The sequence below is a fragment of the Methanomassiliicoccales archaeon genome (genome assembly GCA_014361295.1).
Lineage (GTDB): Archaea > Thermoplasmatota > Thermoplasmata > Methanomassiliicoccales > JACIVX01 > JACIVX01.
The window spans coordinates 807399-863814 of the sequence record JACIVX010000001.1 but is presented as its reverse complement, the minus strand read 5'-3'; the positions used below and the strand labels follow the sequence as shown (position 1 = coordinate 863814).

General features: G+C 46.4%; 67 protein-coding genes and 1 tRNA gene (1 of these 68 running past the window's edge). 49 read left to right on the top strand and 19 right to left on the bottom strand.

Annotation, left to right across the window (positions count from 1 at the left end; translation table 11 throughout):
* A protein-coding gene (locus tag H5T41_04310) for an FAD-dependent oxidoreductase (GenBank protein MBC7107999.1) crosses the window boundary here: on the bottom strand, window positions 1–770 show its 5' portion. It extends 580 nt beyond the left edge of the window; 770 of the gene's 1350 nt are visible here — the first part of the coding sequence; its start codon is at window positions 768–770; its stop codon lies beyond the left edge, outside the window.
* Between the two features lie 345 nt (window positions 771–1115).
* Here H5T41_04310 and H5T41_04305 point away from each other — a divergent pair, with 345 nt between their 5' ends.
* The 31 genes from H5T41_04305 (at window position 1116) to H5T41_04155 (ending at window position 18868) form a co-directional block, all read left to right on the top strand.
* Window positions 1116–2108 carry an archaeosine biosynthesis radical SAM protein RaSEA gene (locus tag H5T41_04305; protein ID MBC7107998.1) on the top strand — a complete coding sequence of 331 codons (993 nt, stop codon included), beginning with the start codon at window positions 1116–1118 and terminating at the stop codon, window positions 2106–2108.
* A 92-nt stretch (window positions 2109–2200) separates the two neighbouring features.
* Window positions 2201–2521 (top strand): DUF5611 family protein, encoded by a 321-nt coding sequence (locus H5T41_04300; GenBank protein MBC7107997.1) that lies wholly within the window; start codon window positions 2201–2203, stop codon window positions 2519–2521.
* Between the two features lie 323 nt (window positions 2522–2844).
* On the top strand, window positions 2845–2988 hold the full coding sequence (locus H5T41_04295; GenBank protein ID MBC7107996.1) for a hypothetical protein: 144 nt from the start codon (window positions 2845–2847) through the stop codon (window positions 2986–2988).
* Between the two features lie 51 nt (window positions 2989–3039).
* Window positions 3040–4041: a 50S ribosomal protein L3 gene (locus H5T41_04290; GenBank protein ID MBC7107995.1), complete on the top strand. Its 1002-nt coding sequence runs from the start codon at window positions 3040–3042 to the stop codon at window positions 4039–4041.
* A 2-nt stretch (window positions 4042–4043) separates the two neighbouring features.
* Complete coding sequence (locus H5T41_04285; protein ID MBC7107994.1) at window positions 4044–4826, top strand: 50S ribosomal protein L4; 783 nt, start codon at window positions 4044–4046, stop codon at window positions 4824–4826.
* Complete coding sequence (locus H5T41_04280) at window positions 4819–5097, top strand: 50S ribosomal protein L23 (protein MBC7107993.1); 279 nt, start codon at window positions 4819–4821, stop codon at window positions 5095–5097. Before H5T41_04285 ends, H5T41_04280 begins: the two co-directional genes overlap by 8 nt.
* Before the next feature lie 11 nt (window positions 5098–5108).
* A complete protein-coding gene (locus H5T41_04275) occupies window positions 5109–5810 on the top strand; it encodes a 50S ribosomal protein L2 (protein ID MBC7107992.1) in 702 nt (233 codons plus the stop codon).
* A 5-nt stretch (window positions 5811–5815) separates the two neighbouring features.
* Window positions 5816–6277 (top strand): 30S ribosomal protein S19, encoded by a 462-nt coding sequence (locus H5T41_04270; protein MBC7107991.1) that lies wholly within the window; start codon window positions 5816–5818, stop codon window positions 6275–6277.
* Between the two features lie 8 nt (window positions 6278–6285).
* On the top strand, window positions 6286–6732 hold the full coding sequence (locus H5T41_04265) for a 50S ribosomal protein L22 (GenBank protein MBC7107990.1): 447 nt from the start codon (window positions 6286–6288) through the stop codon (window positions 6730–6732).
* Window positions 6733–7536 carry a 30S ribosomal protein S3 gene (locus tag H5T41_04260; protein MBC7107989.1) on the top strand — a complete coding sequence of 268 codons (804 nt, stop codon included), beginning with the start codon at window positions 6733–6735 and terminating at the stop codon, window positions 7534–7536.
* 6 nt (window positions 7537–7542) lie between these two features.
* Window positions 7543–7743: a 50S ribosomal protein L29 gene (gene rpmC / locus H5T41_04255; protein MBC7107988.1), complete on the top strand. Its 201-nt coding sequence runs from the start codon at window positions 7543–7545 to the stop codon at window positions 7741–7743.
* Window positions 7743–8042: a stress response translation initiation inhibitor YciH gene (gene yciH, locus H5T41_04250; GenBank protein ID MBC7107987.1), complete on the top strand. Its 300-nt coding sequence runs from the start codon at window positions 7743–7745 to the stop codon at window positions 8040–8042. The genes rpmC and yciH overlap by 1 nt, the downstream gene beginning before the upstream one ends.
* Window positions 8043–8049: 7 nt before the next feature.
* Window positions 8050–8313: a ribonuclease P protein subunit gene (locus tag H5T41_04245; GenBank protein ID MBC7107986.1), complete on the top strand. Its 264-nt coding sequence runs from the start codon at window positions 8050–8052 to the stop codon at window positions 8311–8313.
* 4 nt (window positions 8314–8317) lie between these two features.
* Window positions 8318–8647, top strand: a complete 330-nt coding sequence (locus H5T41_04240; GenBank protein ID MBC7107985.1) for a 30S ribosomal protein S17 — start codon at window positions 8318–8320, stop codon at window positions 8645–8647.
* A gap of 5 nt (window positions 8648–8652) precedes the next feature.
* Window positions 8653–9051, top strand: coding sequence for a 50S ribosomal protein L14 (locus tag H5T41_04235; GenBank protein ID MBC7107984.1), 399 nt, complete (start codon window positions 8653–8655; stop codon window positions 9049–9051).
* A gap of 11 nt (window positions 9052–9062) precedes the next feature.
* Entirely contained in the window at window positions 9063–9440 is a 378-nt protein-coding gene (locus H5T41_04230; GenBank protein ID MBC7107983.1) for a 50S ribosomal protein L24, read from the top strand.
* Window positions 9437–10147 carry a 30S ribosomal protein S4e gene (locus H5T41_04225; GenBank protein ID MBC7107982.1) on the top strand — a complete coding sequence of 237 codons (711 nt, stop codon included), beginning with the start codon at window positions 9437–9439 and terminating at the stop codon, window positions 10145–10147. Before H5T41_04230 ends, H5T41_04225 begins: the two co-directional genes overlap by 4 nt.
* 8 nt (window positions 10148–10155) lie before the next feature.
* Window positions 10156–10656 carry a 50S ribosomal protein L5 gene (locus H5T41_04220; protein ID MBC7107981.1) on the top strand — a complete coding sequence of 167 codons (501 nt, stop codon included), beginning with the start codon at window positions 10156–10158 and terminating at the stop codon, window positions 10654–10656.
* A complete protein-coding gene (locus H5T41_04215) occupies window positions 10653–10799 on the top strand; it encodes a 30S ribosomal protein S14 (protein MBC7107980.1) in 147 nt (48 codons plus the stop codon). The genes H5T41_04220 and H5T41_04215 overlap by 4 nt, the downstream gene beginning before the upstream one ends.
* A 12-nt stretch (window positions 10800–10811) precedes the next feature.
* Window positions 10812–11201, top strand: a complete 390-nt coding sequence (locus H5T41_04210; protein ID MBC7107979.1) for a 30S ribosomal protein S8 — start codon at window positions 10812–10814, stop codon at window positions 11199–11201.
* Between the two features lie 10 nt (window positions 11202–11211).
* The gene (locus tag H5T41_04205) at window positions 11212–11763 is read left to right on the top strand and encodes a 50S ribosomal protein L6 (GenBank protein ID MBC7107978.1); all 552 of its coding nucleotides are present in this window, start codon (window positions 11212–11214) and stop codon (window positions 11761–11763) included.
* 77 nt (window positions 11764–11840) lie between these two features.
* On the top strand, window positions 11841–12572 hold the full coding sequence (locus tag H5T41_04200; GenBank protein ID MBC7107977.1) for a 50S ribosomal protein L32e: 732 nt from the start codon (window positions 11841–11843) through the stop codon (window positions 12570–12572).
* A gap of 1 nt (window position 12573) precedes the next feature.
* Window positions 12574–13029, top strand: coding sequence for a 50S ribosomal protein L19e (locus H5T41_04195; protein ID MBC7107976.1), 456 nt, complete (start codon window positions 12574–12576; stop codon window positions 13027–13029).
* Complete coding sequence (locus H5T41_04190) at window positions 13029–13529, top strand: 50S ribosomal protein L18 (protein MBC7107975.1); 501 nt, start codon at window positions 13029–13031, stop codon at window positions 13527–13529. The genes H5T41_04195 and H5T41_04190 overlap by 1 nt, the downstream gene beginning before the upstream one ends.
* Window positions 13530–14231, top strand: coding sequence for a 30S ribosomal protein S5 (locus H5T41_04185; protein MBC7107974.1), 702 nt, complete (start codon window positions 13530–13532; stop codon window positions 14229–14231). It begins immediately after the preceding gene.
* Between the two features lies 1 nt (window position 14232).
* Window positions 14233–14700, top strand: coding sequence for a 50S ribosomal protein L30 (locus tag H5T41_04180; protein ID MBC7107973.1), 468 nt, complete (start codon window positions 14233–14235; stop codon window positions 14698–14700).
* A 10-nt stretch (window positions 14701–14710) separates the two neighbouring features.
* Window positions 14711–15136, top strand: a complete 426-nt coding sequence (locus H5T41_04175; protein ID MBC7107972.1) for a 50S ribosomal protein L15 — start codon at window positions 14711–14713, stop codon at window positions 15134–15136.
* 18 nt (window positions 15137–15154) lie between these two features.
* On the top strand, window positions 15155–16735 hold the full coding sequence (secY, locus tag H5T41_04170) for a preprotein translocase subunit SecY (GenBank protein ID MBC7107971.1): 1581 nt from the start codon (window positions 15155–15157) through the stop codon (window positions 16733–16735).
* A complete protein-coding gene (locus tag H5T41_04165; GenBank protein MBC7107970.1) occupies window positions 16735–17385 on the top strand; it encodes a DUF106 domain-containing protein in 651 nt (216 codons plus the stop codon). The genes secY and H5T41_04165 overlap by 1 nt, the downstream gene beginning before the upstream one ends.
* Window positions 17382–17930, top strand: a complete 549-nt coding sequence (locus H5T41_04160; protein MBC7107969.1) for an AAA family ATPase — start codon at window positions 17382–17384, stop codon at window positions 17928–17930. Before H5T41_04165 ends, H5T41_04160 begins: the two co-directional genes overlap by 4 nt.
* Window positions 17921–18868, top strand: coding sequence for an RNA-guided pseudouridylation complex pseudouridine synthase subunit Cbf5 (locus H5T41_04155; GenBank protein MBC7107968.1), 948 nt, complete (start codon window positions 17921–17923; stop codon window positions 18866–18868). Before H5T41_04160 ends, H5T41_04155 begins: the two co-directional genes overlap by 10 nt.
* Window positions 18869–18923: 55 nt before the next feature.
* Here the strand turns inward: H5T41_04155 and H5T41_04150 are convergent, their stop codons facing one another.
* Window positions 18924–19046 (bottom strand): hypothetical protein, encoded by a 123-nt coding sequence (locus tag H5T41_04150; GenBank protein MBC7107967.1) that lies wholly within the window; start codon window positions 19044–19046, stop codon window positions 18924–18926.
* Between the two features lie 1115 nt (window positions 19047–20161).
* On the opposite strand from H5T41_04150, the gene trpE reads away from it, so the two are divergent.
* Genes trpE through H5T41_04120 form a run of 6 tightly spaced genes read left to right on the top strand, consistent with a single transcriptional unit; the run spans window position 20162 to window position 26648 of the window.
* Window positions 20162–21523 (top strand): anthranilate synthase component I, encoded by a 1362-nt coding sequence (trpE, locus tag H5T41_04145; protein ID MBC7107966.1) that lies wholly within the window; start codon window positions 20162–20164, stop codon window positions 21521–21523.
* 5 nt (window positions 21524–21528) lie between these two features.
* A complete protein-coding gene (locus tag H5T41_04140; GenBank protein MBC7107965.1) occupies window positions 21529–22095 on the top strand; it encodes an aminodeoxychorismate/anthranilate synthase component II in 567 nt (188 codons plus the stop codon).
* Complete coding sequence (gene trpD, locus H5T41_04135; GenBank protein ID MBC7107964.1) at window positions 22092–24065, top strand: anthranilate phosphoribosyltransferase; 1974 nt, start codon at window positions 22092–22094, stop codon at window positions 24063–24065. The genes H5T41_04140 and trpD overlap by 4 nt, the downstream gene beginning before the upstream one ends.
* Entirely contained in the window at window positions 24062–24649 is a 588-nt protein-coding gene (locus H5T41_04130; GenBank protein ID MBC7107963.1) for a phosphoribosylanthranilate isomerase, read from the top strand. Before trpD ends, H5T41_04130 begins: the two co-directional genes overlap by 4 nt.
* A 32-nt stretch (window positions 24650–24681) precedes the next feature.
* Window positions 24682–25821 (top strand): tryptophan synthase subunit beta, encoded by a 1140-nt coding sequence (gene trpB, locus H5T41_04125; protein MBC7107962.1) that lies wholly within the window; start codon window positions 24682–24684, stop codon window positions 25819–25821.
* Window positions 25821–26648 (top strand): tryptophan synthase subunit alpha, encoded by an 828-nt coding sequence (locus H5T41_04120; GenBank protein ID MBC7107961.1) that lies wholly within the window; start codon window positions 25821–25823, stop codon window positions 26646–26648. Before trpB ends, H5T41_04120 begins: the two co-directional genes overlap by 1 nt.
* A 50-nt stretch (window positions 26649–26698) precedes the next feature.
* Here H5T41_04120 and H5T41_04115 read toward each other — a convergent pair whose 3' ends face one another.
* Window positions 26699–28270, bottom strand: a complete 1572-nt coding sequence (locus H5T41_04115; GenBank protein MBC7107960.1) for a tripartite tricarboxylate transporter permease — start codon at window positions 28268–28270, stop codon at window positions 26699–26701.
* A gap of 144 nt (window positions 28271–28414) precedes the next feature.
* Here H5T41_04115 and H5T41_04110 point away from each other — a divergent pair, with 144 nt between their 5' ends.
* A complete protein-coding gene (locus H5T41_04110; GenBank protein ID MBC7107959.1) occupies window positions 28415–29326 on the top strand; it encodes an ATP-binding cassette domain-containing protein in 912 nt (303 codons plus the stop codon).
* Between the two features lie 32 nt (window positions 29327–29358).
* Window positions 29359–30108 (top strand): ABC transporter permease, encoded by a 750-nt coding sequence (locus tag H5T41_04105; protein MBC7107958.1) that lies wholly within the window; start codon window positions 29359–29361, stop codon window positions 30106–30108.
* Here the strand turns inward: H5T41_04105 and H5T41_04100 are convergent.
* The 3 genes from H5T41_04100 to ade form a co-directional block, all read right to left on the bottom strand.
* A complete protein-coding gene (locus tag H5T41_04100; GenBank protein MBC7107957.1) occupies window positions 30101–30658 on the bottom strand; it encodes a purine phosphoribosyltransferase family protein in 558 nt (185 codons plus the stop codon). The two genes, H5T41_04105 and H5T41_04100, sit on opposite strands and share 8 nt — an antisense overlap.
* Before the next feature lie 71 nt (window positions 30659–30729).
* Window positions 30730–31392 carry a phosphoribosyltransferase gene (locus H5T41_04095; GenBank protein ID MBC7107956.1) on the bottom strand — a complete coding sequence of 221 codons (663 nt, stop codon included), beginning with the start codon at window positions 31390–31392 and terminating at the stop codon, window positions 30730–30732.
* A gap of 80 nt (window positions 31393–31472) precedes the next feature.
* A complete protein-coding gene (gene ade / locus H5T41_04090) occupies window positions 31473–33107 on the bottom strand; it encodes an adenine deaminase (protein ID MBC7107955.1) in 1635 nt (544 codons plus the stop codon).
* A gap of 61 nt (window positions 33108–33168) precedes the next feature.
* Between ade and H5T41_04085 the strand changes: the two genes are divergently transcribed.
* Window positions 33169–33429, top strand: coding sequence for a DUF504 domain-containing protein (locus tag H5T41_04085; GenBank protein MBC7107954.1), 261 nt, complete (start codon window positions 33169–33171; stop codon window positions 33427–33429).
* A gap of 11 nt (window positions 33430–33440) precedes the next feature.
* On the opposite strand, the gene H5T41_04080 is transcribed toward H5T41_04085, so the two are convergent.
* Window positions 33441–34043, bottom strand: a complete 603-nt coding sequence (locus tag H5T41_04080) for a hypothetical protein (protein ID MBC7107953.1) — start codon at window positions 34041–34043, stop codon at window positions 33441–33443.
* Between the two features lie 280 nt (window positions 34044–34323).
* On the opposite strand from H5T41_04080, the gene H5T41_04075 reads away from it, so the two are divergent.
* Both H5T41_04075 and cas4 read left to right on the top strand, forming a co-directional pair.
* Complete coding sequence (locus H5T41_04075) at window positions 34324–35115, top strand: TPD domain-containing protein (protein ID MBC7107952.1); 792 nt, start codon at window positions 34324–34326, stop codon at window positions 35113–35115.
* Window positions 35116–35142: 27 nt separating this feature from the next.
* Window positions 35143–36120, top strand: coding sequence for a CRISPR-associated protein Cas4 (gene cas4, locus H5T41_04070; protein ID MBC7107951.1), 978 nt, complete (start codon window positions 35143–35145; stop codon window positions 36118–36120).
* Here the strand turns inward: cas4 and glmS are convergent, their stop codons facing one another.
* Both glmS and H5T41_04060 read right to left on the bottom strand, forming a co-directional pair.
* Window positions 36121–37911 (bottom strand): glutamine--fructose-6-phosphate transaminase (isomerizing), encoded by a 1791-nt coding sequence (gene glmS, locus H5T41_04065; GenBank protein ID MBC7107950.1) that lies wholly within the window; start codon window positions 37909–37911, stop codon window positions 36121–36123.
* Window positions 37912–39102, bottom strand: coding sequence for an NTP transferase domain-containing protein (locus H5T41_04060; protein MBC7107949.1), 1191 nt, complete (start codon window positions 39100–39102; stop codon window positions 37912–37914).
* Window positions 39103–39241: 139 nt separating this feature from the next.
* Here H5T41_04060 and H5T41_04055 point away from each other — a divergent pair, with 139 nt between their 5' ends.
* Together H5T41_04055 and H5T41_04050 are read left to right on the top strand one after the other, a co-directional pair.
* Window positions 39242–40750: an AAA family ATPase gene (locus H5T41_04055; GenBank protein MBC7107948.1), complete on the top strand. Its 1509-nt coding sequence runs from the start codon at window positions 39242–39244 to the stop codon at window positions 40748–40750.
* Complete coding sequence (locus tag H5T41_04050; GenBank protein ID MBC7107947.1) at window positions 40747–41448, top strand: hypothetical protein; 702 nt, start codon at window positions 40747–40749, stop codon at window positions 41446–41448. Before H5T41_04055 ends, H5T41_04050 begins: the two co-directional genes overlap by 4 nt.
* A gap of 8 nt (window positions 41449–41456) precedes the next feature.
* Here H5T41_04050 and H5T41_04045 read toward each other — a convergent pair whose 3' ends face one another.
* From H5T41_04045 to H5T41_04010, 8 genes are all read right to left on the bottom strand, one after another.
* A complete protein-coding gene (locus H5T41_04045; protein ID MBC7107946.1) occupies window positions 41457–41672 on the bottom strand; it encodes a hypothetical protein in 216 nt (71 codons plus the stop codon).
* 47 nt (window positions 41673–41719) lie between these two features.
* Complete coding sequence (locus H5T41_04040) at window positions 41720–42772, bottom strand: 4Fe-4S dicluster domain-containing protein (protein ID MBC7107945.1); 1053 nt, start codon at window positions 42770–42772, stop codon at window positions 41720–41722.
* A complete protein-coding gene (locus H5T41_04035) occupies window positions 42769–44055 on the bottom strand; it encodes a hypothetical protein (GenBank protein ID MBC7107944.1) in 1287 nt (428 codons plus the stop codon). The genes H5T41_04040 and H5T41_04035 overlap by 4 nt, the downstream gene beginning before the upstream one ends.
* Entirely contained in the window at window positions 44033–45637 is a 1605-nt protein-coding gene (gene glpA / locus H5T41_04030; protein MBC7107943.1) for an anaerobic glycerol-3-phosphate dehydrogenase subunit A, read from the bottom strand. The genes H5T41_04035 and glpA overlap by 23 nt, the downstream gene beginning before the upstream one ends.
* A 9-nt stretch (window positions 45638–45646) precedes the next feature.
* A complete protein-coding gene (gene glpK / locus H5T41_04025) occupies window positions 45647–47155 on the bottom strand; it encodes a glycerol kinase GlpK (protein ID MBC7107942.1) in 1509 nt (502 codons plus the stop codon).
* Between the two features lie 126 nt (window positions 47156–47281).
* Window positions 47282–47356, bottom strand: a tRNA-Met gene (locus H5T41_04020).
* A gap of 61 nt (window positions 47357–47417) precedes the next feature.
* The gene (locus H5T41_04015) at window positions 47418–47750 is read right to left on the bottom strand and encodes an SCP2 sterol-binding domain-containing protein (protein MBC7107941.1); all 333 of its coding nucleotides are present in this window, start codon (window positions 47748–47750) and stop codon (window positions 47418–47420) included.
* Window positions 47725–48399 (bottom strand): ribonuclease HII, encoded by a 675-nt coding sequence (locus H5T41_04010; protein MBC7107940.1) that lies wholly within the window; start codon window positions 48397–48399, stop codon window positions 47725–47727. The genes H5T41_04015 and H5T41_04010 overlap by 26 nt, the downstream gene beginning before the upstream one ends.
* Before the next feature lie 417 nt (window positions 48400–48816).
* Between H5T41_04010 and H5T41_04005 the strand changes: the two genes are divergently transcribed.
* Together H5T41_04005 and H5T41_04000 are read left to right on the top strand one after the other, a co-directional pair.
* Window positions 48817–49701, top strand: a complete 885-nt coding sequence (locus H5T41_04005) for a GTP cyclohydrolase I FolE2 (GenBank protein MBC7107939.1) — start codon at window positions 48817–48819, stop codon at window positions 49699–49701.
* Window positions 49688–50395, top strand: coding sequence for a phosphoglycolate phosphatase (locus H5T41_04000; GenBank protein MBC7107938.1), 708 nt, complete (start codon window positions 49688–49690; stop codon window positions 50393–50395). The genes H5T41_04005 and H5T41_04000 overlap by 14 nt, the downstream gene beginning before the upstream one ends.
* 281 nt (window positions 50396–50676) lie before the next feature.
* On the opposite strand, the gene H5T41_03995 is transcribed toward H5T41_04000, so the two are convergent.
* On the bottom strand, window positions 50677–51198 hold the full coding sequence (locus H5T41_03995) for a tetratricopeptide repeat protein (protein MBC7107937.1): 522 nt from the start codon (window positions 51196–51198) through the stop codon (window positions 50677–50679).
* Between the two features lie 224 nt (window positions 51199–51422).
* Between H5T41_03995 and gatC the strand changes: the two genes are divergently transcribed.
* The 3 genes from gatC to gatB are packed head-to-tail and all read left to right on the top strand — an operon-like array spanning window position 51423 to window position 54387.
* On the top strand, window positions 51423–51695 hold the full coding sequence (gatC, locus tag H5T41_03990; GenBank protein MBC7107936.1) for an Asp-tRNA(Asn)/Glu-tRNA(Gln) amidotransferase subunit GatC: 273 nt from the start codon (window positions 51423–51425) through the stop codon (window positions 51693–51695).
* On the top strand, window positions 51692–53032 hold the full coding sequence (gene gatA / locus H5T41_03985) for an Asp-tRNA(Asn)/Glu-tRNA(Gln) amidotransferase subunit GatA (protein MBC7107935.1): 1341 nt from the start codon (window positions 51692–51694) through the stop codon (window positions 53030–53032). Before gatC ends, gatA begins: the two co-directional genes overlap by 4 nt.
* A complete protein-coding gene (gatB, locus tag H5T41_03980; GenBank protein MBC7107934.1) occupies window positions 53029–54387 on the top strand; it encodes an Asp-tRNA(Asn)/Glu-tRNA(Gln) amidotransferase subunit GatB in 1359 nt (452 codons plus the stop codon). Before gatA ends, gatB begins: the two co-directional genes overlap by 4 nt.
* A gap of 2 nt (window positions 54388–54389) precedes the next feature.
* Here the strand turns inward: gatB and aspS are convergent, their stop codons facing one another.
* Window positions 54390–56234, bottom strand: a complete 1845-nt coding sequence (gene aspS, locus H5T41_03975; GenBank protein ID MBC7107933.1) for an aspartate--tRNA ligase — start codon at window positions 56232–56234, stop codon at window positions 54390–54392.
* Between the last annotated feature and the right edge of the window lie 182 nt (window positions 56235–56416).

Below are 56416 nucleotides of genomic sequence, written 5' to 3'. Positions count from 1 at the left end.
AGTGGGCCGATATCGAGTCCCATCATGTTCGGGATTTCAAGATTCGCCCTAACGCCAGTCGCCATTATCACGAAGTCGCACGGGTACTCTTTATTTCCCGCGACGACCTTTTCGACCTTACCATTACCTTTGATCCCGCCAATGGGGGTGTTAAGTACAAACTTAATACCCTGTTGTTCGCAATAGTCCTGAACGAGTTTTGCCATGTCTGCATCGAAAATTCTTGGAATCACCTGAGGGAACATTTCAATGACGGTTACGTCAAGCCCAGCATGTTTCAGAGCGATCGCCATTTCCAAGCCGATAACACCTGCGCCTGCGACGACGACCGACTTTGCGTTTTTCATCGCCTTCTGAATCGCCTTGCCATCCGCGATGTTTCTGACAGTAAACACACCAGGCAAATTAATGCCTTCCACGGGTGGGACGAATACCGTCCCTCCAGTAGCGACAACTAGGGCATCAAAGGCATATTCCTTTCCATCTGAAGTAGTGATCATCTTCTTCTCAAGATCGACGCCGGTCACCTTTGTCTTTGTATGAACAGTGATGTTTCTTTCCTTCTTGTAAAACTCCGGCGTGTGCATAACGATCGACTCAAAGTCCTTGATTTTCCCTTCCAACACAAATGGAATCGCGCAGGGAGAATAGGCGATGTATTCATCTTCTGTAAAAACGCTTATCTCGGCATCTTTGTTGTGCTCTCTTGCAGTTGAAGCCGCGGTCATCCCCGCAGCGCCGCTACCTATAACAATGATCCTCCTACCCATTGAAACCAACCCTCTTGCGGGGAGATTACACCAATTCTATTAATACATTTCCAAATCGGCGTTGAAATTTCTTCGAAAAACTCAGAAAATTTTGCATTTGAGCATGGCTGCAAAAAGTCTTCTTGTGTAATTCTTGATTTTTTCAATATTTTTCGTTTCATTTCGAAGGAATACTCTTCTGCAATGACTCCTTTTCCTAAAATCGTTCTTCACTGTGGCGTTTGTTTCTAGGGGAGTCTTTTAGCATTTTAATCTACCATTCGAGTTTCTGCAGCTCGGAAAATCATAAGATTCGCATGAAAAGTCTTATTTATGGAGGCGATATGGACACACTTGGCATAAGAAATGGCGCAAAATCGATCAAGGACACCTGTTTCAACTTGGAAAGAATGGGACATAATAGATGGAAAAAGAGTTCGAGCATTGGTTATCATTTTCAGAACATCAGGTTGCTGGTGGGCAAGAAAAGAAGGATGCCTTATGTGCGGATATAACGCTGAGAGCGATCCCTGTGTCGGACTAGCGGAAATTCGCGAACAGCTCAATTGCGTTAAAGAAGCTTATTCAAATGAAGAATTCGTGAAAATATACACGTCGGGAAGCTTCCTTGATACGCGGGAGATTCCGCGAGAGGCCAGAAATGAAATCTTTGAGACATTTCATGGAGCGAAAAGAATTTTAATTGAGACAAGACCCGAGTTTGTGACGGAGGATAACCTCTGCGACTTACCGAGGGACAAACTGGAATTAGCGATGGGACTCGAAAGTGCCTCAGATAAAACACTAGCGAAATGCGTCAGAAAGGGTTTTTTCGTTGAAGAGTACGAAAAAGCCGCAAATTTTCTTAATCACGAGGGAATCCCACTCCGCACTTACCTTCTTTTAAAACCTCCATTTTTAACAGAGAAAGATGCAATCGAAGATTGTCTGAGGTCGATTTCATTTGCGTCACGATTCTCTGAGAGCATTTCAATCAACCCAGTTAACGTTCAAAAGGGGACTGTGGTTGAGTTTCTGTGGAAAAGGGGTGATTATAGGCCTCCATGGTTGTGGTCACTCGTTGAAGTTTTGTTAAAAGCTAAAGTCGAAAAGGAAGCACGGGTTTTCTCTTCGCCCACAGGTGGTGGGTCGATGCGCGGAGCACATAATTGTTTTCGGTGCGACAGCGAGGTGCTTAGAGCCCTGGAGCGCTACACATTTTCGCAGGATAAAAGGGAATTTGATAGTTTGAGCTGTTCATGCGTGGATAGGTGGAAAACGTTCCTCGAAGTGCAGGATTTTATGGGCACAAGCGTTGATATCGACAGGTATATGAACGCAGATTGGGAATTGGAATGAGGTTGTGCGCCGAAGAAGAAATAAATCGCGATTTGCTGATATCGGCTTGAGATAAACTCAGTCTGGCAAACATCCAAAAAAGGGGTGAGTGATTGGAGTACGAATTGAAAAAGGGGAAATACAAGGATCTCGAAGGCGAGGGACTCAAGAATATCATAGAAGAAGTGTTTGGCACAGTTACGAGAGAAGGCGATTTATATGTTACATCCTACGGCGCACTTAAAAGACTCGAGGCGAAGCTTGTTGGAAAATCAGCTCTTCATGTCAGTACAGAAAGCGATACGAGTGTCCCAGAAGAAGTCGGTGTTGAAACGATCAAGAGATTCAATCAATTTCTTGAGAGAGCCACGGGATACACCGCAAAAGAACGGAAAAACAGACTTCAGAAGAAAGCGCGTGAGGAAAAGCTCTGATAACGCTGATTCCTAAGATCAATCATCGTTATCATCATTACCAATCAACGTGCATCTGGCACCGAATATATCGTTATCGATGGGAAAAACTGCTGCTTGAGGAATTCTCAATAAACAATTGTAAATATCTTATTATGTGAAGTAAGGTTCCGCCGGCGGATACCATCCTGTTGATTCCAACTCCGTTGAAGCTCCTTGTCTCATGAAAATAATTTGAGAAGACGTAATAAGCTGGAATTGCAGAGATTCGCATATGAGATATCGGTGATCGGAAGGAATTTGGCATTTGAGGAGAACCGCATAGCTTAAATATAGATATCCTTATGCAAGAATTCGCTGAACGCGATAAGGACGTTCGACCAGACACTTTGGGCAATGCAATAAGCATCCCTGATTCGCACCCTACATCTGTTCTGGGTGAAGAATATGGTGTCACGGTCGAAGGTGCGATAGTCGCGATCATGTAGAAAAGCGTAGCATAGAGAGCGGCTTCTCTCAATGCTGGAAGAGGGAGAATCATGCCAAACAAAAGACGTCCTATTCGAGGTTCGAAGGCATTTTCGCCAAGAAAGAGAGCGAAGCGGCCAGTTCCAAGACTTGACTCCTGGCCAGAAATTAGCGACGGTCCTAAAATTCAGGGATTCGCGGGATATAAGGCCGGTATGACACACGCGCTCCTTGTGGATTACAGGCCGTCAAGTAACACGTCGGGTCAGGAGGTGCAGGTTCCTATCACTGTTATTGAGGTTCCTCCGATGAAAGTTGCAGCCGTTAGGATGTATGAGAACACTGCTTACGGATTGCGAACAGCTGGTGAGGTTTGGGCTTCAACTCTTGACCCAGACCTCAGACGGAGGCTTCCAATTCCGAAAAATTACGATTCAAACAAAGCCTGGGAAAAGTATAATGCGGTCACGGTCGACGAGGTGCGAATCTTGGCTTATACGCAGCCACGCCTCGTCAGCGGTGTTCCTAAAAAAGCTTGCGACCTTATGGAGATCAGGGTTGGCGGAGGAACGATTCAGGAAAGACTTGAGTATGCGAAGTCTCTTTTAGGGAAGGAGATCAAGATCACAGATTTTGTTAAGGAAGGCGGTATGGTCGACGTTTCTGCGATTACGAAGGGCAAGGGATTCCAGGGTGCTGTCAAGCGATGGGGCATCAAACTTCTATCGCACAAAAACAGCAAGCATCGGAGACTTGTCGGAACATTAGGACCCAAGAGACCCGGGTATGTCAGGCCCACCGTACCCCAGGCCGGTCAGGTCGGCTATCATCAGAGAACGGAATTCAACAAAAGGGTTCTCAAGATCGGGGACAACGGAACTGACATCACGCCTAAGGGTGGTTTCTTGCATTACGGAAAAGTTGCAAATCCGTATATTCTTCTTCATGGCACGGTTCCTGGACCCGCAAAGAGACTTATCCGGTTAAGGGATCCAATCCGGCCAACCGGTATTGAACTCAAAGAGCCTCCAACGCTCACTTACATCTCGTTGGAATCAAAGCAGGGGGTATGACGATGGCCAATAACGGTAAGGTCAATGTCTATTCGTTAAAAGGCGAGGTCATAAAGACGATTGATCTTCCTCAGATCTTCGCCACCGAATTCAGGCCAGACCTCATCAGACGTGCCGTCTCGGCAATGGAGGCAAATAGGCGACAGCCGTATGGCGCATCACCCGAAGCGGGAATGCGGCATGCGGTATCAACCTGGGGAAAGGGACGGGGTGTCGCGAGAGTTCAGAGATTGAGCCAGGGAGCGAGAGGTGCTCAATCTCCAGGCACCGTTGGCGGTCGAAGGGCTCACCCGCCATATGCGGAGCGCGATTGGTCGAAAAAGATCAACAGACGGGAAAAGTTATTGGCAAAATTATCGGCGCTCGCCGCCCTTGCCGATCCAGATAAAGTTAGAAAGCGTGGGCACCGGTTCGCTGATGGTGTGACTCTCCCTGTTGTCGTTGAGGATGACATTGAGAAAATATCGAAGACGGGAGAGGTTCTTGAGGTTCTCGAGAGTATCGGTGTAGGTGAAGATATCAGACGGGCGATCAAAGGCATCAATATCAGGGCGGGTCGTGGCAAAATGCGGAATAGGAAATACCGTGTGCCACGCAGTTTGCTAATTGTTGTGTCTGATAAGGATGCACCGCTGATACGAAGCGCTGAGAATCTTCCTGGCGTTGAAATCTCTGATGTTAATAACCTCAGCGTAGGCGTGCTTGCCCCCGGAGGTGATCCTGGTCGACTTACTTTATTTTCAGAATCAGCACTCATCAAACTAGGAGAGTGGTCAAATGGTTAGGGATGTTCTTCTTTATCCATATGTCACCGAGAAATCGATGAATCACATGACTGGCACGCCGACTCAGGATTTCAAAGATGGGAACAAAATCGAATTCATTGTGTTGAAGAATGCGACGAAGCAGGAGATCAAAGAGGCGTTCGAAAAGCGATTTGAAGTCAAAGTTGAAAAGGTTTGGACGAGAATCAGCAAGGAAGGTAAGCATGCGATTATCAAGCTCGCTGAGGGCTATTCTGCTGAAGACATTGGTATGAGAATTGGAGTGTTCTAAGGAGGGTATAAATGGGAAAGAATCTCAGACAGCAACGACGAGGTCGTGGCGGGTCGCAGTATCGATCGCCGAGTCATCGACATCTCGGTGATATCAAATTGCCACCAATCAACGAGGGCGTAGGGAGGATTATTGATCTTATTCATGCACCTGGCCGGACAGGACCGCTCGCTGAGGTCGATTTCGAAGGTCAGGTCTTTAAAATGATCGCCTCAGAGGGTATGCAGATCGGCCAGGAGATTTTTGTTGGTAGCTCAGGCGCGATCGTGCCAGGCAACATTATGCCGTTGGCTAGCATTCCCGAAGGGACTCTTATTTATAATATTGAATCAAAGCCTGGGGATGGTGGAAAATTCGTCAGGAGTGCTGGGAATGCCGCGATGGTTGTGAGCAGGGGTGCGAAAGTCGTTGTTCAACTGCCATCTGGCGCGATGAGGACCTTTGATCCCAGATGTCGGGCGACGATTGGTGTGGTGGCTGGCGGTGGTCACAAGGAAAAGCCATTTGGAAAGGCTGGTGCAAAGTTCCATGCCTATAGATCCAAGAGTAAAGCGTATTTCAAGGTTCGGGGGGTCGCTATGAATCCCGTTGATCACCCCCACGGTGGAGGTTCCCACCAGCATGTTGGGAAGCCAAGCACTGTGAGTCGTAACGCTCCACCTGGTAGAAAGGTCGGTCGACTGTCGCCGAAGAGGAAGAAGGGGAGGAAGTGAGCGATATGGTTGAAGAGAAATTGACGGGAACGAAAGCCTCACGGAGAAGGGCAAGAAAGAAGAAAGGCGCAATCCAGGCGAGGCGCAAGAAAGAGTTCACTTACCGTGGGTATACACTTGAAGAACTCCTCAAGATGTCCTTTGATGAAGTTGTTTCAATCATGCCTGCAAGGGTTAGACGTACGCTTATAAGGGGATTTAACGAGGAGCAGAGAACGTTTATCGAAAAATTAAAATCAGGCAAGTATCCAGTGGTGAGGACGCATCGAAGAGATATTCCAATTCTGCCGGAATTTGTCGGTAGGAAAGTCGCGGTGCATAATGGAAAAGAGTTTAAGGAAATAGAAATCAAGCCTGAGATGATCGGTCATTACCTGGGCGAGTTTGCGATGACCAGGAAACCGGTAAAACACTCTGGACCTGGTGTGGGTGCGACGAGATCATCAAAGTTCTTGCCACTTAAGTAGGTGATCAGATGGTCGGGTACACTGCTGAAGCGGATCCAGATATTACATCGCGAGCGATCGGGAAGGAACTTCCGATCTCGCCAAAGCATGCTAGGGAAATTTGCAATATGCTCAAAGGAAAAACAACAGTGGAGGCCGCACAGATTTTGGAAGAGATTATTGAGCTCAAGCGACCCGTTCCGATGAAGCGTTTCAAGAAGGGCGTCTCGCACAAGAAAGGGGTCGGCCCTGGTCGTTACCCACGAAAAGCGGCAAAGGAAATCCTGAAGGTCCTTGAGGGCGCGAAGCACAACGCGGAGTACAAAGGGCTCGATCCCGAGAACATGCGGATCAAAGTGATCACCGCGAATCTCGGAAGAACCATCAAGGGATATATGCCAAGGGCGTACGGAAGGGCAACTCAATGGAATCAGCAGACGACAAATATCGAAATCATATTGGAGGAGATGAAGTAGATGGCAAGCGAAAGAAAATTCGTGACTGAGAATATCCGGAGAGTTCTCCTGAAGGAATTCCTTATGAAAGAAGTCGACAGGGCTGGATTTGGCGGTGTCGAGGTGCAGAGAACGCCGATGGGAACCAGGGTAACACTGATCACGGAGAGACCTGGTATGGTCATTGGGCGAAGGGGCGTAGCGATCAAGAATTTGACGAAGGCAATCGAAGAGCGATTCAAGTTCGACAATCCGCAAATTGAAGTTCAGGAGGCTGAAAATCCAAACTTGAATGCTCAAATCATGGCGGAAAAACTCGCATTTGCGCTGGAGCGCGGTTGGCATTTCCGCAGGGCAGGTCACTCGACCGTGAGACGGATCATGGATGCAGGAGCGAGGGGATGCCAGGTCGTTATTTCTGGCAAACTAACAGGCCAGAGACACAGGACAGAGAAGTTTAAGGAGGGTTACATCAAGTTTTGCGGTGAGCCGCGTTTGAAATTTATGAAGACTGGCTTTGCTGTCGCTAAACTCAAGCCTGGTGTCATTGGTGTTCGCGTGGAGATTATGGATCCTCAAGCAAAGTTGCCAGATGAGGTTGAGATTCTTCCGCCAGAAAAAGCCGTTGAGACCTTGCCAGAACTCGCGGATATCCTTATTGTTCATGAGGAAAAGAGGGAAGATGAAGCGACCGCGGAAACTGGCGAATCCCCAGATAATGCTGGGTCTGATAATCTAGATGATCAGAATAATGATCAAAATGAGAATGTTTCATTGTCAAATGATCAGATTGATGAAAATGATGAAAAATCGAAGGAGGTGTAGAACCGGATGGCACTTCTGAGAACTTCGGAGATACGTCAGATGAGCAAGGAAGAGCGGCTTGCAAAGCTCAAGGAATTGCAGGATGAGCTTATGCACGAAAGAGGCACGGCAGCAATGGGCGGAGCACCGGCAAATCCCGGTCGAATCCGAGCTCTCAGGAAGAACATTGCCCGGATTCTTACCGTCCAGAGGGAGGAAGAAACGTAATGGCCGAGATATGCCCGGTGTGTGGATTGCCGAAAGAATTGTGCATGTGTGAAGAGATCGCGAGAGAACAGCAAACTGTTAAAATTAGCACTGACAGCAGAAGGTACGGGAAGACGGTGACAGTCATCGAAGGCATTGACGCTAATGACATCGATCTCGAGGATCTTGCTCGAAAATTGAAGACAAAATGTGCGGCTGGCGGGACCACAAAAGATGGAAAGATCGAGTTGCAAGGAGACCACAAGAAGAAAGTGAAAGAGGTCCTGGAAGAGATGGGGTTTAAGACAGAGGTTAGATGATTCGGACATGAAAAAGAGGGATTTCATGAGAGGCGAATTTATCGGTCTGGAAGTTGAAGTCATTTCGTCTAATCATCCAGGATATATTGGGTTGAAAGGAAGAATTGTTGATGAAACAAAGAACACGCTCAGAATCGAAAAAAATGGTGTTGAGAAAATAATTCCAAAGGCTGGGAATGAGTTCATGTTCACTCTCAATAATGAAAAAATTAAGATCCGTGGCGATGAAATTCAATTCAGACCAGAGGATCGAATCAAGAAGATCAGGTGAGCTTATGGAAAGCAAAGTAAGGGATATCGGAGTTGATGTGAAGGTTCCAGAGGCGAAGTGTGATGATGTGCATTGCCCTTTCCATGGAAAGCTTTCCGTCAGAGGGCAGATACTTGATGGTGTCGTGGTTTCAACAAAGATGGACAAGACCGCGGTAGTCGAGAGAAACTACCTGCGCTATATCAAGAAATTTGAAAGATACGAGAAGAGAACAAGTCGGATCTCCGCTCATTGTCCTCCATGTTTGGGTGTGAAAGTAGGTGATAAAGTCAGAATTATGGAGTGCAGGCCGCTGAGTAAGACAGTTTCATTCGTTATTATTGAAAAGAGGTGAAAGACTTGAAGGGCATCGCAGGCAGACAGACAAGAGGTATTCAGACAGGGAGCGAGTTGGATGTCATTGATAACACAGGTGCCAAAGTTGTCTCAGTGATCGCTGTCCCAGGATACCACGGCGTGAGTCGGAGATATCCGAGGGCGGGCATAGGAGATATTGTCATAGTGTCTGTCAAGAAGGGAACGCCAGAGATGAGAAGGCAAGTACTCCATGCTGTCGTCGTGAGACAAAGGCGTCCCTACAGGAGACCCGATGGGACGATGGTGTCGTTTGAAGATAACGCAGCTGTCATTACAACTGAAACCGGTGAGACGAAGGGAACGGATATTAAAGGTCCTGTGGCGAGAGAAGCGGCAGAACGATGGCCGAGGATCGCTGCCGTGGCTTCGATGATCGTTTGAGGTGATATGGAATGATTAAGAGCAGCAAGGCCAGGAAGCAGAGAAAGGCGGTCTATAACGCACACAATGTCAAGAGAAGAAAAATGGTTTCATCACATCTCAGTGATTCATTGATGAAGGAATACAAGCGGAGGTCGCTTCCAGTGATTAAAGGAGATACCGTCCTTATAGTACGGGGAGATGAGGAGATCGTCGGGACGGAAGGTAAGGTCGTGCGTGTCGATACTAAAACGGGCAGGATCATCATCGAGGGTGTCACAATAAACAAGGCCGATGGATCGCAAGCGCCTCGACCGATTCATGCATCAAATGTAATCATCACCAAACTTGATCTCAGTGATCCATGGCGAAAGAACAAACTCATTGGTGTCCAGGAGGGTTCCTCATGAGTAGGGATATGAAACGATTGACGGCGCCAAGAAGCTGGCCGGTGCCGAGGAAGATATGGCACTGGATCACGAAGCCTTCGCCAGGTCCTCATCCAAAAGAAATGAGCATGCCGCTTCTGATCATTGTCAGAGATATGTTGGATCTTTCTGACACAGCGCACGAAGCGAGACTCATATTGGCGAACGGCGAGATTCTCGTGGATGGCAGGCCTGTTAAGAACCGGAAATTTCCTGTAGGTCTTATGGACGTGGTATCAATTCCACGACTCAATCAGCACTACAGGATGCTTCTCAACTCGAAGGGAAAATTCGAGCTGGTTAAGATTCCCGAGGGCAAAGAAAAATGGAAACTCTGCAGGATTGAGAATAAAGTGACTGTAAAAGGAGGGAAAACGCAGCTCTGCCTTCATGACGGTCGCAACATCCTGGCGGGGAATGGTAGTTACAAGACTGGTGATGTCTTGAAAATCGAAGTTCCCTCTCAGAAGATCCTCGATGTTTACAGACTTACGAAGGGAAATCTCGCGTACATCATCGGCGGAAATCACGTCGGTAGAATTGCGGTCATTGAGGATTATATCGAAACGCGCAGTCCGACTCCAAATATCGTCAAGTTCAAGGACGGAACTTCGACGGTGAAGGAAAACGTCTTCGTCGTCGGCACCAAAGTTCCTGAAATAGACCTTCCGGAGGCGAGTGCGATATGAGCGAGATCATGAGGAAGCCTAGAATCGAGAAGGTCGTCGTCAACATCGGAGTCGGAGAGGCTGGAGAGCGGCTTGTCAAGGCTCAGAAGGTTCTTGAGATGTTAACAGGTCAGAAGCCAAAAGTCACGACTGCAAAGGTGACGAACAGGGATTTGGGCGTAAGAAGGGGTATGCCCATTGGGTGCAAGGTGACATTGAGAGGCGAAAAAGCCGAGGAGTTCCTTAAGAAGGCGTTATGGATCAGGGAAAACAAGGTCGCCAGTTATTCTTTTGATCCTGAGGGCAATTTTTCGTTCGGCATTTCGGATTACACCGACTTCGAAGGCATGAAATATGATCCCGAGATTGGAATTTTCGGGATGGACATTTGTGTCTCGGTCAAACGACCAGGATATAGGGTATCAACAAGGCGGGTGATGCCAAGAAGGCTCCCCAAATCCCACCGTTTGACAAAGGAAGAAGCGATGGAATTCTTGAAGGAGCGTTTCGGGGTGGAGGTGGTCTATTGAAACCAAAGAAGGAATTCGGCAGGAAAAAAGGCTGCCTGCGATGTGGCAGGAAGCGTGGGATCATCCGCCGTTACGGTATGCATCTTTGCCGTCAATGTTTCCGCGAAATAGCGCCTCACATTGGATTTAAGAAATACTCATGAGGTGGTGAAATTATGCAGAACGATCCGCTGAATGATGCAATGGCAACGATAAAGAATGCGGCACTCGTGGGCAAGCAGGAGTGTGTGATTAGACCGTCCTCGAAGCTCATCGGCAGAGTGCTCAAGGTCATGCAGGAATCAGGGTATATCAATCAGTTTGAATTCATCGAAGATGGAAAGGCCGGGATATTCAGAGTGAAATTGCACGGAAGAATTAACAACTGCGGTGTGATTAAGCCGAGATATTCAGTGAAGAAGAATGATCTGGAAAAATTTGAAGCGAGGTATCTGCCAGCTCAGGACTTCGGCGTTCTCATTCTGACAACCACGAAAGGCGTTGTCAGTCATGTGAAGGCAAAAGAGTTGGGCATTGGGGGAAAGCTCCTCGCTTTTGTTTACTGAGGATGAGGATATGGTAGTTACTGGTGTAGTTGAAGAAGTCGTCAGCATTCCTGGCGGAGTTACGATCGAGCTCTCTGACGGAAACGTAACAGTTTCAGGTCCAAAAGGAAAGCTCACCAGGAGATTGGCTCATCCACGGGTTCAGATCACGAAATCAGATGGAGAGATCATTGTTCATTGCGAGTTTCCGCGCAAAAAGGAGCGGGCTCTCGTCGGAACCTTCGCAGCACATATTAAAAATATGGTTGAAGGGGTGCTGCATGGATTTGAATACAAGATGAAGATCGTGTATTCGCACTTTCCAATCAAGGCATATGTGAAAGGGGATAAGTTCATCATAGAAAATTTCCTCGGCGAGAGGACACCCCGCAAAGCGAATATCGTCGGCGATACGAAGATCGCTGTCAAAGGTAATGAAGTGATTTTGACTGGAATCGATATCGAAGCAGTTTCCCAGACAGCTGCAAATATCGAACGTGCTACAGCTATCAAAGGATACGATTCGAGGGTCTTCCAGGATGGCATTTACATTGTTGAAAAAGCGAGGAGGATGAGTCAATGAGCAAGCATGAAGGGGAAATCAGGGAAATTTCAGAATTACCATATTATAAAGATGAATACAAGGAAGAACTCGAAGCGATGGGAATCAGAACGCTCTCAGACCTCCTTGATGCGTTATATGATGAGGAGCGAAAGAAAGAGATAATTGACCGCCTAAAAGGCGTCGGTCCAAAGATCGCCGAGCATTGGATTGAGGTCATTGAAGAACGAGGGATTCTTGAGGAATCAGTACCCGAATCTAGGGAAGAAGAAAAGGTGCCTGAGGAAGTGGTCGTCGAGAAGACAAAAGAAGAAGAAATCGAGAAGGAAAAGGGTGCTGAGCAAGAGAATAAAGCTGAAGAGGTCATCATTGAAGAAGCAGAAGTATCGGCAAAAGAAGCGGCGATCGTCGAGAAGGGTGGTTATCTCGTCAAGGCAAAACCTGCCCTCGATCCAACAATCGCGAAATTGCTTGCGTTGAGACGTAAAATCTCAGAGAGAAGACCAGCGTTTCTTAGACAGGAATGGTTCAGGTACAAGAGACTCGGTGAAAAATGGAGGAAGCCCCGCGGTCTGCATAGCAAGATGCGGCGGCATTACAAATATAGGCCTCCTGTTGTGTCGATCGGATACCGCGGGCCGAAAAAAGTACGCGGATTGCATCCATCTGGCTTTGAAGAAGTCATGGTTTACAACCCTTCACAGCTTGAAGGAATCGATCCAAAGCGGCAGGCTGTGAGAATCGGCAGTACGGTCGGCTATAAGAAGCGAATAGAGATTGAAAGCAAGGCAGATCAGCTTGGAATCAGGATTCTCAACAGGACGGGATGATATGAACCTGAAAAATCAAAGACGGATTGCGGCAGAGATCCTTGGATGTGGGATTAACAGGGTTTGGATCGATCCGAATCGAATTGAGGATATCGCGGACGCGATCACCCGTGCCGATATCCGAACTGCGATTGATTCTGGAGCAATCGTCGCTCTTCCAAAAAGAGGAATTTCACGAGCAAGAGCAAGATACAGGGCTGCCCAAAAAGAAAAGGGAAGACGAAGGGGTCCTGGCAGTAGAAAGGGCGCTGCAGGTGCGAGAACGCCCGAAAAAAGGCAGTGGATTCAGACTATCAGACCGATCAGAAGAACGCTTAAGGAATTGAGGGATGAAGGCAAGATCAGCAGGGCTGTTTACAGAGAGTTCTATATGAAGGCTAAAGGCGGAATGTTTAAAAGCAAGACTCATTTGATCACCCATCTCAAAATGGAAGGACATCTCAAGGAGGGCAACTAATGGCTCACGGACCTCGATATAAAGTGCCATTCCGACGAAGGCGAGAAGGCAGAACAGACTATCGACAAAGGGCGAGATTGCTAAGGGCAGGGGTTCCGAGAGCTGTCGTCAGGATCTCGTTGAGAAATGCGAGTGTGCAGTTCATTGAATTCGATCCTATTGGCGATCGAGTGACCGCACAAGCGCACTCGAGGGAACTGATCAAGCTTGGCTGGAATCTCTCAACTGGAAACACACCTGCAGCTTATCTGACAGGATACCTCGCCGCACTGAGAGCAAAGAAGAAAGGAATCGATCAGGCGGTTCTAGATATTGGTTTGCGAGATCCGGCGAGGGGTGCCTCGTGTTTCGCTGCGTTGAAAGGAATTCTCGATGCGGGTATTGAGGTTCCTCATGGCGAAGAGATTCTTCCTTCGGACGAGAGAATCAAAGGTCAGCACATCGGGGAGGGCGTCGAGAAACTCGTCGAAGATATCAAAAAGAAAATGGAGGTGGAGTAAATGGAATGGACGCCGAAGACAAAACTAGGCAAGATGGTCATGAACGGCGAGATCACATCGATGAGCGATGCACTTGCAACAAAGCTCCCACTTCGCGAACCTGAAATCGTCGACGTCCTCCTTCCCGATCTGAAAGATGAGGTCATCGACGTCAACATGGTCCAGCGAATGACCGACTCGGGCAGAAGAGTGAAATTCGCGATTACTGTCGCAGTCGGTAACGGCGATGGTTTCGTAGGTGTTGGCAGGGCAAAGGGCAAAGAGGTCGGTCCTGCAATTAGGAAAGCGATTGACAACGCGAAATTGAATATCATCGAGATAAAGAGAGGATGCGGATCTTGGGAGTGCGGATGCGGCACACCTCATTCATTACCGTTTATGGTTGTCGGAAAGGCAGGGTCTGTTGAGGTGACATTCAAACCTGCTCCTAGGGGTGTTTCGCTAGCTGTAGGAGACGTCGCAAAAATCATCTTGCAACTTGCTGGTATCAAGGATGCATGGGGATTTGCGCGTGGCCATACAAAAACGACGGTCAATTATGCCCTAGCGACATTCGATGCCCTCATGAAGACATCCGTCCTCAGGATCACTGAAGAACAAGAGAAACGCTTGAAGATCATGAGTGGTCGTGTCATGGTTCATTTTCCAGAACATGATGCAAATATGGATCAACAGCGGGAAATAACAGGGCAGGAGGGATGATGTGGTGGCCTACGCTGTGATCAGAGTACGAGGACACGCTGGTGTTAAGAAGGAGATCGAGGACACGATGCGGATGCTAAATCTTACCCGCCCCAATCACTGCGTTGTTGTTCCGGAGACGGATAGCATTAAGGGAATGCTACAGAAAGCGAAGGACTATATCACATGGGGCGAAGTGAACAGTGAAACTCTTGCGAGAATGATCAAATTCAGGGGACGACTCAAGGGGGACAAGCCGATCGACGATCTATATATTCAGAATCATTCGAAATTCACATCGATCATCTCATTCGCAAAAAGCGTGGCTAAAGACGAGGTGAAATATTCGGACCTTGTTGATGTGAAACCTGTCTTTAGGCTCAATCCCCCGCGGAAGGGATACGGCGGCAACAAGAGGTCATTTACCAACGGGGGCGCTCTTGGATACCGCGGAGAGAAGATCAACGAATTGATTGAGAGAATGCTCTAGGTGATGTCCAATGCCAAGCAGGACTAAGAAATTCAGGGGAAGCCGCACACACGGACGCGGCAAGAAGGCGGGGCGCGGTGCGGGCCTCCGAGGAGGTCGCGGTAACGCGGGTCTTCACAAACATAAAGTCATGTATATGTTGAAATACGATCCAGATCATTTCGGCCGACATGGTTTCAAGAGACCTCAGAGCATCGTGGCTGCCAAGATTGCGATGAATGTCGGCGAGATCCAGGAGAATATAAACAAGTTGATCGCGGACGGTTTTGCTGAGAGAAAGGATGGGAAGGTCACGGTGAATTTGACAAAGATGGGTGTTGACAAACTCCTTGGCTCAGGGAAAATCATCGAACCGATCGATGTCATCGTGGCCGATTGTTCGGAACTTGCACGGGAGAAGATTGAAGCCGCAGGCGGCTCCGTTATTCAACCGTAGCGATGCTCTGGGATGGACATGGCTGAAGGGGAAAAAAGCAGACTGTATAAGTTGAAACCCCTCACCGATAGGTTGCCTGCTGTTTCTCGACCTGAAGGCCATGTCCATTTTAGAACGAAGATGATGTGGGTCATCATCATCCTTGTTTTTTACTTCATCATGACCAATGTCTATATCTATGGTCTAGATCAAACTCAAACGATTGACCTGTTTGCCCAGTACAGGGCAATACTCGCTGGAGCTCAGGGATCACTGATGCACCTTGGTATCGGACCGATCGTGACTGGTTCGATTATCATGCAACTCTTCGTCGGTGCGAAAATCATTAAGCTGGATCTCAGGAATGATGAGGATAAGGCGGTCTATCAGAGCACGCAGAAATTCCTCGTCCTCATCATGATCATTGTTGAAGCGGTGCCGCAGGTTTTCGGGTATCTCGTGCCTTCGGAAACATTCGTCCATAATCTGGAAGGAATCTTCGGAAGTGGCGGAATATTGAGTGGTCTTAATTTCGCGAGATTCGTCATCGTTCTTCAGCTTTTCATCGGATCCTATCTTGTCTTCCTTATGGACGAAGTCGTTTCGAAATGGGGGATTGGTAGCGGCATTTCTCTCTTTATCGCCGCTGGCGTCGCGGAAGCGATCTTCACGGGTACCGTCAACTGGCAACCGGTGGATCCGAATCTGCCAATAAGCATCAATAATCCGCCAGCAGGTACAATCCCAAAAACGATCTACATCCTTCAGAACACTTCAGCCGCAGGGCTCGCCGGAGGCGGATACGAAAGAATTCTCTTACAGAACCCGAATCCCATGGTTGCCCTGATCGGCACGATCGCGATTTTCCTTTTTGTTGCCTATGTTGAATCGACGCGTATCGAACTTCCACTTGCTCACGGGACTGCAAGGGGTGCCAGGGGCCGTTATCCGATCAAGCTCATCTACGCCTCAAACATTCCAGTCATCCTTATGGCGGCGTTGCTTGCGAACGTCAGCATGTTTTCGATGCTTCTCTGGAACAATCCATCGTTCAGAGGTCTTCCTCTGATCGGGGGGCAATGGTGGATAGGATTTTATGAGCCCGGAAGTACATACCCAGCGGGCGGGCTAGCGTGGTATCTTTCGACGCCAAGAGGGCTTGGAGACTGGTTGCTACCAATCTTGAGTCCTGAGAGATACGGACATTTAGCCGCGGGACACGATAGTTTACAAATCGCGCTGCACGTTATTGTTTATCTTGGTGTGATGGTCGTAGGCTCGATTATTTTTGCAAAGTTCTGGATCGAAACGACAAATATGGGACCTGAGGCTGTTGCGAGGCAAATCGAATCATCTGGGTTGCAGATTCCAGGTTTCAGAAGAGATCCGAGAGTGCTCCGGCGAGTACTTGAAAGATATATTCCTGTGGTGACGATTATCAGCGGTGCGCTTGTTGGGGCGCTAGCTGCGATCGCGGATCTCATCGGAACCGTCGGGAACGCAAGTGGTACCGGCGTTCTTCTCACAGTCGGAATCTTGATACAGTTCTACGAAGCTATCGGCAGAGAGCAGATGATGGAGATGCATCCCGTATTGAGACAGTTTTTCGGAGGTGAATAATGGTGCCAAATCCCTCTCAAACCCAAAGTGGCATGCCGAGGATCACAACAATTCTCGTTTTCGTACTGGCCCTTTTCATTCTATTTGATCCGAGTCTGAGAAATGGTCTCGGGCAAATTGTCGGCTACGGACTTGAGCCAATTATCGGATTCAGCGGACAATATCCTGTTGTCACACTCTTTCTTGCTGGTATCATCATGACCGGTCTTACGATCATCATCAGGCATTTCATGGTTGATTATGTGGAACAGGTGAAAAGCCAAAAGATTGTCGCCGCTTTTAACAAGGAGTTAAGGCAGGCCCGAATGGAGAACAACACGTATAAGATCAAGAAGCTTACAGAGCAGCAGCCAAAAATACTTCAAAAATCGATGGAGGTCTCAACGTCTCAATTGAAACTCCTCCCGATTACGATGATTATTGTCGTTCCCATTTTTGCATGGTTATCGGTCTTTATGATTAATATCAACAGCGCTCACTTCGCTGTACCATGGTCGTTCAATGCAGACATGAATGCCGTTTATGTTCTGCCAAGCTGGATACTTCTGTATTCGCTCATCAGCGTGCCATTCGGTCAGGTGCTCGCAAGAATACTCAGGTATTTCTCATTTAAGAAGCGCTTGAAACAGATGAAGGCCGATGCAAAATGAGAATCACGATCAGCGGCCCCCCAGGTTCCGGGAAGACAACGGTTTGCAAACTCCTCTCAGATAAGCTCGGAATCAGATATGTCGTTTCCGGCGCAGTCTTTAGAAAAATGGCTGAAGAACATGGTTTGAGTCTTGAGGAATTTGGTAAATTGGCGGAAAAGGATGCCCAATTCGATCGAATGCTCGATGAAGAAATGTTGCGGATCGCGCGTGAGAATGATAACATCATTCTTGAGGGACGATTGACTGGATATCTTCTGAATAAAAATGGAATCGATGCTTTTAAGATTTACCTGGATGCGGAACTCGATGAAAGATCGAGAAGGGCTTCGATGCGGGATGGGATCGATGGTGATGCGGCAAGAAAGAAGATCATCGAAAGGGAGAAATGTGAGGCGACGAGATATGAGCGATATTACGGATTTGATCCAGCTGATAGGAGTTTTTATGATCTCGTAATTGACACAACACACCTCTCACCTGATGAAGTGGTTTCGAAAATTATTAGGGCACTGGAGGCGAGAGGTTGGCCAGAATGCTCATAAGAGAAGAATCGTTCGTCAGCGAGAAATGGGGAAAGCCCCCATCGGCTCGATCGGTGGAAGAGCTTTTAGAAGCTGGTGTGATCAATCTCGATAAGCCGCGCGGGCCCACATCTCACCAAGTGACTGCCTGGGTTAGAGATATTCTGTTGATCAAGAAGGTCGCCCACGGAGGCACCCTTGATCCCAACGTCAGCGGGGTCCTTCCGATCGCTACAGGGAAGGCAATCCGAGCGATCGATCTGACTCTGAGATCTGATAAGGAGTACGTATGTTTGATGAAGTTGCACAGGGAAAAGAAAGAAGAAGATATTCGCAAGGTTCTTTTGAGTTTTGTAGGTGAAATTTTTCAGACTCCGCCAGTGCGATCTGCGGTGAAGCGGCAGATGCGTGTCAGAAAGATCCACGAGATCAGAATTATTGAGATCAGAGGGAGGGAGATTCTTTTCAGGGTTTCCTGCGACGCTGGAACTTATATCAGGACGCTTTGTTACGACGTCGGCGAAGCTCTAGGAACGGGAGCGCATATGGAAGAGTTGAGACGTGTACGCTCTGGAAATATGAGGGAAGAAGAGTCTTTCAGACTTCAAGATATTAAGGATGCATTCGTATTCTGGAAGGAGGAAGATGATGATTCTTTTATGAAGAAAATTCTCATGCCATTTGAGAAGCTCCTTGAGCCTCTTCCAAAGATTATCATTAAGGACAGCGCTGTTGATGCGATCTGCCATGGCGCGGATCTAGCAGTCGTTGGCATTGCGCGTCTCGATGACGAGATTATGAAGGGAAGTACGGTTGCGATTATGACGGAAAAAGGTGAAGGTGTCGCTCTCGCGACTGCTGAGATGAGCGCAGAAAGAATTCTCAACGCGAAGGAAGGCATCGCGGCGAAGACGATGCGGGTATTCATGAAACCCAGCACGTATCCGAAAATGTGGTGATCATAAAAAATCCCGTATGGTTGTCTGATTTTTAATCAATGGTCTCGAATCAATATCAAGAATTTTTTTTGATTGCTTTCGATAGTCTTCTTGATTGGCCGTGATACGTTAAAACAATAGAGGGATTGCATCGATCGATAAAGGCGATAAGTTCCTCGAAGTCTGCATGATCCGACAAGGGAAATGCTTCATCGACATCGATGCTCTTTCTAAACACTTGTCTACCGCCATGCCGGTGGCGACTGCTGTTTTTGATCGCTCATCTTTCCAATTTCTCATACGAGTTGAACCTAGATACCTCATAGGATAAATCTGGATTGATGGTTCGGATGGTGGGGTCTCTGAGAGCGTAGAATAATGGATTGATATATTGGGGATCAATCGCGTCAAATCGTCGATTGTTCTGTGGACAAATATCTGACGATCAGAAAGGATTGACATCAACTCCTGCGCCTTTCCAAACGGTTGCACAAAGAAGGTGACTGAAAATCCCCGTTTGATTGAATCTTCAGTCCAATCCCTGATCTCATGCATGATCTCCTCTGTTTTTGGAAAGATAAATCGCGGATCGCCGTAAGTTGCTTCGACGATCATCGCATCTGTTTGGACAGGAATGGCCGCGTTAAGACCGAATCTCGTTCGCGTGCTGAAATCGCCGGTGTAAAGAATTCTACGTTTGTTCTCGAGGAGGAACATCGACGCGCCAGGTACATGACCAGAGTTGAGAATTCTGACCTGGGAGCAGGTAATTGGTTTGATCTCCTTCCTTAATCTCATACTCGCTATGCTGGCAGTCAGATCTGTGCATATTGCCGTTACGCCATGAATCTCCGTAGGTAAATGATCGAGGTGTGCGTGTGAAATACAATGAATCCCAGATAATCCCAGTTTTGTGGAATCAAAGTAATACTGCGCTTCTGAGAAGATCTCGATGCCATTTCTTACTTTGATATTAATCTCATTCACTTGATCCTCTGGGGTAGTAACTATTCTTTACATCTTGTATTTCTTTTTATTTTATAGCTTAGAACATAGAACATTCCTATGACTTAATTCTTTAATTTTATAGAAAAATGAAGACTCTGTTTATCGTCATTATCTAACATTGGGTTTTGGTGTATGGAACTTGAATATTATTGTTTGCGAGCGGTAATTTTATAGTACTTTTTTGTTCAATAAAGTTATAAATATTACATTGCTGTTCGCTATCAAACATGAAACGAAGCGGGGATTTACTTTGGAAACCGAACAAAGAATTCCAATGAGTTTTCACAATTACGGCCGAAAAAACCATTGAAAGTGAGTATTGCGTTGCGCGAAGGGCCGATTGCGGATCCGGTATCGATCTTTTCATCTTTGAGAGAAGAATTTCCAGGTGAATGTTTTCTACTTGAATCCGTTGAAGGCACGAGTAGAACCGCACGGTATTCTTTCATCGGTGTGGACCCTTTGTCGGTTTTTAAGTCGAGAGATCACACGGTGGAGATCGATGGCGAGGTTTTTGAAGTGGAGAATCCTTTTCTTAATTTAAGAGAATACTTCCGTTCATTTGACTGCGGCGCCTCCGAACTGGCGCCATTTTCTGGCGGCATCGTGGGCTATCTTGGATATGAGATGGTAAGGTTTTTGGAAACCGTCAATGGATTGGACAAAAAAATCGATAATATGCCAGAGACGTACTTTATGCTCCCGAATCATCTTGTTTGCATCGATCATCTCAACAATCGAACCTTTCTCATCACCCATGGCAATCTACATGAACTTCAGAAGTCCCTGGGAGAAATTCGACACCCAGAGAAGCCGTTCGTTCGCATTGGAAATCCTGCGGCAAATATCGACAAGAATGAATATGAGCGGATCGTTGAGGACGCCAAAAGGTTCATTCTGGACGGCGATATATTTCAAGTTGTTCTCTCGCGCAGATACGAGTTTTCCGTCGAAGGTGATCCTCTCGCGATGTATATTGCGTTACGTCGAATTAATCCCTCACCATATCTCTTCTTCCTCGATTTCAATGGTGTCAAGCTTCTTGGTTCCTCACCCGAAATGCTCGTGAGACTAGAAGGAAGGAAACTTGTAACAAGGCCTTTGGCGGGTACGAGAAGAAGGGATGGAGACAGGGAAGAGGATGAGAAGCTGAAAATCGAGATGCTCCTCGACGAAAAGGAAAGAGCCGAGCATCTCATGCTTGTCGATCTTTCTAGGAATGATCTTGGAAGGGTTTCAAAATTCGGTACAGTGAAAGTCACTGAACTCATGGCCGTTGAGAAATATTCGCATGTGCAGCATATCGTTTCGAACGTTGAGGGGGAATTGCGCGATGATTGTGACGCCTTTGATGCGCTGCGCAGTTGTTTCCCTGCTGGCACCGTTTCTGGAGCACCGAAGATACGTGCCATGGAAATCATTTCGGAGCTGGAAAAAGATCCGAGAGGGCCTTATGCGGGAGCAGTCGGCTATTTTGATTTTACAGGGAATATGGATTTCGCCATAACGATCAGATCGATCACAGTTACTGATGGCAAAGCGAGGATTCAGGCGGGAGCAGGAATCGTTGCGGATTCTGTGCCGATTAACGAATTCAATGAAACAGAGCATAAAATGAAGGCGATGCTGGAAGCCATCAGATCGATTTCGGAGGAGGGTTTCCATTGACTGAGATTCTCATTGTCGATAATTACGATTCTTTTGTGTATAACATTGTACAGTATCTCGGCGAGCTCGGTGCGGCCGTCCACGTACTTAGAAATGATTCACCAGATCTTTATCGATTTTCCCAGAAGTGTGATGGGTTCGTTATTTCTCCCGGTCCCGGTCATCCTAGGGACGCAAAGGGAAGTCTGGACATCGCAGCCAACAATGGATTTGGTATGCCAACTCTCGGAGTCTGCTTGGGTCATCAAGTTATCGCCTATGTCTGCGGTGGAAATGTTGTGAGAGCAGAGCGAACATTGCACGGTAAGCTTGGGCGGGTTCGACATTTCTTTGATCCGATTTTTGATGGTGTACCCTCCGAATTCGTGGCGGTTCGATACCATTCATTGATAGTTGAACGTGACAGTCTTCCGGCCTCTCTGAAAATCCTCGCAGAAAGCGAAAATAAGGAAATCATGGCCCTTAGAGTCGGGAATAAGCCTGTCTACGGTCTGCAGTTTCATCCAGAGTCTGTGTTGACTGCCTATGGAAAACAGATTCTTTCGAACTTCCTGAGGATGTGTAGGAAATGATTCGCGAAGCGATAAAACAGGTGGTTGAGGGCTACGATCTCACTTACTCAGCAGCACGAGCGGTGATGCGTGAAATGATGCTCGGTGAAGCCACGTCAGGTCAAATCGCGGCATTCCTTACGGCGATGAAGATGAAGGGAGAAAGGGAGCATGAAATGCTCGGGTTTATCACTGAGATGCTTGACAATGCCGTCCGGATTCCATCTCCGCCTGGCGCCGTTGATGTGTGCGGGACGGGCGGGGACAATTCTGGCACATTTAACGTGAGCACAGTTGCTTCCTTTGTTGTATCGGCAGCGGGTGCACCAGTTGCGAAGCATGGAAATCGCTCAGTCTCGAGCAGATGCGGATCGGCAGATTTGTTGCGTGCAATGGGCATTCCTTTTGATCTCGATCCCCCTTACGTCGAGAGGTGTCTTTTTGAAGCTGACTTGGGATTTCTCTTTGCTCCTACCTTTCATGTGTTGATGAAAAATGTCAACTCGACGCGGAAGGAAATCGGCATTCCAACACTCTTCAATCTCCTTGGACCCCTGGCCAATCCCGCGAACCCGCCATATCGACTTATAGGGGTCTACAAACCGTCAGTCGCACAGACAGTGGCAAACATCCTTCGTTCTCTCGAGGTGCAGCATGCGCTTGTTGTCCATGGAAATGGTCTGGACGAGATCACGAATACAGGCGAAACAATAGTGGTCGAGCTAAAAGAGAATAAGATTTTCAGCTACAGTATTTCACCAGCTGAATTTGGAATTGACCTGGCAGAGCCTGACGAAATCAGGGGCGGAGGCCCCTTCGAAAATGCGAGGATCGCGTTATCTGTGTTGCGTGGCGAATCCAATCCGAAACTGGATCTCGTCCTGCTTAATGCTGGCGCCGCTCTTTATGCAGCCAACATGGCCGAAAATATCGAGGAGGGTATCAAAATCGCTCGTAAAGCGATTATCAGCGGCAAGGCACTTTCGAAGCTCAAAGGATTTCATTCATTCGTAAATAGACTTGAAGTGGAACGCCAACGAACGATGAGTATCGCCTCTCTGAGAAAAACTGTCATATGCCCCGAGTCACTTGTATACAGGTGCACGGATCTGACAGTGGAAATGGCTAAGGAAATCATGATTTCAGAACGAGGCGCTCAGTTGCTCAAAGGACTTGACGATAATCTTTTCAAATCACCAGGTGCACTAACTGTCATTATTCTGACAAAAATACTTCGCCTGCTATCCGAAAGAAAATTAAATATCCACTCGCAGTCCCGCTTCAATCGACACGCAAGACGAAAGATGTCTGATGCAATTCTCAGTGCGGAAGGTCTCGCGATTCTTGGAGAGTTCAAGAATCGCATCCCCTCGTCTAAGGATTTATACATCCCGCCAGAGCCGTCCTTAATCGCTGAGCTGTATGAGTCGTACGGACTCGACGGTATGTCGGTCATCGTCGAAGAGGACTTCTTCTTTGGCGATCCGAATCTTTTCACATTCTTCCGGGAAAAAATCGATATTCCAATGCTTTTCAAGGATTTCATCGTATCCGAAGAACAAATCAGGGTCGCGGCGGAACTCGGAGCTGATTCCATACTTATTATCTCGAAGGCGCTTAAACAGGATAGGATCGAAGCACTCATTCAAGAAAGCATCCGATTTGGTCTTGAGCCAATAATCGAAGTGCACGATGGTGGGGATGTCGAGAAGATCATCACATGTTCGAATTATGACATCATTAGACTCGTTGGCATTAATTCTAGAAACCTCCAGACGTTGAGAACTGATTTATCGATACTACCGCACGTGAAAAAAATGATCACCGGCGACAAGCTCCTGATCGCTGAGAGCGGAATAATGGGAGCGAAGGATCTCGAGGCATTGCAAGGGTTCGACGCTGCATTGATCGGTTCATCTTTCCTGACAGCCGAGAGACCTGCGGATAAGATCGCTGAAATTGTCACCGCGGCAAGGAGGATGAAGAATTGAAGGTCAAGATCTGTGGAATCACAAATGCTGAAGATGCCTGGATGTGTGAATCATTTGACCCAGATGCCCTTGGTTTCGTTCATTATCCTTCGAAGGCGCGGAGTTTACCTCTTAAAGATATCCGCGACATCACATCTACGATCGGACCTTTCACAAAAACAGTTCTCGTTTGTTTGCCTGGAAGTGTTGATGCAGCTGTGAAGATGGTGGAAGACGCAGGTGTTGACGTCATTCAACTGTATACCTTTGGTAGATCAGAAATTGAGAAAATAAAGGCATGCGGGATTCCCGTTATCAGAGCAGTGAAGCCGCTGGAAAAAGAAATCCAAGAGTTCTTTGATGTCGCCGATGCGTTACTTTTTGATGGGCCTGTCCCTGGATCAGGATTATCTCACGATTACAGGAGCATTCCTATTAAGAGTTGTCGCAGGGCGATTATTGCTGGTGGGTTGAATCTCGATAATCTGCATGTCGTGAAATCTTTGAAACCGTACGGGGTTGATGTATCGTCTGGTGTAGAGAGAACTATCGGCAAAAAGGATCCACAATTAGTTTCGGAATTCATCAGGAGGTGCAGAGTTTGACTAATGTCCGATATTTCGGACGATTTGGCGGTATGTATGTGCCAGAAATACTCATGAAAGCTCTGAAGGACCTCGAAAAAGAATACAACAGGGTGAAGAATGATAGTACGTTCAGAGAAGAACTTAACGATCTTCTTCACAATTACGCAGGAAGACCCACTCCACTATACTTTGCGAGACGGCTTTCGAAACGATGCGGAGGCGCCAGAATATTTTTGAAGCGCGAAGACCTCGCTCATACGGGGTCTCATAAGATCAACAACGCCCTCGGCCAGGCGCTTCTTGCGAAATGGATGGGCAAAGATAGAATTATCGCTGAGACTGGGGCAGGCCAGCATGGAGTAGCAACGGCTACGGCATGTGCGCTGTTGGGTATCAAGTGTGAGATTTACATGGGAGAGGTCGATGTTGAGAGGCAAAGGCTCAATTGCTTCAGAATGTCGTTGCTTGGTGCCAAGATCAATGTCGTCAAATCGGGATCGAGAACACTGAAAGATGCGATCAACGAGGCAATGAGGGATTACGCTGCAACGAGCGATCATACACATTATCTTATTGGAAGTGTCGTCGGTCCGCACCCATATCCAACGATCGTTCGTGATTTCCAGTGTGTGATTGGGGAGGAAGCGAGGGAACAGATTCTTGAGCAAGCAAAGGAAATGCCAGATGCGCTTGTCGCATGCGTTGGTGGCGGCAGCAATGCACTTGGACTCTTTCATCCTTTTCTCCCACACAGCAATGTCAGGATGTACGGAGTCGAAGCCGCTGGTGAAGGTGTTGAGACGGGCAGGCATGCCGCAAGTCTGGTGGCTGGGAGAGAAGGCGTTCTGCATGGTGCTCGAACGATGATTTTGCAGAATGAAGAGGGACAAATTTCTGAGACGCACTCCATCGCTGCTGGTCTGGATTATCCTGGCGTCGGGCCGGAACATGCCTATCTCAAATCGATTGGTCGAGTGAATTACGTCGCGGTCAGCGATCGAGATGCCCTCACGGCATTCCGGATACTATCTGAAACAGAAGGAATTATTCCCGCTCTGGAAAGCGCTCATGCGATTGCATTTGTGTTGCGTTCGGCGAAGGATCTTTTTAACGACGGAATCATCATTGTCAATCTTTCTGGTAGAGGAGACAAGGACGTGGCACAGGTTGCTGAGATGGAGGAGAAATAATGACCAGAATCTCGAATACCTTCGCATCTCTCAGACACAAGGGAATCGCTGCGTACATTCCATACGTATGTGCTGGTGATCCTTCGATCGACTTCTCAAAAAAATTGATTCATAATCTTATCAACTCTGGAGCGGATATTTTGGAAATTGGCATTCCATTCTCAGACCCAATCGCTGATGGGCCTCTTATACAAGGTGCAATGATGCGCTCTTTGGCAAACGGATTTCAGATGAGGCATCTATTCGAGTTGGTTTCTGATGTGAGAGTATTTGAAAACGATAAGCCAATCATCATTATGAGCTATCTCAATCCGATTATTCAATTCGGGATCGAGCGTTTCTGTGAATTGGCATCACAAGCGGGCGTTGATGGCTTACTCCTTGTTGATCTCCCCTTGGAGGAATCGGAGGAAATCGACAAAATCGCCAGATCAAACGGTCTTGACATTATCAGAATCATTGCCCCGACATCCGGTGATGAGCGTATCGACCGATTGCTCGAGAACAGCTCTGGTTTTGTCTACGTTGTTTCAGTAGCTGGTGTTACTGGTCCGAGAGAGAAATTGCCTCAGACTGTCTTCTCTTTTCTTAAAACTGTCAAAGCCAGAAGCCACGTTCCGGTGGTTCTTGGATTCGGAATATCAGGGCCAGATCAGGTAGCTCTTGCTGTCAAAGCTGGAGCTGACGGCATTGTTGAAGGATCCAATCTCATCAGATTATACAATTCTCTAGGAAAAAATGACTCGAGCTTACCAATCATAGCGAGTCATGTTCGTGAAATGAAAGCGGCGATGGCGATTTCTCAAACAAATGCACAGGGAATTTAATTCATATTTTTTCAATTAATTATGGTGTGACGCTATCAGAGAATTCAGAATCATAATTCTGCGAAGAAGATGATGATGGGGAGAAGCAAACAACCAGTGAGTTGCACCCTCTTGACGCCGATTAACGGTGGTAAGAGACCAAGACAGGTTGCAGCGACGAGTACAATGAACCCGATAGGTCCTGTCATTAAGAGAACAAGTGAGATTAAGAATAAAAGCACGACTAGATTGATCCTTTTTGTATCGACATTTTCAAGCTTCTTGCTGATCCTTTTTCCGAAGACGATTGTCAATGCGAACCCAATCAGCGATGCGAAAAAGATCGAGAATAGCATGAGTGAAAAGACCGGGGAGATCTGGTTCAACGACGCATCGATCTCCTGAGGTCCTATGATTTCCCTCACCGCGAGCATCGCCCCACTCCTGCCCTTACCTATCGTTGTGAGGGCAACTAGATTGAAAACGGTTGCAGAGGTTCCGAGAGCGGAAACCATTGTGATAAAATCCTTTGAAGAATCGATTGGATCAACTTTCTTCTTCGATGTAATAAAACTAGCAATAACCGCACCTGTTGTTGAAGTTACACCCGGACACCATCCTACAAGAGCGCCGATGACCGTACCTTTCATCGCATCACCGAAATTGATGCTTGCGTGTGGTTTCGATTCCTGCGGCGGGATTTTTGATCTTCCTAGTGAAAGAATCAGAGAAGGCACCCCAAAAAGACCAGACAGCAATGGAAACAGCAGGTTATCAGAAGTGCCAGGAAGGAGTGGGTTAGAAGGCAGCTTTCCGTGCAGCACGATGAAGCCAAGTATGCCTGAGCAAAGAAAGATTGCGAGCGCAATCATTTTCTTTCGAATCCTTCTTTTTTCGAATCTCCAGACACCCTCGATTGTTGCATAACCATCAGGAATGCTTCCTTTGATGCGAACTTTCCAACGACCGTTGGTAGTATTTACCACATAGGATCTCAGGAAGGCGTGTCGAATTCTCCCAGAGATCCGCACTCTTTCACCTTCTGAAGGAAATGGCGGTGATAGGATCACATATGGGGATGAAAACTCGATACTTCCCTCGCGTGCATCGATGATTGCAGTAATTCGATTATCCTCCTTTTCGGAAACGATCAGAAGAATAACTATTGCTATGAGAATAACTGGAATGAAAGGAACAAGGAGTTCATACAGTTTCAAAGGAGCCCCCATCAGTAACCGTAACGGAAATGCGAGCGTGATTGCAAGGAATGCGCCAATGAGACTCCCCTTCGCAGCGCACCCAATGGCCTCCATGCCCTTCCCGCGAAGCAGCAGTCTGTGCCCAGGGAGAACAGAAAGAATTTCGGGATCTTCTGGAGCACCAAGGAAGACAGAAGGGATGAAATCGAGGAAAGAATGGACGGTTGCTGCTGACACGATCATTGATGAGAAAAGGATTGGTATCATGGTAGGGTCTAAATCATTTGCTAATTCGATCAGAGGAGAAGTTATCGAGGGGTATGTGGTGATGAGGATGACGCACAAGGTATTGACGTGAATTCCTGGTACGAGGCCGCTAATGCATCCTAGGCATGCACCAGCAACGGTGAAGCAAAGAATTAACAGAAGGATGTGTACCTCCACGAAGCAAATTAATTTCTTACCAATTGAAATGGTGCTTCCATTACTCTTATACTATTCTCCTGTGAATTAGTTTGTTTGTGGTTCAAGATTTAATGATTGCAACAACACAGATTAATTAATGGATTCGATCAATTACCCGGCAGCATGAAAACCATCGTCAAAGCTGAAAACTTGACAAAAAGATACGATTCATTCACGGCCGTTAACAGTATCAATTTCGAGATCAAGGAAGGAGAGTGTTTCGGTTTTCTCGGCCCCAATGGAGCTGGCAAAACGACTGTAATGAAGATGATTTATTGTGCATCACCGATCACTTCTGGGAAATTGTTCGTACTGGGATTGGATGTCGAGAAGAATCTAAGAGAAATAAAGGCGCTTATCGGAGTCGCTCCTCAGGAAAATAATCTTGACCCTGATTTCACGGTTCTGAAAAATCTGACCGTTTATGCCCGCTATTTCGGGATCGAAAAGAGCGTTGCAGAGAGAAAGGCAATGGAACTTCTAGACTTCATGCAATTGAAAGAAAAAGCTAATGTCGAGATACCTGAGCTTTCCGGAGGAATGAAAAGGCGACTTATCATCGCAAGAGCTCTTATCAACGACCCCAAGATTCTCATTTTGGATGAGCCAACAACGGGTCTTGATCCTCAGGCAAGGCACCTTATCTGGGATAAGATTAGGGAACTGCGAAAATCTGGTGTTACCGTCATCATGACAACGCATTATATGGATGAAGCGGAGCGTTTGTGCGATAGGCTTGTCATCATGGATCAGGGAAAGATCCTCGTCGAAGGCCGTCCCAAGGATCTCATTGAACGACATTCTGGCCAAAGCGTACTCGAGATCATCGATCCGGCACCTGAAGTTGAGAGTTATTTACGAGCCAGTGGCCTTTTCACTGAAAAGGGATCGGATAGAATTTATGTTTACGCCGACAATCCACAACAACTTCTTCATGAAATCAATGAGAAGTTCTTTCTGCAGCACGCGGCGATCAGGAGGTCAACGCTGGAGGATGTTTTCTTAAAACTTACAGGTAGGGGGCTGAGAGATTGAGTATTTTGTCTAACATCAGCCGTCGGTCTCTAATGGTCTGGAGAAGAAACAAGGATGTCTTTTTTACGACATGGAAAACAAATTTTCTGCCCCCCTTCTTTGAACCGATTCTCTATCTTGTGGCGATGGGATTGGGGTTTGGAATCCTCATTGGAAAAGTCGAATACGAGGGACTTTTCGTTGAATATGCGATGTTCTTAGCACCTGGTCTTGTTGCAATTTCCTCGATGTATTCCGCGTTTTTCGAATGCACATATGGCTCTTATGTGCGCATGCATTACCAGAAAACTTTCGACGCGATCATCGCGACGCCATTGAGTATCGAAGATGTGATTGCTGGAGAAATGCTCTGGGGTGCAACGAAAAGTCTTTTGAATTCGACGATTGTGCTGGGGGTTGTGGTTATCGCTAGACTCGCCTGGTTCCCTGGCATGCTGTTTGTGCCTTTCATTGGGTTTTTGTCTGGGCTTATGTTTGCATCAATCGCAATGATCTTCACTGCGCTCGTTCCAAATATCGATTCGTTCAACTATCCTTTCTTTCTCCTGATCACACCGATGTTCCTCTTCAGTGGGACTTTTTTTCCTCTCAAAGTACTACCAGAATGGGGCCAATGGATGGCCGAAATCCTCCCGCTAACACATTCAACGAGATTGATTCGTGATCTCAGCTACAATATGTTCAGCTGGGTAGATGTGATAAGCTTACTATACATTGTGCTACTAACGGCAATCACCTTTGTTACAGCAATATTACTAATGAGAAAACGTTTAATCAAGTGAGAATGACGACGTGACCGTTCCGAACTTCAACTCTTACGAGAGTCTTGATGTTAACTCCCAGCTCCATTTCAATCCTTGATTTTACGTCTCCTTTTTCAACCACGACGATGACATCCTTGATGATCGCTCCGAGACTTTTGAGCGCCTTCAATATCGCTGAGAGAGTTCCCCCAGTGCTTATTACGTCATCGACGAGGACGATTCTGTCTCCTTTTTTAACGCCATTAATATAGAGTTCCCCCGTAGCGTATCCAGTGCATTGAATTACGCTTACTTCATCTGGTAGCCCGTACTTCTTCTTCCTAATCACGTTGTATGGAATTCCAAGTCTCTGGGAAAGACCGACTGCAATTGGTATTCCCATCGCCTCCGGTGTCGTGATGAGATCACAGTCGAACTCGCCGATCTGGATAATTGCATCAATCACCTCATTCAAAACTCCTGGATCCATGCTGGGAATACCATCGGTAATCGGACTGATGAAATAATCATAATCGCCCATGCGGACAACCGGAGAGGATTCGAGACTCCTTCGAAGTCGATTGAGCATCACGTCATCTATATCCATATCCACTAAGATATAGATAATGGCACATGAATCCGTGAGAGGATTCTTCTCCATCAGCCTGTCTTAACCCAGATTCTTCCCTTTCTCTTGACCCTTCCTTCCGCCTCGAGGTCTTTAAGAGTGCTGCGAATAAGATCTTCGGAAACCTCGATCTCGAATTGATTCAGGAAAGCAGCCTGTATCTCATCTTCAGTCTTTCCGTCCCCAAGAGTTTTTGGAAGCAGAGTCCGTAGATCCTCATGGAGATTCCATGGGAATATAAACCACGTCCACCGATCTTCAGGAACCTTCACCGAGTAGAAGTTTGGTTCAATTTTGGATCGCGTTATGTGCAAAAGGGTTGCAGTCTGGATCTCCTTTGGTTTCAGTTCTTCGACATGCTTGATCGCGAGTTTCAAACTTTCCCCCGTATCGGTGATATCGTCAACAATGAGAACATTTTCATTCTCAATGTTCGCGTTGAGTTCCTGAGTGAGGAGGGCTTTTCCATTCTGGTTAGCTGTGATCCCCCAATGTTCCGTCTTAACGGCGTAGAGCTTCTTGACATGGAGGTGATCGCAGAGGAGTCTTGCTGGAATCCAGCCGCCCCTGGTTAAGCCAATAATAACTGTCGGTCTCCAATTGCAATCTCTGATCTGTCTTGCAACGTCAAGCGTCCATTTGGAAATCTCTTCCCATGTCACAATCTTGCTCCTGAAGCGCTCGATTTCTGGCATCTTTTCACCGAATTACAGCCACAACTCCACAGTATTATAAACAAAAAAGCTTTTTGTTGATTGATTATTCATTTTTTATATTAATCAATGATTGGATCGACGAATTTGAATTGAGTGGAATCGAATAGACCTCTATCGCAGATCTTGAGTTCCGGGACAACGAGAAGGCTTTGGAATGAAAGCGTCATGAATGGCGCTTCCAAATCGCACCCCATTGTCCTTACAAGCTCTGTGATTTTCGTTTCTTTCTCGCAGACTGTCTCGCAGTCTTCAGTGCTCATGAGACCTGCAATGGGCAGCTCCAAAGTAACGGATTTTATGCCGTCCGTCGCACAGTAACCCCCTACCCGTGATACATGTTCGACCGCAGTGGCGATCGAATTCGCATCGACGCCCACAGCGATGATATTATGGGCGTCGTGAGCAACGCTGGACGCGATCGCTCCTTTTTTGAGTTTGAATCCCTTGATGAAACCCAGAGCTGGCTTTTTTCGTTCGTAACGGCACACGACCGAAACATAAAGCACGTCTTGTTGTAAATCCACCTGAACGACACCATCAATGACGTTCAGCTCGGCGACATCAGAATAACTGATATCTTGGTCAGGCACAACGCGAATTACCCTGACCCTCACTTTCCGCCTATCTTTATCGACACGAATTTCAAAATCGGTTGGAGAAGTGTGTTGTTCAACCATGTGGTAATCGAGATTCTCAGGCTCAACTTTGAACAGTGTTCTGCCTTTTTCTGCAACAAGTTTCCCGCCAATGTACACTTGCAGAACGTTAAAATCCTTGAGATTGTCGACAATCACAATGTCTGCCGATTCGCCTATTGCTATTGATCCGAGCGGCAGTCCATAGTGTTTCGCGGGCCACAGGGTCACAGAACGAACTGCGCGGATTGGGTCGATTCCCAAACGCACCGCTTTTCTCAATAAATCATCTATGTGCCCCCTCTTCAAATCCAACGCATGCAAATCATCCGAAACGAGGAGGAACTCATGCTCTCTTGCAAATTGTGCCAACGGTTCCAGATCCTTCGAGGTGGATCCTTCGCGTACCATGATCCTCATGCCTTTGCGATGCTTTTCCAGTGCTTCTTCGGAAGAAACACATTCATGATCTGTTGAGATTCCCGCGAAAATGTAACGGTCGAGAGCATAGCCTGAAAGACCGGGTGCGTGTCCATCGATGGGTTTTCCGAGTAATTTCGCCGCCTCGATTTTCATCATCATATCTTCTCTTTCTGCGAGCACAGCTTGAACATTCATCACCTCGCCGAGCGCTACGAACTCTGGAAGCACCAGCAATTCCTTTACTTCTTTCCAGGTGAGAACGGCGCCCGGAGTCTCCATTTCGGTTGCGGGAACGCATGAAGGGACGGTGAAGTATATCCGCATTGGTGTTTTCTTAGAATCTCTTAGCATGAATTCGATGCCTTTCATGCCAAGAACATTCGCAATTTCATGTGGGTCTGTAATGACGCAAGTTGTGCCATGGGACACGGCAGCCTCAGAAAATCTAGATGGACAAAGGAGCGACGATTCGATGTGAACATGAGAATCGATGAAACCAGGAAGAATGTATACATCAGGTGCATGTGATCGTCTCTCTATGCCAACGATTTTGTCGTCCTGGATTACGATCCTCGCAGGAATTATGGCACCGCCGGCGACATCGACGAGTTGACCTTCGATATTTTTAATATTCATGTTTATTCAATTTCACATCAGTCCCCAAAATATTTTTCCATTGATTCTACTTGCGATCAACATGGCGTTTCCAAGAGAGATCCTCAATGAACTCAAATGGCGGAAGGATAAAAATCTGGCCGAAGCCGAGATTCATTTTTTGCACAGGGGAGCGCCTAACGATATCAAGATTATTTCCGGATCTGAAATCAGAGAGCTCGGCCGATTCTTTTTCACTGTTGGCGATAATGAAATCCCGTATCATCGTATCAGAAAAATCATCTACCGTGGCGAAATCCTTTTTGATTCTCGCAGTCCTGTTAAAAAAATTAAAAAGGATTGACGACCAATCAATCAGCGTGCTTCTCCACAGTTTGGACAGGTTCGCATGAATGCAGGGTATTGAACGCCACATTTCTTACATTTGACCATTTCCGGTTGTTTTGGTTTTTCTGGTGCAGCCGCTGGTGGCGGTGTTGGTTGTTGTGGCGGTGATGGGTGAGACGGCACCTTCGCTGGTTCGGAGGGTTGTGTTGTTTGAATCTGACCGGGCGGATATGGCTGATACTGGGGCTGGAACACCTCCTGCAACCGCACAAAGGCGATGATTAGAAAGATGCCAGGGATGATACCAAAGATGATCCCCAACACTCCATAAATGAGCATATGATCGCTTGCCTCACTGAATCGCCCTTGGTCAATATGATCGAAGACCGTTGGTTTCATAATATAAAGGATGATGAAGTTCACAACCGCAGTGACGAGAAGATAAATCGTGCCTCCTCCGCTCGCGTGATCTAAAACCCACATAAAGAGTGAAATGATCCCAAAAATCGCTGATACGATCATAACGACGAAGAAAAAGACCTGACCCCAATATGCCAGTCTCCTAGCGTCAACTGCAGCCGCAGGAAGCCATGGGGGGCCCCGACTACTCGCTAAAAATGAACCGTCCATTTACAATCCCTCCCGTTCCCATAAGCGGGATTCTCGAGTCACCTGAAATGAATCATCTTCTTCTGTATTTAATCGTATTGCATCCTCAAATCACGATTTCTATTGGGTCGGTATTGATCCCTTATGGGACAAATCTTCGGAAGCAATGTTTGAATTTCTCTTTGCGACAATCATACTTGTGTAACTCTTAGTATGTTTAGCCAGGGTTCCAGTGAAAAACTGGTGTGGCGATAGTTTTAAATACAATCTACCTTACTACGACGATAAAAGCGTGAAAATAATGAGATTAAGTGAATACAGGGAAATTTACAAGTTGTTGAATTTTCCTGAAGACATTAAGATCGTCGCTGCGGAAAAAGGATTGGATGAAGAACTCCTGACGGTCATTTTTACCCAAAAAACGGTTAGAGAAACGACGAAACGATTCTATCTGGTCAAACGCAACGCTGATAAACTCCTCAGGAGTTGGAAAGATGGCAAAAGCATTTTGTCGATCGCAAGAAAATGGCATTTCTCACCCGTCTTGACAGGTTTAATCATATTTCAGGCGAACGGTTTTTCGAAAAAACAGTACTGGAACTTGGTCAAGAATCCTGAATTGATCAATGATCGCAGGACAATGAAAGAAATCATGGAGGTCGTTCGCTCAGACATTGTGTATTCTCCATGGGCGACTGAGGTGCAGTATAAGCGAGGGGAATGGGGTGAAAATCGTTTAAGGAGCTGGTTGGATTCTCAAGGAATAACCTATAAGACGGAAAGGGATCTCAGAGGGGAATTTCCAAAAACACCGGATTGTCTTTTAGAAAAACCGATTCAAGTCAATGGCTGGAAGATCAATTGGATAGAATCAAAAGCGACATTTGGTGACACGGTCGAGGTCAGAAAAAACATCCGCAGGCAGTTGAGCGCTTATACCGATCTTTTCGGAGAAGGGCTTGTCGTTTATTGGTTCGGGTATATCGACGGAATCGAATGCCCAGATGGCATTGCAATTGCAGATTCGTCCCTTCTTTCGTGCAATTGCGAGAAATCATCCGGAATTCTTCCGAGAAATGAAGCAAGCATTTAGATTCTCGTCCACAATATCTTCGTCGAAATGGCCTTTGTTTCTGCGAGCGAAGTAGAGAAGTACGCCTATTGCCCGCTGAGTTGGTGGCTCAGCAGAAATGCTGAAGTGATGACACCTGCTCTCGAGGAAGGCCGAATGGAACATGAGTCCCTTGCCGAGAATCTCAGCGAAATCATCGATCATGAATTGAAGGCTAACATCTGGGAACGGGCGATCACATGGTTTGCCGTCACAGCGACGGTACTCGCCCTCATCGGAGTCGTGTTGAAGCCCGTGGAAAATCCAGAAGAATGGAGGAAAATACTCGGTGTGCTTTCGATACCATGGATCATTGCCGGACTCATTGCGCTTTACAGTTCTGCTTCCGCCAGGGAAGAGAGGAACCGTGCCAAGTACGAGCAGATTACGATTCTCACCGCGATCATCGCGATGATTACCGCACTCAATGCCGTTACAATACTGGGAATCGAACCTCGTAGTGCGTTGATTTATGAATTCTTAGCGCTCCTTTGGTTGATCGCTGCCAATATCGCCCTGTACCTTTCTTTGAGGGCAAGTCACATCGCCGCGAGGAAAAGAAAAGAGCAGCTGATCAGAGGTAAGATCATCTACATCGGTGGCAAGGGTTCGAAATTACTCAAGTCTGAAAGATACGGTCTCGCCGGGAAACCAGATTATGTGATAGAGGTCGATGGTGAAGCAGTCCCTGTGGAGGTCAAAACTGGACGAAAGCCACGAGGCCCGCTCTTTTCTCATATACTGAGAGTAGGGGCTTATTGTCTGCTTCTCGAAGAAAACGGGGCGAAAGTATCCCATGGCATTCTGAAATACGACGACGTTGAGTATGAAATTGAGTATGATGAAGAACTAAAGAAATTAATTCTTGCAAAAATCGAAGAAATGCGAAATCTCGTAAGAACGGGCGTCGTTCATCGAAACCATCACAGGGTTGGCAAGTGCACCTCGTGTTCGAGACGAACGATTTGTCCCGAAAAATTGGCCTGATCACTCCACCGTCACACTCTTCGCGAGGTTTCGCGGTTTGTCGATCGGACACCCTCTCTTTTTTGCCGTATAATATGCCAAGAGCTGCAGAACAACTGTCAATGGAACTGGTGAAAACAGAGGATCGACTTTCGGAATTCCTATAAAGCGATCAGCGACTGCCATCAAGTCACGATCGTCCTCGTATCCGATCGCGAGAACTGGACTGTCCCTTGCGGCAACCTCAGAAATATTCGATATCATCTTTTCGTAAGTATGGTCTCGAATGCATGAGGCGACAACGGGTGTATTTTCGTCGAGAAGAGCGAGAGGGCCGTGTTTGAGTTCTCCAGCTGCATATCCTTCCGCGTGTATGTACGAGATTTCCTTGAGCTTGAGCGCCCCCTCAAGCATCGTCGGATAGTTGATATTGCGACCGATAAAGAATACATTCCTTGCATTTACAAGGAGATCCGATGCTTCCTCCACGATCTCCTTATTATCCAGAACGGCGTTGACCTGCCGAGGCATTAATCTCAATTGATCTTTCATCGACCTCAGCAATTCATGCGAAAGTGTCCTATGAACAAACCCGATTCTCATGCCTACGAGATAGAGAGCAATGAGCTGTGTGATGTAGGACTTTGTCGCTGCCACTCCGATCTCAGGACCCGCCTTTGTGTAAAAGACTTCGTCAACCTCTCGTGTAATAGTGCTGCCAACGACGTTTGTGATCGCAAATGTGCGGCATCCCCTTTTTCTTGCTTCTCTGGCTGCAGCGAGCGTGTCAGCCGTTTCACCGCTCTGAGTAATAAGAATGACCAGCGGAGTTTCTCGTGTACCATGAGAATACCTGTATTCCGATGCGAGCTCCAGCGTAACGGGAATGTGGGCGAGGGACTCGATGATATATTTTCCAACCATCGCGGCATGGTAGGATGAACCGCAGCCGACAATCTTCACCGAATCGAAATTTGCGTTTTGGAGGAATTCTCCTTCTTCGATACCATCGAGCATTCCGAGAAGAGAATTATGAATCGACGCTGGCTGCTCAAAAATTTCTTTGAGCATATAGTGTTCAAATCCGCCACGTTGGGCATCTTCAATAGTCCAAGTGACGAGACTGGGCGTTCTAGAGATCTCATTGCCCGAGCCATCGTACAGTTTCACGCCGACTGGCGATATGACTGCGTATTCCCCATCCATTACGTACATGACTTTATTGGTGTAATTCAAAAGTGCGGTCACGTCAGAGGCGACGAAATTCTCACCAACACCGAGACCCACGACCAATGGATTTTCTTTTCTTGCTGCAATGATCTCTCTTGATCCTTTCCCAATCACAGCAATGGCATAAGTTCCCTTGACTCTTTTCAGCGATTCTCTCACCGCTTTTTCCATGTTCCCATCGTAATACTTCTCTATCAAATGAACGAGAACTTCCGTGTCAGTCTCCGACGTGAAAACATGCCCTTCCGCTTCGAGCTCACGTCTCAACTCGCGGTGATTTTCGATAATGCCGTTGTGCACAAGTGCAAAATTACCAGAGCAATCGAGGAAAGGATGTGCGTTTTCTTTCGATGGTTTACCGCATGTTGCCCATCTTGTGTGGCCAATTCCAACCGTCCCGCGAAGCTTCGGGACGCTCTTTTCTAACTGTGAAATTTCCCCCTTGTCTTTCGCGATCTGGATATCATTTTCCAAGATCGCCAATCCAGCGGAATCATAACCTCTGTACTCGAGTCTCTTCAGCGCATCAAGCAGGATTTCGATAGCCTCTCTCGGGCCGGTATATCCGACGATGCCGCACATTCAAACCACGACACACCTGTTTTCCAGATTTCCAGAAACTCTTACACCGTCAGAAATCCGACAACCAGCGCCAACAATCGTTCCAGGAGCGATCGTAACGTGCGAACCGATGATCGTGTCCTCTCCAATCAATGCCCCGATATTGTCCAATTTGAAAAACTCATCATCTATTTTCGCAAATGCTTGACCGCAGACGCAGCTCAGACTCGATGCAATCCTGACTCCTTCATCAATGACAGTGTGTGAAAGATGCGAATGTGATCCGATGCATACATTATTCATAATCACTGAGTTGGAGACGTAGGTATACGCATCGATACGCACGTTATTACCGATACTCGTCGTCGGAAAAATACTCACATGTGGCCCTATTTCACAGCCTTCCCCGATGAGAACGGGTCCATTGATGTATGTGCCCGATCTAACTCTCGTTCCCGCTCCGATCACGACAGGGCCTCTGATCATTACATTATCTTCAACAATGCCCGAAATCGCTTGCCCCTCAGATGAAAGTGCCACAGCATTGACCTTGATGATATCCCATGGGTATACGACGTCGATCCATTTCCCATCGGTTTTTACCGCATAGATATCCAGTTTTCCAAGCATTTTCTGCATGGCATTTGTGATGCCGAGAGCGCCAGTACTCATTTCTATTTCGATTGCGTTAAGAATCTCATCATTGAATAGATACACCCCAGTGCTGATGATATTGCCCACCATGACTTCGGGTTTCTCGGCGATGGATGTGATCCTATTACCTTCTAATTGAACGACACCATATTTCGAAGGAATATCGCTCTCAGTCACGAGGATAGAAGGTATCCTGCCGTTATGCAAAAGGTCAGAAACGATTTTTGCATCGATGAGATTATCCCCTGCAAGAACGACGAAATTCTCATTTAACAAGTGTTTTGCAGCGATGAGGGCATGTGCTGTTCCTATTTGTTTTTCCTGAAAAGCATATGAAATTCTTGCGTCAAATCTTGCTCCATCCTGAAAATAAGACATGATCTTTTCCTTCTTGTATCCAACAACCATGATAATGTCCTTAATGTCATTTGATACAAGGGCATCGATAATGTATTCGAGAATCGGCCTATTACCAATTGGCAGCATGGGCTTTGGGCGTGAATAAGTGAACGGGCGAAGCCTCATCCCTTCCCCTGCTGCCAGAATAACTGCTTTCAAGCGTGTATCCTCCTCTGATTGCATTTCAGTTTTGCATCTTTATACTTTTTGTGCAGAAAACGTTATTCGAAAATATGATAGTATCATTCGCGAGAATCTATCGAAAAGATTTATGCGTTCTTTCCCGAATCGATTATTGATGGTGTATTACGCCGAGAATCTTTCGGGACTTGGAACAACCGAAAATTCAAGAGCAAGACTTCCGCCTGAAATACTTGCTTTCTTCATGAAAGAAGGCGGTCACTCATTGATTCTCCGAGGGAACGCTGGTACGGGTAAAACAACCTTTGCTCTTCAAATAATAGAGGAGCTGAGCGCTATAGAAAAAAGTTATTACCTTTCGACGCGCGTTTCCGATAATTCCCTTTTCTCGCAATTTCCATGGCTCAAGGAAAAGTTTCAAAGGGGAGAAACTTCCCGGCTCACGATCTCATCAAATAGAACGCTGGAGGCAAAAGATCAGAAGGACAAGCAATCGGGACTAATTGAACTGAAAGGAATTAAGAGTCTCGGCGGAAAGGAAGCGAAAATTTCGTTGACGATTGGCCGGGATTTGAGCGAGCTTGAAGCGATCTACAGGATCGTTGAGACTGACGAAAAATCAAAACAACTGATCGTGATTGACAGTATCGATGCACTGGCACAGAAATATGGCGAAACGTGCGCAAGAATCATATTGACAATTCAGAGCGATCTCGTCGAGGGTTACGGTGCAAACGTTCTATTCGTTCTGGAGAGCGCTGACCCACAGCTCGATTATCTTGGTGACGGTGTTGTTTTACTTAAATCCTTGGAATACCAAAACCGAAGGCTAAGAGAAATCGAAATAATGAAACTAAGGGGATGTGAGATCCAGCAGATGCGATATATTTTTACCCTCAGCGGCGGTAGGATTCAGAGTTTCGGCAGGACTGCGGACGCTGATATTTCTCTGTGGAAAGGCTGGTCACCGATTCCCGACGCTGGAGAGCGAGTATCATGCGGCATCGAAGATATTGATCGTATGCTAGGTGGAGGATTGGAAAAAGGTTCGATCGTCCTTTTGGAGCTTGGGCACGCGATTCCGACAAGCGTTAGCACCGCGATTGAAAACTCGATGGTTGCAAACTTCGTTGCGCAGGGGAGAGGAGTCATCTGGGTTCCGATGAGAAAGGCGAGCGCCGAGAGTCTGAGGAATCGCATGGTTGGTATCGTTAGTGAAGGCGATTTCGAGAAGAATGTCAGAATCCCAGAAAAGGCGACTCAGATCGGAACTGCGGCGAAGTATATCCTACCTGTTGAAGGCTCAACAGCCTACGACGACTTCAGCTGGCAGAATTTGGCCTTTGGGTTGCAAGCTTCATCCCAGCCATACCTCACATTAATGGGATTCGATACGATGGAATCCATCTATGGAATTCAAGTAATGGATCAGCTTGCGGATTACCTCGCCTCAGTCAGGAGGAATAAAGGAATCTTCGTTGGCATTGCACCTCCTTCCGCCGACTCGACCCAGCGGATCGCCGATCTCGCAACTATCCATCTCAAGATCGACAGAGTGGGCGGAACGGTTATACTCTACGGAGAAAAACCATTCACGGAGTGCAACGCCTTTACATTTGCTGAGAAAAAAGTTGGTGGTCACATTTCATTGGTTCCAATTCTATGAGTGAGGTGGTTATGTTAAAAATCGCACTTCCAGAAAGATCCTCGATTCTCATGATCGGAAGTCCAGGAATTGGACTTCTTGAGTTCAATGTCGGACTTGCTCAGAGCTACCTTGAAAGAGGCGATATTGTTGTTTTCGTTACAATCGATGTTCTCCCTGGCGATGTCGTCTCTCTCTTGAAAGCCTTTGGTGTTCCCGTTGATGACTTTCTGGGAAAGAAAATCTTCATCATTGATTATCATTCAAGTCTCCTGGGCTCATACGATGATCATTCATCTTTCACGGAAGAATACGTGCGGAAGGTCTCGGACATCGAAGGGATCATGTTCAATTTGACAGCGATAGCGAATGAGTACGGCCGCCCAATCAGGATTTTCCTGCACTCCCTTTCAACTCTTTTTCTTTACAACCAAACAAATGTCGTTTTGAAATTCTTTCAGATATCCTCCTCCAGGATTCGATCCGAGCTCGGCATGGCTATATTCACGGTGCACGATGGTGTGCACGAGGATAGGACAATCAATCATCTCATGGCAATGGCCGATGGTGTGATCGAACTGAAGTTCGATGAGAATCTCAATCGAAGATTGAGGATCAGGCATATGAGGGGGTACGCAACCTCAACCCAATGGATTCCATTCGAAATCAGGCAGGTTCAACAAGAATCAAAAATGACTTTGCTTGAATTCTCCGATTGAATCATCAATCATTCATCTTCGAACTCGTCCTCGAAGAGGACACCGTATATCTGACTATGCAGTGCGTTTCGCGTTTCATCCGTCGATCTCACGTAAAATTCGCACTCGGATTTCGGCCTCAAAATCTTGTCCTTCTTGATGCAATAAATGAGTTCGTTATTGACACCTAATTCGGGTCTCTCCTCGATGTAAAGGCATGAAAAGCAAAGAGCATTCTTGTTCATGTTTTTGCCTGAATTAGATAGGATACTAATTATTTTCTACTTTGCGGTCAAGCTTCTCGTTCAGTATACATATTAATGAATGTTATGAATTCTTCAACCTTGCCGATATTCGCTCTTCGCAAATTCAGCACGCAAAAAGGGCATGGTGCTAGCAGTAGATCAACGCCTGAGCGGCATGCATCTCTCATCTTACTTGCGGCCAATTTCAACGCGAGATCGGAAAAACCGGCTACAACTCCTCCACCGCCACCACAACATTTATCTGGATCTTCAAGCTCGACGATTTTGACTCTGGGAATTAATTGAAGCAGATCGTAGGCCTGATCAATAATCTGAGGGCCGATTGTTCTTTTGATGTGGCATGGGTGATGGAGTGCTACTCTGACATTATTCTTCGGGGTTTTAAACTTTAGACGGTTCTTTTTTGTCGCTTCCCAAAGTACTTCGATTGTATGAAGAGGATCTCTGTCATAATGCCGAAGGAATTGCGTTGTGCAACCTGGACACGATGTGATGATCTCTTCAAAGCTACCGAATTTTATCAAGTTCGTTTCTTTTAACGATTCCAATCGATTTGAATCGCCAATCTTTTCCAGCGGAGCTCCGCAGCAGACCCAGTTGTCAGGAATTCCAAAATTCACGCCAGCCTTTTCGAGAAGCTCTACGGTGGCATCAAAGATTGAGGTCACTCGCATTTCGCTGATGCAACCTGGAAAATAGAGGACCTCTGCCTCTCTCTTTGCATAGACTCTTCTTTCTCTTAGTTGGGGTTTGATAGATCTGCCATAGCGATCGATGTTTTCGACAATTCTTTTGTGCCCCTCGACAAGGGTCTTCTCATCAAACATCATCTCCCGCAATCTGAGAATGGAATCGGAGAGCGGCAAAGATGAGGGGCAAACCTCCTCGCATTTCCAACAGGTTGTACATTTGAAAATCTCCTGTGAGGAAATCATTCTCCCGGCAAAGAACCTGGGGAGATCGACCGCGAGATTTCTTGGCCCACTGAATCCAGATATGCCGTCGATTGAAACGACTGGACATACCATGTTGCACGCGCTGCATTTGATGCAATCACCCGTTTTAAGCGTGACACTCATTGGTCTAGCACCTCCAATGCGTTCTTAGCCGAAAGCCAAGCAGTAAGAAGGATACCTCCCAAACCGAGACCTGCGGGAAAAGAACATCCTTTAAGAACTGAGCCAGCTCCCAGTACATTTTCAAGACGTTCTCCGTTTTTCAGATAAAGATGCATCGATGAATCAGTTTTCAAACCGTAGCGAGCGATCATTTGAACCAAAGAGTGAAGTTTATGTTTGGTGTTGCTATGAATTGGGTTGGGCATTTTTTCAACTTGAAAAATGCCGAAAGCATCGACAATTTTGTTACCATTTGCGATTAAACCCCCGCCGAGCAATCCTCCAGTGCAAATAATAAGGCAATCGAACTTGACCTCCGTGTCTATGAATCTGCCTTTCAGAATTGCCGACTCCGCTCTCCGACCTACCATACGCAAGCTTGAAGCCTTCAATCCCTCGGATAATCGACATCCTTCTCTCCGAGCAACTAATCTAAGTGCTTCATGAAAACGTAATCCTGGCAATGACAATGGTGTTACGACCTCGAAAATCTCTCTTCCTGTCTCTTTCTCGAGTTCCGTCATTTTCAATTGATAATCAAGAAGGGAAAAAATCGGCGGAATTCCAATTATATCACAATCGATATCTTTTATCGCAGCTGCAAGTCCTTCTTGAAAAGTGTCATCATGCGCGAGATGCGCAACCTCGGCAGCATGCATTTCATATTGTCTTTTGAATTCTGATATTTGGGTCCAATACGCGGATATATTACTCAGATTCATTATTTTAGATATGACAATCGCTGCCAAATCAGGATCGAAATCCTTGTATCCGAGGAATCCCAGAAGCGCAACATCTTTTTCCGATGTGCTTTCAAGATCGCCCTTCGAAGCGAACATTTGCGCAAATGTACATGAATAGGGAAAGCCCGTATTCGTCAATAAGACCTGATTCTTATCAATTGATCCGTTCAACGCTAGTCCGCAGGTATTCAATCGCGGAAAAAGAAACGAGGTCATTGCACGTATCTCGGCATTTATAAACTCTGTATCCAAGTGCTCATCGAACATATACGGTATCAGCGCCTCCGAAATCGTTGTCTCTCCGTACTTGCGCTCATCGACATTTCCGTCGAAATTTCTCAGAAAAACGATGTTTCCAGTTGAAAGTGAGGTCGATGTTGCACCCTCCCCTACAATCATTACCCGTTTCCCAAATGAGGAAAGAATGGCGCCTGAAAAAAGACCAGCGGCGCCATGCCCCATTATCAGAACATCTGTCTCAACTTTCAAGGTCTTTCTCATAATCTCCCCTCGAATAGGCATCAAGGTGATAGACGCCGTTGATCAAATGTTCCTTGAAAAACTCCTCCTTGAGTTGACCTCTGAACAAAACAGGCTCAACGCCTTTTTCCCTTTCCTTGATAAACCGAACTAGCAATTCCATTGGATCCCTGTCGGAATTATCGATCATCGCGGATAATAATCCGAAAATGCAGAGACCGCCCTGGCAGTAGCCCATACCAGCTCTTGTGCGTCTCATCAAATCCGAGAGTTCCTTTACATCTTGGTGATTACACCAGTAAATCACTTCTCCCCGTAGAACCTCTTCGCAGGAACAAACGACCTCCATCCCTCTTAACTCTCCGGTGCATCTTTGAATGACTTCATCGGCGAAAAGACACGATTTTCTCACGATCCGACTAGCAATGGATGATGCGATTTTTGCGTGGATATTTTCCTTAGCCACAGACAAAAGCGGATCGATTGCTGTTCTACATGATCCCGATAGGCCAAGTTTTGAGGCAACCATATCTGATACTTTTTCGGCCATGAGTCTGTATGTCGTCAGCTTTCCGCCGATCACGCTGATAAAATTCTCAATCCCATGCTCGGAGTGATCGATTAGTTGAAAGGTTCTGCTGATTTCCCTGCCAGTTGACCTGTCACTCCCGCATAGTGGTCTGATCCCCGCGTATGCCCTTACAGCCCTGGAGATCGCGATGTTGGGGATCATCATCGCCGTTTCGCGGATCAGAAAATCAACCTCCTCCTCAGTTGCTTTATTCTCAAGAGGGGAATCGACCTGAATCGAGGTGGTGCCGATGATCGATGAAGAATAACTCGGCACAATGATATCTCCGTTCGAAGGTTTTCTCAATCTGTTGATCAATCCGTTGGTCAACCTACCATTGATGACAACCATCGAACCTTTGTCAAGTGTCATGCCGATACTGAGATTCGCGAGCGAAGCGATCTTGTTTGCCCAAGCGCCAGACGCGTTGACGACGATTTCAGGCTTGTATATTTCAACGCTCCCGTTCCTGAGATTTTCGACGATCACTCTGTCGATGACCCCGCCATCGATTTCGAATCTTCTGACGGAATGATAGTTGAGCGCAATTCCATTGGCTTCCCTTGCAGATTCAATGTTTCCGAGGGTTAGGAGAAATGGATCGACCGATGCGTCAGGAACCTCGAACGCCCTAACGATTTCCCTAGAGAGCATCGGCTCCTTTTTCAACGCTTCCTGGACTGTTATTTCCTTCGCTGCCACGCCGGTTTTCTTGCATGACGATAAGAATCGATCAGCGTAATCTAGATCATCGTTTTTCAGACTAACAAATAATCCACCAGTATCTTCAATACAGAAGTTCGCAATTCTTTTTAAGATGGTATTTTCCGCAGCGCACTCAGCTGCCGATCTAGGATCATTCACTGCGTATCTTGCTCCACTGTGGAGCATGCCATGGCATCGCCCTGTCGCACCATTTGAGAAATCAGAGCCTTCCACGAGAACAACCTCAGCACCACGGCATGCTAGATCTCTCGCGATCCCGGCACCTGTAATTCCGCCGCCAATGATGAGAACTTCTGTTCGTTGCAATAGAACACCTCAACGGTCTTTTGTCGCGACCCAGTTCATGGCTCTCTGAACAGCCTTCTTCCAATTTGCGTATCCTTCCTCTCTTTTTTCTTTGTTCATCATCGGAACAAATGTTCTATCTATAATCCAATTATTTCTCAATTCGTCGAGATCTTTCCAAAAACCGATCGCAAGGCCTGCCGCATAAGCGGCTCCAAGAGCGGTCGTTTCTTGCACCGTGGGCCTCAGAACTTGAACGCCAAGAATGTCGGCCTGAAGCTGACATAGGAAATTGTTTCTCACAGCGCCCCCATCCACCCTGAGCGTCTTGAGGGGGATGCCTGACTCCGCGTTCATGGTTTCGAGCACATCTCTCGTCTGATAGCATATTGATTCCAGCGTTGCACGAACAATGTGTTCTCGTTTTGTGCCCCCTGTGATCCCTATGATCATACCCCTTGCATAGGGATCCCAGTACGGTGCGCCGAGACCAACGAATGCTGGCACGAAATACACGCCTCCTGAATCTTGGACACATTGTGCCAGTTTCTCAGTGTCTGAAGCTCTTTCAATGATCTTCAAGCCATCTCTTAGCCATTGAATCGCGGCACCAGTCACGAAAATTGAACCCTCCAATGCGTACTGGACTGGTTTATCTGCCAATTTGAAAGCGATGGTTGTAAGCAACCCGCTCCTTGATCGCGTGATCTTTGTGCCGATGTTCATCAACATGAAACAACCGGTACCGTAAGTGTTCTTCGTTTCACCCGGATCAAAGCAGGTCTGGCCGAATAGCGCGGCTTGCTGATCTCCGAGATCTCCGCAAACTGGAATGCTCACACCCATGAATTCTGATGGTGTCGTCATTCCGTAGATCTGATGATCGCTGGAGGGTCTTACCTCTGGAAGAATGGATTCGGGTATACCTAATACCTCAAGAATTTCGGCATCCCATCGGCACTTCGATATGTCAAAAAGCATCGTGCGAGACGCATTGGAATAATCTGTTATATGTTTGCCTGTCAGTTTCCATATGAGCCAGGTATCGATGTTTCCAAAAAGAATCTCTCCCTTTTTTGCTTTCTCTGCAACTCCATTCACATTCTCCATCAACCACTTAATTTTCGTGCCAGAAAAATATGAATCGACGACAAGTCCAGTCTTTTCATGGATCATCTCTGAATATCCATCTTTTGTGAGTCGATCGCACATTTCCGCTGTCCTGCGACATTGCCAGACAATCGCGTTGTAAACTGGCTGACCTGTTTTACGATCCCAGAGGATAGTTGTTTCCCTCTGATTAGTGACGCCAATTGCTGCCACATCCCTCGCATCAATCCTGGTCTTCTCAAACACCTCCTTAACGACTTTCTTCGTTTTCTGCCATATTTCTATGGGATTGTGTTCGACCCATCCTGGCCTTGGGAAAATCTGGGTATGTTCTTCGTAAGCGGAGGCGACGAGATTGCCCGAATGATCAAATAATGCGAATCGGGTCCCCGTCGTTCCTTGATCAATGGCCCCGACAAACTTGGACATGAAATCATCCTTTGTTTGTCGTATCGTCATGATAACATATTTTCGTTTTGTTCGTTGGTTAATGGACGTTCTTTATGATATAACTGGTTATGGTTGACAAACTCGTGCTTATTAGATAGTAAAAAGTAGCGGGGGGTCGATTTGAACGACCGATCTCCGGGTTATGAGCCCGACGGGATGTCCTGGCTACCCCACCCCGCTTTGGGTAAGACTCTTAAACACCAGACCCTTAGATAAAAGTTTTGGGCGTGAGGATCGCGAGTTAAAAGAGTTTTCGAAGGTGCATCACATCTTCGAGTGATCCCTTGATGCGGATCTTCCGCAGAGCCCATGCCTTCATCGGTTTGATTCTTCCGCTGAGCACGCCTTCGAGCGTCTCCGGATCGGAAAAAACTATGATGTCTGGGTCCGCGATCTCACCGTCATTTACTGGTGAAATCCTCTTTTCTTCAAGCGAGAAATTGTATTTTTCCGTGCCGAGATCGATCAACACTTTCTTCTTAATTCCATCTAGTTCTTTCTGTAATCGAGTATCCCTAACGACCTTCTCGTTAAATTTGTCAATCGATTCATTCAACAGTTCCTTCAATGTCATCTTTATCCATCCATTCATCGATCTTTGAATTCTTGATCACGGCGAACGCTTTTTTCGCCGGAGTCCAGGAACGCCTTGTGTAAGGAGGTAATTCTCCTTTTGTGGATATCCACTCATCAAGAAAAGCTTTAGTGACCGGATCGGAGGGGTAACCGCTGCCAATCGGTCGATTCAATTCCGCTTCAATTCTCTTCATCAGAGCGTCTCTCATTGTTTTCGCAATGATCGAGGCTGCTGAAACAACAGAATAGGTCGCATCGGCCTTATGTTCGCATATCAGTTCCGTACTGCACATCAACCGTTTCGAAATCATCATTCTAAAACGTTCCAGGACCGCATCCGCGGCATCAATATATGCACGCTGTGGTCGCAGTCTGTTAATAAGCTCTGAAAATTTTTCTGCTTCGAGTTCATTGAGACAATGAATCTCGACAGCGCGATCAATTTCATCAACATCGATTACGATCGTCTCTATACGTGCTATCTTTCTGATGGCATCGGCAAGCTCTGATCGTTTCGAGGGTTTCAACTTCTTTGAATCCTTCACATTCAAATGTCGCAATAAAGAATCATCATTGACTGCAACTGCTGCGACCACCATTGGCCCGATAAGTGGACCTCTGCCTGCTTCATCGATGCCGCAGATCATCGTGTCATTCATAAGAGAGCCAGTATAAATTCATGTCGCAATTTATGCAGTGTCATAAATGATAAGAAGAAGTCACTAATTCAATGAGTTCGGGCGTCGATTGATTAATCTTTCTAGCGTCAATTTTCCTGAATGAAGCAAAAGGAACGAAGCAAGTTACCGACCGGAAAATTTAGATGAATGTATTTTTCTAGTAGGCTACAACAGTTCCGTCCCGGTTGATTCATATCGAGTGATAGGTGATCGGATATTTCACAAGGCCCAATTTAGATATTCCATTTCCTTCCTAGCGATAAAAGAGTAGAGAATCCGTCGTGTTCCGATAAACAATTTTTTGAGAATACTACCAAATTATTAGTTAAATGCTCATTTTTTTAAAAGATGTCCCTATCGAGTATCGGTGATCTTATCGCCAGAATGGATTGTCAAAATATCCGTATTCCGAACGGATTCAAGCTAACAAGAGTGGGCGTCACCGGCGTCAAGAAGCCGGTTACTGTTAAGAGAGGGAACAAGACGGTAACCCTCACATGCAATTTCGACATCTTTGTCGATTTACCATCAAGCCAGAAAGGTTCACATCTGTCGAGAAATCTCGAAGTCGTTTCAGAGATTGTTGATCAGACTATTAGAGAGCCAGTTTCTGGTCTAGAAGTTTTGAGCGCGCAGATTTGTAAATTGCTGCTGGAGCGTCATGAATACGCATCGTATTCAGAAGTCCATGTGACAGCGGATTATTTTCTCGAGAGGAAAACACCCAGCGGTAAGAGAACTCTGGAGTCATATGAGCTCATGGCAAAGGCGGTAAGCAAGCGTGACAATGGAGTCAAGAAGATGATAGGTGTTAAAGTCACAGGGATGACTGCGTGTCCGTGTGCGATGGAAACGATTCGCGATGAGCTGCTTGGAGAAAAACGTTCCAGTTGTGCCGATGTTCCAACAATCACACACAATCAGCGAAATGTCACAACAGTCATGATTGAAGTCCCTGAAGAATACGATGTCGAAGCTGACGATCTGGTCGATATTGTTGAAAGATCTTTCAGTAGCCCCACCTATGAGATCTTGAAGCGATCGGATGAAGCAAGAATAGTTCTGAAGGCACATAGCAATCCGAAATTCGTTGAAGACGTCGTGAGGGAGATATTGTCGCAGATTCTCGAAAGCTATGGGCATCTTCCAGACGATGTCGTAGTGACGGTAAGGAGCGAGAGTGAGGAATCGATTCATAAACACAACGCTTTCGCAGAGAGGATAACTACGATGAAGGAATTGAGAAACGATCAGGTTGCATGCTATTGAACTCATTGCGGAGGGAGGGAGTATTTCTATTAAAGCGATTGTCGTGGACGTCGACGGTACATTGACCGATTCGAAGAGAAAAATTCAAATCCACGGGATAGAAGCGTTGCGCCGTGTGCAAGAAAAGGGCTACACGGTGATGATTGCGAGCGGTAACGTTTTACCAGTAGCGTACGGTTTAGCTCTCTTTATTGGCATTGAGGGACCTGTTATCGCCGAGAACGGCGGGATCATCTCTTTTCGAGAAAGAATCTACAAGATCAATTCAATTGAGCAACCTCTCAGGGCTTATGAGTATTTGAAGAGCAAAATGCCAGTCGAACGACTTTTTACAGATAAATGGAGGGAAACAGAGGTTGCCTTGAAAAGATCGGCAGACCTCGAAGAAGTAAAGAAGGCATTAAAGAATTGGAATGTGACGATAGAAGCCACGGGATTTGCCATTCACATCATGGAGCCCGGACACAGTAAGATGAATGGCGTTAGAAAGGCCGCGAAAATAATTGGAATTGATACGGAGGAGATCGCCGCATTCGGCGATTCCGACAATGACGTATCAATGATCGAGAACTGCGGCATCGGAATCGCCGTTTCGAACGCTTCAGAAGCGGCCAAGCGTGCTGCCGATTATGTGTGCAGACGGCCACATGCAGATGGTGTCATAGAGGGTCTTGAGTGGTTAGGGCTTTTATAAAATGATGCCGTTGAGAAAAAACTAATCGGTATCGTTTTAAGAAGGAAAGTTGTATCGAATTAATGATGTCTGTATTGGGGCAGTGTAGCATCTGCGGCCGGTGTGCGGAGCATACGTGTGCGATCTGTGGTCAATTGGTCTGTTCAAAGCATTTTTACCCGCGAGAGTGTGTGTGCGAACGATGCTACAGGACGGCTAAGCACGAGATTGAAAGGGAAAATGAGAAGAAATTGTTTTAGCCAATACCCCTCATTTTTATTATTTGATTATGATATATCTGATTACGATAAGAGCTTCTTTGCCTTTTCCTCGTCAAGATTGATCGATTTGAGAAGATATTTCAATGACTTCTTTAGAATAAACTCCATCGTCTTGTCGTCCATGAATTTCTCGTAAACCTCGGGCGCCTTTCGATAATATTCAACTCCAAATTCAGAATAGTAATACGGCGCGTTGTCCGGATCGATTTCGGCTGCCTTATTGTACGCTGATTCGGCCTCGTTCAGTTTTCCGACATCGAGGCAAAATGAGCCCATCGAAGCAAGAAAATAGGCATTCTGCGGGTCGAGTTCGATTGCCTTTTTGTAAGACTCGAGTATTTCCTCTACACTGATCTTGGAAACACATAGTCCTGCTTCAGCCTTGCCAAAATAGGCTTCGGCATTTTTCGGATTAAGTTTAATAGCCTTCTCGAATTTCGACAACGCTTGAGCGTAATCGCCCTCGCTGAGCAATTGGAAACCTTGTTTGATGAGTTTCTCAGCTTCGTCCATGAATGCACCATCCGGAGTAAGCCTCGACATAAAGATAAACATTTTCCCCCAACGTTGTTGTCTTCGAATAGCACTGTTTTTCTCAAGGATGCGACCTTTCCTTATTATAGCTCGTACGCTTATTCCTTGCGTATAACGCATTGGAAGGCGTGAGATAATCGTTATATATGCTCTGTCAATAACAGACATGCGTGTATCTTTAGTGATAATTTGGATAAGATTGTTGAAAAATCATCCTGAAGGAGCGATGAGTCATGGACAAACAGGAGGTTAACGAGATCGCAAGAATTGCGAGACTCATACTTAGTGATGAGGAGATTGAGGAATTTTCATCGGATCTGGAAGATATCCTCAATTATTTTTCGATTATGGATGAGGCACCAACCAGAGATGATTTCATGTTAAACCCCGTTATGATAGAGAATATCATGCGGGATGATGAACAATATCAGGTGATCGATCCAGAGGTTCTAAGACAATCGATGAAGGTATTCGAGGGATATGTGAGGGGGCCGCGATTGTCTTGAGCGACAAATTAAGTGTCGAATATTTAACTCGTTTAAATGAAAAATACAAAATCTTCTCGCAACTGATCAACGAAGAAGAATTTCTAAAGGCCGAAGGCCGATGCCATTTTCATTTCTCTGCAAAGGATAATTTGTGCACGATCGATTTCCAGTCACGAGCGGGTTCAAGGATTCTCGATGGATATACCCCCCCATTTGATGCAACAGCTATTCGCAAGCTTAGAGAATCTGGCGGCTTGCTCATCGGCAAGACGAATATGGATGAATTCGGATTCGGCACATTTTGTACAAACTCGGCGTATGGGGTGCCGAGAAATCCGTTCGATCCGGAAAGAAGCTGCGGGGGATCAAGCGGAGGTGCCGCGGCTGCAGTCGCGTTGCTCGACGGTCATATAGCGCTCGCTGTTTCAACAGGTGGCTCAATTTCGTGCCCCGCTTCATTCTGCGGTGTAATTGGGATGACACCGACTTATGGGCGGGTTTCGCGTTATGGTCTTATCGATTATAGCAATTCGCTGGACAAGATCGGATTGATGTGCCGTTCAGCATCGGATCTTCGAACATATCTTCCTATCATTTCCGGGCCAGATTCTTTAGATCCAACCTCATGTTCACAGCCGATACTGGCTTTATCCTCCTCAAAAATTAAGAGAATTGGTGTTCCGAAGGAGGCGATGCAAGGTATCAGCGGCGAAGTGGAAGCGGCTTTCAGGAAAGCAACTGAAATTATCGAGGAGCAGTTGAGCATCAAGGTCGAAGAGGTCAATATGCCCTCTCTTAGATTTGCCCTTCCAGCGTATTATGTTCTCGCCACCTCCGAAGCATCGACGAATCTCGCTCGGTATTCCGGGATGAGGTTTGGAATTGTGAGAGATGATGTGAATATGCATTTCAATACCTTCTTTTCAGAGGTCAGATCGGCGTTCTTCGGTAAAGAAGCCAAGAGAAGGATTTTACTTGGAACTTATTGCAGAAGAATCGGCTTCAGAGATCGGTATTACCTGAAAGCGCTTTCAGTGAGACAGATCGTGAAAGAAGAGTATCTGAGAATATTCCAGGATTTCGATCTTGTCGTCATGCCAACAATGCCATTCATTGCGCCTCGATTCAGCGATATTCAAAAGATGAAGCCACTAGACATGTACAAAGCTGATTTTCTCACCGTTCCGCCAAACCTCGTCGGCATGCCACACATTTCACTACCGTGCGGATATTATCATGGAATTCCTATCGGCTTTCAACTTGTGGCACCACATTGGGAAGAAAATCGTCTCTTGCACTTTGCGGAATGCTGGGAAAGTGTTTTCGAATATCAATTCCCGGAGGTGAAGCTTTGAAGATCGGATTGGAAATTCATCTTCAACTTCCAACGACCTCGAAACTTTTTTGCTCCTGCCCGACGTCTGCTTCTGAACCGAACGAAGCGATTTGTCCAACATGTTTGGGGTTTCCCGGCTCAAGACCTCGGCTCAACAGGAAAGCCCTTGAGATGGGACTCATGATCGCCAAAAGACTCGGATGTCGGATTCCCGACATAACATGGTTTTCAAGAAAAACGTATTTTTACCCGGATCTTCCCAAGAATTTTCAGATCACTCAATATGAATCGCCAATCGGGTTCGATGGAAAATTTCTTTTCGACGGCAAGTCTATTCGAATTTTGAGAGTCCATCTCGAAGAGGACCCGGGAAAGATCAAGAGAGTGGGAAAACTCGGTGAGGAAATTTCGCTGATTGATTATAACCGCAGTGGTGTACCGCTTGTCGAGATCGTCACTGCTCCAGATCTTTCCACGCCAAGAGAGGCAAGGGATTTCACCTCTTCTCTTTTAACAGAACTCCGTTATCTCGTTGGTATCTCGGACAAGGATGAGCAATCGGTAAGGGTCGACGCGAACATCTCGGTTGCTGAAGAGAGGGTTGAGGTGAAGAATATTCTTGGACTAAGAAATCTCGAAAAAGCGCTTGAGTTTGAATTTGTAAGGCAATCAAAAATGCTGAAAGCGGGGAAGAAAATCCCCAGAGAAACAAGGCGTTACGATGAAGAACGGAAAGTGACGCTTCCTGCAAGGGAAAAGGAATTCGAGGAGGATTATGGATACATTCTTGAACCTGATCTTGGGGTCTTCAATGTTGGGGAGATAGCCAAATTGATAGCAATTCCAGAGACGCCACTGATGCGAGTTGAACGGTTATCAAGAGAATACGGTATTGGCTTGGCAGAAGCAAAAAAGATCGTCTTTACTTCTTATGCCCTCGCCGATCTTTTTGAAGACCTTTCGTCGAAATTTCCAGCAAATAAGGTCCTGTCATGGATTCTAGATCAACTCGCCGCAAATTGGTCGACGCTTGAAAAAAGGATGACTGAGGATTTGCGTACCTCGATTTTGACGATAATTGGATCGATTCTGAGCGGATCGATTTCCGAAAGCGAAGGAAGGAAAATGCTCGTATCTATCATCAAAGGGGAAGAGTTCGTGGGTACCTCACAGGAACTGGATACCGAGGAGGTAATTGAGATCATTTGTTCGATTCTTAAGGAACATCCAGAAATCATTTCTGATTACAAGACAAACAAACGAGCAGCGAACTTCGTCATCGGTCAGGTAATGAAAGCTTTCAAAGGCCGATGCTCGTCTGATGAAGTTGCCAAATTAGTCATAAACGAGATCGAAAGAAGACTCTCTCGATGATATCATTGCTGAACCTCCTTTTTCACTTCTTCTTCTACCGAGGAAAGCGAAAGAAGTTCCAGTTCAGCGAGTTTTGATTCTTCGATTGGAGCAGGTGAGTCGTCCAGCGGTGACTGGAATCGTTTGTTTTTCGGAAAGGCGATGACCTCCCTGATGGTTTCGGAACCGACCAGAATCGAAACGAGTCTGTCGAGACCGAGCGCGATTCCTCCATGAGGTGGTGCTCCGTAACTCAGAGCCTCGAGGAAAAAGCCGAATTTCCTTTCAATCTCATCATCGGACATTCCCAGCAATCTGAAAATCTTCTTCTGCAATTCCGGATCGTGAATTCTGATTGAACCGCTTCCAATTTCACATCCATCGAGGACAAGGTCATAGGAAAGCCCTTTGAGTTCATCAATATCACTGTTCTCTTCGATGTATCCATCAACCGGCATGACGAATGGATGATGGAAAGGTTCCAGACTTCCCGTGAGGGGATCTCTAATAAATAAAGGACAATCAACAACCCACACAAATTGATGACTCTTGCCGTCGAGGAGTCCCAGATCCCTTGCGAGTTTCATCCTTAGTGCTCCCGCATATTTCCTCGCCTGCATTTTTTGCCCTGCAACGAATAGGAGGAGATCCCCGATGTCGGCATCCATTGCCCGAATCAATTTTTGCCGGATTTCGGCTGGGAAATACTTAACGATGTTAGAGCTCAGCCCCTCTGCGGTGACTCTCATCCAGGTTAGGCCTCCCATGCCCTCCTGCTTGGCCCAGTCGATGAGCCTATCGACTTCTTTCCTCCCGATCTGAGTTGTCTCTGTTGGTGAAGATGATACAAGAGAAGATCGAACATTGATGCCCAGAACAATTCCGCCCTTTCGAATTATCTTGTTGAAGATCTCATAAGAGGAATCAGCAACAATCTCAGTAACCTCAGAAATCTCAAGTCCAAATCTAATATCAGGCGCGTCAGTTCCGAATTTTTCGATCGCATTCTTGTACCTCACTCTTGGAAAAGGAATTTCTAGCTTCGACCCATAGAGCGATTTCCAGATATGTGCAAGCAATCTCTCTACGACATCATGCACATCTTTTTCCTCGACAAAGGACATTTCAAGATCGATCTGGGTAAATTCGGGCTGTCGATCAGAACGCGAATCCTCATCGCGAAAACATCTTGCTATCTGGTAATACTTATCGACGCCACCGATCATCAGCATTTGTTTATAAAGCTGAGGACTTTGAGGAAGAGCGTAAAATTTTCCGGGCATTGTCCTAGACGGTACGATAAAGTCCCTGGCCCCTTCTGGTGTGCTTCGCGTGAGAATCGGTGTCTCGACCTCAATGAATCCCTCTGAATCAAAAAACTGTCGTGCGGCAGAAACCAATCGATGCCTGAATCTAAGATTTCCAATCATTTCTGCCCTTCTAAGATCTAAATATCTGAATTTCAATCGCAAGTCCTCGTTCGGAAGAAATGACTTCTTCTGCTCCGCTATTTCGAATGGGATGGGCTTCGATCTGCTGAGAACGGTAAGATCTTCTATGAGGACCTCAACCATGCCCGTCGGATTTCGGGAATCCTCTGTTCCTGGAACTCTCTCCCTTACAATACCAGTCACTGCAATAACGGATTCCCTGCTCAGTGAATCGATCTCTTTGGAAAGCGCTCTGATATCAACACCAGGAGGCATCGCTTCGGGGTCGAGTACGACTTGAGTGATTCCATATGAATCAGCTAGATCAATAAATTTGACGCCACCGTGATCCCTTGAAAATCTCACCCAACCTGCTATCTTAACACGTTTCCCTATATCTTCTGGTCGAATTGCACCGCAGTTGTGTGTCCGAATCATTGAAATTTCCTCTGATTTATTAATCGGGCAATGGCCATTAATGAGAGGCCCATATTAAACATTTTGCCCTGTAAATCTTCGAAAACGATCAGATTTTTCAAATACTGAACGTAATTCCAACAAATTGTCAGTTAATCTGCAATTATTTAACAATTTGACAATCTGAGATATAAATTTCTATT

Coding starts and splice junctions, on each gene's coding strand:
- H5T41_04305 (MBC7107998.1), top strand. CDS start 1,116: ATGGCGCAAAATCGATCAAGGACACCTGTTTCAACTTGGAAAGAATGG.
- H5T41_04295 (MBC7107996.1), top strand. CDS start 2,845: ATGCAAGAATTCGCTGAACGCGATAAGGACGTTCGACCAGACACTTTG.
- H5T41_04290 (MBC7107995.1), top strand. CDS start 3,040: ATGCCAAACAAAAGACGTCCTATTCGAGGTTCGAAGGCATTTTCGCCA.
- H5T41_04285 (MBC7107994.1), top strand. CDS start 4,044: ATGGCCAATAACGGTAAGGTCAATGTCTATTCGTTAAAAGGCGAGGTC.
- H5T41_04280 (MBC7107993.1), top strand. CDS start 4,819: ATGGTTAGGGATGTTCTTCTTTATCCATATGTCACCGAGAAATCGATG.
- H5T41_04275 (MBC7107992.1), top strand. CDS start 5,109: ATGGGAAAGAATCTCAGACAGCAACGACGAGGTCGTGGCGGGTCGCAG.
- H5T41_04270 (MBC7107991.1), top strand. CDS start 5,816: ATGGTTGAAGAGAAATTGACGGGAACGAAAGCCTCACGGAGAAGGGCA.
- H5T41_04265 (MBC7107990.1), top strand. CDS start 6,286: ATGGTCGGGTACACTGCTGAAGCGGATCCAGATATTACATCGCGAGCG.
- H5T41_04260 (MBC7107989.1), top strand. CDS start 6,733: ATGGCAAGCGAAAGAAAATTCGTGACTGAGAATATCCGGAGAGTTCTC.
- rpmC (MBC7107988.1), top strand. CDS start 7,543: ATGGCACTTCTGAGAACTTCGGAGATACGTCAGATGAGCAAGGAAGAG.
- yciH (MBC7107987.1), top strand. CDS start 7,743: ATGGCCGAGATATGCCCGGTGTGTGGATTGCCGAAAGAATTGTGCATG.
- H5T41_04245 (MBC7107986.1), top strand. CDS start 8,050: ATGAAAAAGAGGGATTTCATGAGAGGCGAATTTATCGGTCTGGAAGTT.
- H5T41_04240 (MBC7107985.1), top strand. CDS start 8,318: ATGGAAAGCAAAGTAAGGGATATCGGAGTTGATGTGAAGGTTCCAGAG.
- H5T41_04230 (MBC7107983.1), top strand. CDS start 9,063: ATGATTAAGAGCAGCAAGGCCAGGAAGCAGAGAAAGGCGGTCTATAAC.
- H5T41_04225 (MBC7107982.1), top strand. CDS start 9,437: ATGAGTAGGGATATGAAACGATTGACGGCGCCAAGAAGCTGGCCGGTG.
- H5T41_04220 (MBC7107981.1), top strand. CDS start 10,156: ATGAGGAAGCCTAGAATCGAGAAGGTCGTCGTCAACATCGGAGTCGGA.
- H5T41_04210 (MBC7107979.1), top strand. CDS start 10,812: ATGCAGAACGATCCGCTGAATGATGCAATGGCAACGATAAAGAATGCG.
- H5T41_04205 (MBC7107978.1), top strand. CDS start 11,212: ATGGTAGTTACTGGTGTAGTTGAAGAAGTCGTCAGCATTCCTGGCGGA.
- H5T41_04200 (MBC7107977.1), top strand. CDS start 11,841: ATGGGAATCAGAACGCTCTCAGACCTCCTTGATGCGTTATATGATGAG.
- H5T41_04195 (MBC7107976.1), top strand. CDS start 12,574: ATGAACCTGAAAAATCAAAGACGGATTGCGGCAGAGATCCTTGGATGT.
- H5T41_04190 (MBC7107975.1), top strand. CDS start 13,029: ATGGCTCACGGACCTCGATATAAAGTGCCATTCCGACGAAGGCGAGAA.
- H5T41_04185 (MBC7107974.1), top strand. CDS start 13,530: ATGGAATGGACGCCGAAGACAAAACTAGGCAAGATGGTCATGAACGGC.
- H5T41_04175 (MBC7107972.1), top strand. CDS start 14,711: ATGCCAAGCAGGACTAAGAAATTCAGGGGAAGCCGCACACACGGACGC.
- secY (MBC7107971.1), top strand. CDS start 15,155: ATGGCTGAAGGGGAAAAAAGCAGACTGTATAAGTTGAAACCCCTCACC.
- H5T41_04165 (MBC7107970.1), top strand. CDS start 16,735: ATGGTGCCAAATCCCTCTCAAACCCAAAGTGGCATGCCGAGGATCACA.
- H5T41_04160 (MBC7107969.1), top strand. CDS start 17,382: ATGAGAATCACGATCAGCGGCCCCCCAGGTTCCGGGAAGACAACGGTT.
- H5T41_04155 (MBC7107968.1), top strand. CDS start 17,921: ATGCTCATAAGAGAAGAATCGTTCGTCAGCGAGAAATGGGGAAAGCCC.
- trpD (MBC7107964.1), top strand. CDS start 22,092: ATGATTCGCGAAGCGATAAAACAGGTGGTTGAGGGCTACGATCTCACT.
- trpB (MBC7107962.1), top strand. CDS start 24,682: ATGTATGTGCCAGAAATACTCATGAAAGCTCTGAAGGACCTCGAAAAA.
- H5T41_04120 (MBC7107961.1), top strand. CDS start 25,821: ATGACCAGAATCTCGAATACCTTCGCATCTCTCAGACACAAGGGAATC.
- H5T41_04110 (MBC7107959.1), top strand. CDS start 28,415: ATGAAAACCATCGTCAAAGCTGAAAACTTGACAAAAAGATACGATTCA.
- H5T41_04105 (MBC7107958.1), top strand. CDS start 29,359: ATGGTCTGGAGAAGAAACAAGGATGTCTTTTTTACGACATGGAAAACA.
- H5T41_04100 (MBC7107957.1), bottom strand. CDS start 30,658: ATGCTCAATCGACTTCGAAGGAGTCTCGAATCCTCTCCGGTTGTCCGC.
- H5T41_04095 (MBC7107956.1), bottom strand. CDS start 31,392: ATGCCAGAAATCGAGCGCTTCAGGAGCAAGATTGTGACATGGGAAGAG.
- ade (MBC7107955.1), bottom strand. CDS start 33,107: ATGAATATTAAAAATATCGAAGGTCAACTCGTCGATGTCGCCGGCGGT.
- H5T41_04085 (MBC7107954.1), top strand. CDS start 33,169: ATGGCGTTTCCAAGAGAGATCCTCAATGAACTCAAATGGCGGAAGGAT.
- H5T41_04080 (MBC7107953.1), bottom strand. CDS start 34,043: ATGGACGGTTCATTTTTAGCGAGTAGTCGGGGCCCCCCATGGCTTCCT.
- H5T41_04075 (MBC7107952.1), top strand. CDS start 34,324: ATGAGATTAAGTGAATACAGGGAAATTTACAAGTTGTTGAATTTTCCT.
- cas4 (MBC7107951.1), top strand. CDS start 35,143: ATGGCCTTTGTTTCTGCGAGCGAAGTAGAGAAGTACGCCTATTGCCCG.
- glmS (MBC7107950.1), bottom strand. CDS start 37,911: ATGTGCGGCATCGTCGGATATACCGGCCCGAGAGAGGCTATCGAAATC.
- H5T41_04055 (MBC7107948.1), top strand. CDS start 39,242: ATGGTGTATTACGCCGAGAATCTTTCGGGACTTGGAACAACCGAAAAT.
- H5T41_04050 (MBC7107947.1), top strand. CDS start 40,747: ATGAGTGAGGTGGTTATGTTAAAAATCGCACTTCCAGAAAGATCCTCG.
- H5T41_04045 (MBC7107946.1), bottom strand. CDS start 41,672: ATGAACAAGAATGCTCTTTGCTTTTCATGCCTTTACATCGAGGAGAGA.
- H5T41_04040 (MBC7107945.1), bottom strand. CDS start 42,772: ATGAGTGTCACGCTTAAAACGGGTGATTGCATCAAATGCAGCGCGTGC.
- H5T41_04035 (MBC7107944.1), bottom strand. CDS start 44,055: ATGAGAAAGACCTTGAAAGTTGAGACAGATGTTCTGATAATGGGGCAT.
- glpK (MBC7107942.1), bottom strand. CDS start 47,155: ATGTCCAAGTTTGTCGGGGCCATTGATCAAGGAACGACGGGGACCCGA.
- H5T41_04015 (MBC7107941.1), bottom strand. CDS start 47,750: ATGACATTGAAGGAACTGTTGAATGAATCGATTGACAAATTTAACGAG.
- H5T41_04010 (MBC7107940.1), bottom strand. CDS start 48,399: ATGATCTGCGGCATCGATGAAGCAGGCAGAGGTCCACTTATCGGGCCA.
- H5T41_04005 (MBC7107939.1), top strand. CDS start 48,817: ATGGATTGTCAAAATATCCGTATTCCGAACGGATTCAAGCTAACAAGA.
- H5T41_03995 (MBC7107937.1), bottom strand. CDS start 51,198: ATGTCGAGGCTTACTCCGGATGGTGCATTCATGGACGAAGCTGAGAAA.
- gatC (MBC7107936.1), top strand. CDS start 51,423: ATGGACAAACAGGAGGTTAACGAGATCGCAAGAATTGCGAGACTCATA.
- aspS (MBC7107933.1), bottom strand. CDS start 56,234: ATGATTCGGACACACAACTGCGGTGCAATTCGACCAGAAGATATAGGG.